The following is a 56624-nucleotide window of genomic DNA, read 5'->3' on the forward strand; positions in this document are numbered from 1 at the left end:
TTCAGGAGCCCGATCGACTACGAACGAGACTACCGAGCCGCCCTCGCCGAGGGACAGGCCGCATAGATCGTCTCCACGCTGCGAGGGGATTGACACAAGGAGCGCGCCCGCATCCGCAGCGAGAAAGGCGTCCGCTGGGGCGGACGCCGCCTCGCACAGGCGGCCTGACCGGGACATCCGGCAATCACGCTCAGCCAGCGGGGACCGTCTCGCGCAGAAAGCCGGTCAGCAGGTCCGTCACCGCGGCAGGCCGCTCCAGACTGGGGAGATGACCGGCCCAGGGCAGTTCGAGGTGCCGGGTGTCGGCGAGCAGACCCGGCAGTTGGGCCGCGATCTGCCGAAAATCCGCCAAGTCGTGGCCGCCCGAAAGAGCGAGGCAGGGTGCCTTGATCGCTGACAGGTCGATCTCCACCTCGTTCCGCCCGGCCCCCTCGGGGGCGGCCAGTTGCACCTCGAAGGCATGCCGCTGCATCCCGCGCACCTCCTCCCGGACCGCCTCCTCTGCGTCCGGCCCCAGCCAGGTGTCCACGTTCAGTTCCACGGCCCCCGCGATATCGCCCGCCTCGAGCAGCGCGTCCTCCCGCTCGCCGAACGCGCGTAGCTCATCAGTGGGTTCATGCCCTGGCAGCCCGGCGCACAACAGCGCCATGGCGGATACTCGGTCCGGACGGCGTGCGGCGATCTCCACGGCAACACGTCCGCCATACGAGGAGGCGATCAGCGCGGCTTGCTCGATTCCGAGGGCGTCCAGCAGGTCCAGTACATCCTCTGCATCGTTGTGGCGCCGGTCCGGCAAGGGAGTCCGGCCGAAGCCCCGGAAGTCGCAGCGCACCACCCGGTATCCGGCATCGACCAGGGCCGGCCACTGCGGATCCCACATCCGTCGGTCGCACACCGCGGAGTGCAGTAGTACCAGCGCGGGACCGTCTCCGGTTGCATCGTAAGCGAGAGTCATGCGGCAGACCCTAGGCGGCGAGTGACCGAAGCACCCATGAATTTCACCGCCGGTAGTTGTCAAGTCAAATGAGACGTTCGCGGTGCTATGAACCTTGTGATGCGGGTTGCCTGCGTTTCGCCGGGTCGTTGATCCAGACCTGGCCGGGTATCTCGGGTGGCTTCGGTCGGCGGGCGAAGCGTTCGGGGTGGCGTTCGTATGCCTCGGCGAGAGCGGCGGCCCGCTGGTCGCGGACCTCTTCTGCGGTGCCGAGGTGGACGGAGGCGGGGGTGTGCAGGCCGATCCCGGAGTGTCTGTGGTCGTGGTTGTAGTAGGTGATGAAGGCGTCCGTCCACTCCCGGGCATGGGCCAGCGAATCGGAAGCGTTCCGGGTAGTCGGCGGTGTACTTCGTGGTCCTGAACTGGCTTTCCGAGTACGGGTTGTCGTTGCTGACCCTGGGGCGCGAGTGGCTCCTGGTGATGCCGAGGTCGATCAGCAGTTGGGACACCTTCTTGCTGGTCATCGAGGTGCCGCGGTCGGCGTGCACGGTCTCGGGCACGATGCCGTTGCGTTCGATCGTCTCGCGGATCAACTCCTCGGCCCGCTCGGCCGTTTCGGCCCGTTCGACGGTGTGGCCGACGATGTAGCGGCTGAAGATGTCGATGATGACGTAGGCGTGGTACCAGATGCCCTTGTCCGGGCCGGGCAGCTTGGTGATGTCCGTGTGCCACGAATGCAAGAAGAGAGGTGCGAAATGTAGGTAGGACCCTCTTGGAAGCAATGCTGCGTGGAAGATGAAGGAAGGCCCTTCGGAACCGCTCTGCGGGGAGAGGTTTCAAACCGCCACATGCCGCGTTGGCTGAAGACCGTCGTGGTGAGCGATGTGGAAAAGGCGCCCGCGAGGCGTCAGGTGGGGATCAGGAAGGCGAGCGAAAGCGAATCGCTGATGACGTGTCGAAAACTTACAGACGGCATCAAAACTGGGGGTGTAGATATGGCTCCAGGACGAATCTGGCGGACACCCGTTTACTGGCCAGGTGATGCCCGGCATGGAGGCGACGCGAGCCTGATCTGCTGCTTTCACGTGGAACGTGGGAAGGCGAGTCCCGGCATCGTCGCCCGAACGGGCGGCGTAAGGGAGCGTCCCGAGACGGCAGAAACCGCGAGGGACTGAGTACCGAGCCCGGGGCTCGCTGGCGGACCGGCCCGTAGTAGTGAGGAAGCCCCTGTAACGGGGGTGGAGCGAAGGGGCCGGGTCATCCGTGGCTGTGTTCGTTCGATCAACCAGAGCGCCTGGGAGGAGTCGCGTGAACGAGCTGAAGTCTCCAGAGAAGCCGTTTGATATCTCAAAGTGGGAAGTCTGGGAGGCATGGGAGAAGGTCAAAGCCAATAAAGGGGCACCGGGGGTAGACGGCTGCTCAATCGAAGACTTCGAGAAGGACTTGCAAGGAAACCTCTACAAGCTCTGGAATCGGATGTCGTCGGGCAGCTACTTTCCACCTCCGGTGTGAGCGGTAGAAATCTCCAAAGCTCATGGCGGCGGGATCAGGATTCTCGGCGTTCCTACCGTCGCGGACAGAATCGCGCAGACCGTCGTGGCCGCACGGCTGGAAGCTCGGGTGGAGTCAAAATTCCATCCGGATTCCTACGGATATCGGCCTGGAAGGTCGGCGCTGGACGCGGTGGAACGGTGCCGAGAACGCTGCTGGAGGAAGGACTGGGTGGTCGATCTGGACATCCAGAAGTTCTTCGACAGCGTCCCCTGGGACCTTGTTGTCAAGGCGGTGGAGGCCAACACTGATGCCGTTTGGGTGAAGTTGTACGTCACGCGCTGGCTGAAGGCGCCGCTGCAACTGCCCGACGGAACTCTGCAGCGGCGAGACCGGGGGACCCCGTAGGGGTCGGCGGTCTCGCCCGTGCTGGCGAACCTGTTTCTCCACTATGCGTTCGATGCCTGGATGGCCCGGGAGTTCCCGGGCGTCCAGTTCGAGCGGTACGTGGACGACGCGGTCGTGCACTGTGTCAGCGAGCGCCAGGCCAGGATGCTGGTCGAGGCGATCGGCGGCAGGATGGAGGAGGTCGGGCTGAGACTGCACCCGGCCAAGACCCGGATCGTCTACTGCAAGGACGCGAACCGCAAACGCTCCTACGAGCACACGTCGTTCACGTTCTTGGGTTTCACGTTCCGCGCCCGCTCGGCGCGCAGCAAGCACGGGGCCACGTTCCTCTGTTTTCTGCCCGCGGTCAGCAGAGACGCCCTGAAGAAAATGGGCGCCGAGGTGCGCGGTTGGCGCATCCACCGGCGTACCGGGCACACCTTCGCTCAGCTCGCACGGTTCATGAATCCGATCGTGCGGGGCTGGATCCAGTACTACGGAGCGTTTTACCCCTCCGCTCTGAGGCCCTTCCTCCAGCGCATCAACGCCTACCTGCTGCGCTGGATCCGCAGAAAGTACAAACGGCTTGCCGGCTACCGCAAGGCCAGGACATGCCTCCAAGGGATCACGCAGCGATACCCAGGGATGTTCGCGCACTGGCGCCTATGCCGCACTATCTGGGGAGCAGGGTGACAAGAGCCGTGTAACGGGAGACTGTTACGCACGGTTCTGTGGGAGCCGGAGGGTGAGACTCCCTCCGGCTACCCGACCCGACGAGCTTCTCGCCGGGCGCATCCGTGGCGAAGTCGCGGCCGACGAGGTCCGGCACCTGGCTGGCCGCGGCCTGTGTGAGGTTGAACCTCTTCGGCCGTGGCAAGCAGGGAAACAGGCCCAGTTCGCGCATGAGGCGGCGGACAAGTTCCACGCCCGCGGCGACGCCCCAGCGGCGCAGCTGGGCCTGAATACGCCGGTGCCCATAGGTACTGCCGGACATGTCGAAGGCTTTCCTGATGAGCAGTTTCAGTTCTTCGCGCCGCTGAGCTGTCACGGATTTCGGGCGGGAGCGCCAGTCGTGGTAGCCGGATCTGGAGACGCCGAGTCGGCTGCACATGAACTCGACGCTGTACGCGTAGTTCCCTGTGTCGAGCCGCATCTCGTCGATGAACTCGTACCTGCTTGCCACCGGGGATCCTTCGCGAAGTACGCTGCGGCTTTTTTCAGGAAGCTGACTTCCATCTCCAGCTCACGGTTGCGTCGTTCGAGTTCCTTCAGGCGCGCCCGCTCGTTCACCGTCAGGTCCGTATCGGGAGCTGGCTCCTGCTGCTTCTGGTACTTTTTCACCCAGCCGCGTAGCGTCTCCGGGTTCAACTCAATTTCCCGGGCGACTTCGGAGATCGTCTTGCTTGACCTCAACGCGATCTGGACGGCTTCCTCGCGGAACTCCGGTGAATACCCACTGAGTGGGGCCACTTCTTCCTCGTTTCCTTGTTCAGGACAACCCTATTGGGTACCTGTCCGGAAACCTCGTGACCCCTCAGTGCCCGTCCCATCCGGCTGGTGGGCGGCTTGAGCTGGACGGGCCGAGGCGAACACAGCGGCGAGCCGGTCATGGAGAGACGCTGCGCAGGGGTGGGCATTGCGGCGCGGTGTGATCGTGTAGATACCGCGGGTCGGGGGATCCAGAAGGCCGACCGTGGTGACATCGGCCCGCAGCGCGCTCGTCAGCACTCCGGGGATCAACGCGATGGCATGACCAGTAGCGACCAGGGCCAGCTTGCCGGGCAGGTCGGCCGCGGTGAGGTCGATGCGGGCGCTGATTCCGGCGCGGGCGGCGTGCTGGCGAAGGAGCGCCGCCGAGCCGTCGTTGTCCTCGACCCAGGTCTGGTCCGCCAGATCCTGAATGCGCACAGGCCCGTGCCCGGCCAGTGGACGGCCGGCGGGCAGGACGACGACCATCTCGTCCAGCCCGAGGAACCGCCGGTCGACCCGCGGGTCGACGGCCAGTCCCGGCGGAGCGTCGGTGACGACGGCGATATCGAGATCGCCCGCGATCACCCGGCTGTGCAGTTGTGCGCTCAGGCCGGGGAGCAGGCTCCACCGGATGGATCCGGCCTGCTTCAGCAGGACCCGGACGGCCTCAGGGACGATCCCCGCGGCGAGAGACGGCGTTGCTCCGATGACCAGGGGACGATCACACACTCCGTCGCGAACGTCTCGTACCGCGCGAACGGCACGGTCGGCCTCGTTGAGCGTGGCCAGGGCATGGCGCCGGAACACCTCACCGGCCGGCGTCGGGCGCACACCACGCGCGTGGCGCTCCACCAGAGGCACGCCGAGCTGCCGTTCCAGCCCGGCGATCTGCCGGGAGACGGCTGACTGCGTGTGATTGAGCTCGGCTGCCGCCGCCGACAGTGATCCGACCCGGCACACCGTCACGAACGCCCGCCACACAGCCAGATCCATGGCGGCAGTATGCCCAACCCGTATGCGAATCCCGCAGGGCGGGCATGCGAAATCTGCGCTTGTCGCAGCCATAGAGGTGCACCACTGTGGCGCGCATGACCACACCGCACACGATCGCCGTCCTCGGTCTGGGACGCATGGGCAGCGCCATCGCGACACGCCTGGCCGCCCAGGACTGGGACGTCGTCGGCTGGACCCGCTCAGGGCGCACATCAGGCACCGTCAAGATGACCAGCGATCCGAACGAAGCCGTGGCCCAGGCGGACCTTGTCCTCCTGGCGCTGTTCGACGGCCCGGCCTGCCAGCAAGTCCTCGACGACGTCCGTGACTCACTGCGAACGGACACGATTGTGCTCAACACCAGCACCGTCGCCCCCGCCGAGGCGTCGGAACTGGCCCGGCAACTCGGCCCGTCCTACGTCCACGCACCTCTGCTCGGCTCGGTGCCGGCTGCAGCCGCGGGCACCCTGCAGATCCTCGCCGCCGCCGACCAGAACGCACTCGACCGAGTCCGACCAGTTCTGGAAACGCTGGGCATCGTCCGGCGCGAGGACGACGCCTCCACCGCCGCCGCGCTCAAGCTGATCGCCAACAACAGCCTCGCCGGCGCTGTCCTCGCACTGCGTGACTCACTGCGGCAGGCCGACGCCCTCGGCCTGCCCCGTCCCCAGACGCTGAACATCCTCGAACTCGGCCAGCTCGGCGGCCTTGTGGCCCGCAAGCGCCCCTTCCTCCTCGACGAGCCGACCGATGCCATGGCCGAATTCACGATCGGCGCGCTGGCCAAGGACATGGCACTGCTGGCCGACGCGTCGGACACCCCTTTGCGCGGCGCGGCCGGCCTGGCCGACACCCCTGCTGCCCCCGAGGCCGACATCGCCGTCGCCGCCACGGTCCCCGCCGTGGAGAAGGCCGTGCTCGACCCGCTCCGCGCCTACATCCGCGGACACGCCACCGGCGACCCCACCCACTTCCGCGACGCCTTCCTGCCCACCGCCCACATCGAAGGGATCCGGGACGGTGCATTCGTGTCCTGGCGACTCGACGAGTACTGCACCCTCTTCCAGGGACAGCCAGCCCCGGACGAACCGACCCGCACCCGCCGCATCGACGCCATCGACGTCCACGGCACCGTCGCGACCGCCACCATGACGCTCTCGCACGGCGCGGACACGTTCACCGACATCTTCCTGTTGGTCCGCGCCGACGACGGCTGGCGCATCGCCAACAAGGCGTATCACCGCCACTCCTGAGAGCGGGAAGCGACCCTTGCCCTCGGGGAATGATCACTACGCACACGGGGAACGATCTTCAGAGCCTCTTGCCGCCGCACGTCACGCGTACTCGTGAACACCCCACGCACGACTGTTCTTGAGTTCACTCTGGGCAGTTGACAAGATCCCGCTGATCTTCATGATCAGTCGGGATCTTCGTCGTTCCCCGGGTCTGTTCGGCTGTGTTCGGGGCGGCGGATGGGTTTTGCCGCTGGCGCGGTCGGTGTGGCCGGGGCGGTGGTGGGTGGTGTGAGCATCGCGAGGTGCCCGGGGCGGCGGGGCCGGCCGTGGTCGTCTGCGGTTCTGCGTGCTCAGTTGCTGGTGGGGTGCCGTGGCACCGGAAGCCCCGCCTCAGCGATCGGTGCGGCCTCGCGCGGGCGTGTCGATTCAACGCCCCTGGCTCGCTTTCGGCGGCGGAGCGTACCGCTGTCCGATGAGGATGCGGTGGCGAAGAAGCCTTGGCACCAAGCCCGGTACACACCACCCGCCGCACCCGTGCACGGACCGCCACCCGTCGCCCGTCGACCGGCGCATCGGCCACGGTCCGCAAGTGACAGCCGTGCACACGCCCGGACAACGCCCCGCAGCTCGGGCACGGCACCGGAGCATCCGGCGTCCGGGCCCGCACCAGAAATCCCCTCCCCTTCGCCGGACACCCCCTCACCCGGCAAGGACGAGGGGGTGCAGGCGGATGGCGTCCTGCCGGGTGCCGCCGGGTGGTGTAGCCGATCGACGGACCGGAAATCGCAGGTCACGCCGGGTACTTCGACCGGCTGGGGTACTCCCGGCCCCTGACCGGGCTGCTTCGCGTGCCGCGCCGATGGGGAGAGCACCGCGAGCCGGGTACCGGAGGGCGAAGCGCGTGATCGCTCACACCACCTCGCGGGATGCGACCTGCAGGCGGGCGATGCCGAGCATGGCGTGGTGGACGCCGTCGCCCTTCGGTCGGCAGTCGCGCGGAATCTTCCAGGCCTTCATGCGGGCGAAGGAGTGCTCGACGCGAGCGCGGAGCCTGCGGTGGGAGGTGCTGTGTTCCCCTTTCCTGGGCGGGAGTTCGGCCAGGCCGCGTTCGCGGCGGTGCGGGGTGATCAGGCCGGTGCCGCGGTAGCCGCCGTCGGCGGTGACGGTGCCCAAGTGGTACAGCGGCCCGGCCGCCGGACATTCTGTGGAACTCTCGTGATCACAGCATCCGTCGCAGAACCACCGCAGGTGGTGTTCGGGCCCCGACAAGGCGGCCTTGACCATCGGCTGGGACAACGAGCAGGCGATCTGCCCGCGCGGAGCCACGGGTGTGCCCTGGAGCAGCCTGAACACCAAGTCCGATAAGCGTGTTGAGCTCAAAGCAGCCGCGGGGTGACCGCACCACACACACCGCCGGCGTCATCTCGCGGCCGCCCTCGGAGCAAGCCTCTCGGAAGTGGCCAGGCAACCGTCGTCGCTCGCAGGTGTGTGCCCGGTGCACCTCCCGTTGCCAGACGCGGGCGGCCAGTGTTGAAAACACAACCGTGAAGTCGGCGAACGGGGGGAATCGTGAACGCGAGAGTCGTCTCCAGTCACCGAATACGAGAAGGCGCCCACGACGTCACCGATCCGGGCGACGAGTTCAGTGCTGCGCTCTTCGCGTCGTTACGCCGCAGTGACCAGCGGCTCAGGGCACGACACTATCTGAGTGGGCTGCTGGCGGCGAAGGGACGCAAGACGATCCGGAACATCGCCACGCTCGTCGGCGGTGCCGCGGCCGAGCAGAGCCTGCACCACTTCATCAGCAACTCCACCTGGGACTGGTTGCCCATACGCCAGGCCCTCGCCGACCATGTCACGCGGGTGCTGGCACCACGGGCCTGGGTCGTACGACCGCTGTTCATTCCGAAGGCAGGCGAGTACTCGGTCGGGGTGGAGCGGCAGTTCGTCCCGGGGTCCGGACAGGTGCTCAACGGCCAGCTGGCCTTCGGGGCCTGGGCCGCGACCGAGGGGACCAGCGTCCCCGTTCAGTGGCGGTTGCATCTTCCCGAGTCCTGGCTCGGGAACGCGCGCAGGCGTCGCAGGGCGGAGATTCCCGACAGCGTCCAGGCGGAGACACCGGATGAGTGCACGACCGCCACGGCGCTGACAGCGCTGGGCCGGTGGGAGGTGCCGACGCGTCCCGTCGTGCTGGACACCCACGTGACGGATCTCGGCAGGGGCATCCGGCCCTTCGTCGACGCTCAGGTTCCCCTGCTCTCCAGGGTGAATGGGAGGACCCCGCTGATCGTGGCGGACCGCGCGATGCCCGGGTACCGGGCGGGAGCGATCCCGGCCCGCCACATCATGGAGTCCGTGCAGGGGCTGCGTCGTCCGCTGGAGGCCGCCCGGGGACCGGTGCGGCGCACCACGCTCGTGGCGGCGGTGCGGGTACGACTTCCCCGGCCGTACTCCGGGCCCGAGCTGTTGCTGATCGGCGAGTGGCACGAACGCGGGAAGGCGCCGACGGCGCTCTGGCTCGCGGCCCCGGCGACGGCACCGGTCGGCGATCTCGTGCGGTTGACGTGGCTTGCGCAGCGGGCCGCCCAGGACGAGAAGCAGATCAGCGAGCAGGTGGGTGTTCGCGACTTCGAGGGACGCTCGTTCCGGGGCTGGCACCGCCACATGACCCTGGCCTCCGTCGCCCACGCGGTGTCGGTGCTGGCGGCCGGGGCCGACGAGTCGGACGAGCAGCGTTTCCGCGCGCTTCGGCCCTCCGCCTGACGCTTGTCCCCCTGGCCCTTACACCCCTGACCCTTGTGCCTCCGCCCCCTGTGGCGCCTGGCTGCCGGTGTCCCCCACCGCCCTGGAGGCCGCCTGCCGGTGCTGCAGGGTGCGCCGGGTACGGTGCAGCCGGAGGGCGAGCTGGATGTCGAGTGCCCGTTCGGGATCCTGCCAGTCGGCTCCCAGGAGTTCGGTGATGCGCTCCAAGCGTCTGGACACCGTGTTGGGGTGAACGTGCAGGCTCGCTGCCGCGCGCGTGGGGCTCGTAGAGGAGGAGAAATAGGCGTCGAGTGTCCGGGTCAGTTCGGTGAAGCGCTGGGTGTCGTAATCCAGCACGGGGCCGATCACGGCCTCGATGTAGTCGCCGATGTCGTGGGTCTCGGAGAGCAGGACACCGAGGAAGCCCATCTGCTGTGGGGTGGCGACGCCACCGAGGTTGCCCAGTTCGGTGAGCGCCTCCAGGCAGCTGAGGGCCTCGCGGTGGGCCTGCGCCACGCGGCCCGGGCCCGAGACGGGACCGGCCGCCCCGACCGTGACGGGATGGCCGACGAGCGGCGCGAGCTCCCTGGACACCGCGGTGGCCGCCGCGAGCGGGTCCTCACCGGGGACCAGCAGCGTCACACAGCCGTCACGGAATCTCATGAGCCCGGACACGCGATGGGCGTACGACGACGCCCACGCGGCGGCCCGGCCTTCCGGACCGCCCTCAGGCCGGGCCACCACCATCACATGCGGTTCGTCGATGGAGATGCCGAGGCGGCGAGCCCGCGGGATCATCTGACGCGGCTGCGGCGGGATGTCGCTGAGCAACTCCTCTAACAGTTCGTCACGGATCTGGTCGTGGGCCACCGTCGAGGTGCGCTGCAGCAACAGGATGAGGGCGACCGCCCGCGCGGTGAGCTGGAGCAACCGCACTCCGAAGCCGTCCGTGAGCGGTTCGTCGGGGACCAGCAGAATGGCACCCAGGTTCTCGCCGCCGGCGGTGACCGGCGCGACCCAGCCGCCCTCGGACATGGGCACCGGGCAGCCGGCCGCGTGGGCGTCGTAGGTCCACCTGAGCACGTCGTCCTCGGCGAGTTCGGGCGGGGTACCGGTGACGACGACCGTTCGTCCGAGGCAGTCCCTGACGACCAGTGCCCCCGACAGTTCCTCGACCGCCGCTTCGGCGAGGGTCTGCGGGTCGCAGCCGCTGAGCACCAGGTCGATCAGCCGGATGTAGGCGGCCTCGACGCGGCGCTGCACGTCGAGACTGCTCCTGGCGCGGGAGGTGTCCAGTTCCAGCTCGGTCACCTCGGCGCGGGTCTCCTCCAGCAGCCGCGCGCGTTCGATGGCGACGCCGGCGAGCTTGCCGAGTGAGCGCATGAGGCTGATCTCGTCCGGCGTGAAGTGCCGTACCTTCCGGTCGGCGCCGTAGAGAGTGCCGAAGACCGTGGTGCCGTAGCCGAGGGGTACCGCCAGGATGGCGTGCAGGCCTTCGGCCCGTACGACGGCATCGATGTCAGGGAGGTGCGGAATGTCCCTGTCGGTCAGGTAGTCGGGGCTCCAGGCGGGCGCCCCGCTCCGCTGGACAAGGCCGCCGAGGCCGGAGTCATCGTCGGTCTTCAGGCCCACGCTGAGTGAGGTGGTCTCGCCCTCCGCCGCGCGGATGGAGGAGGCCCGGCCCTCGCCGTCCGCGTCGCGCAGTCCGATGTAGGCCATGTCGAAGTTCAGCAGTCGGCGTGCCCGCCGTGCGATCTCGTGCAGGAGCGCGTCCATGCCGTGCACCAGGATGAGGTCGTGGGCGGTGTCGACGAGCGCGGCGAGTCCGGCCTCCCGCTGCTGTGCGTGGCTGATCAGGGCCTGGACGCGCGAGGCCAGGCGGACGGCCTGGTCGAGCTCCGCAAGGGTGTCGTCGGAAGCCTCCTCGTGTCGGGCGGCGCGCAGCAGTTCCTCGAACCGCGCTGCCGGTGCCCCCTCGGCGAGCAGTTCCAGCACGGACATCCCATCCGGAGAGGCGGCCGACACCAGTCCCCCCATCATCATCCCCCGTGATCAGGCAAGTCGGTCGTTAGCGAGCCTAAACTTGGGGCCCCGCGGAGGCAACTGCTTGCCATATATGGGCGTACAGGTGTTCCCGTACGGGTGGCCGAGTCACCCATTTTCCCGGTCAACTGTGTGGTCGGATCACCTGTCGCTCGTCGGGGATGTCACGGAAAGATCGAGCCGGGCTTTGTGAGCACGGGGACGTGAGCGGTGACCGGGAACGCCGAAGGCGGTGCCCGGCGCGCAGAGGGGAACGTCGGGGCGGGATGTCCGAGATCAAGAGTTATCTACGTTCGCTCGAACGCAGCCGTGACTCCATGCGAGCGGAACACCGGCCCAGGGTCTTCTCGCTGCGCGGAAGGGAGTGGGACCTCCTCGGCACGGTCTTCGCCCCTGTGCACGCGGGCACCACCGAGATCGTCCTGGACATGCTCGGCCTCTCCGATCCCGCGTGCCCCCCCTGGCGCGGCGCGTTTCTGGAGATCGGCTGCGGCACCGGAGTCGTCGCCGTGACCGCCGCCCTCGCGGGCTGCGAGCGGGTCGTCGCCTCCGACATCAACGCCGAGGCGGTGGCGAACGCCCGGCTCAACGCGCGGCGGCATGGGGTCGCCGACCGGGTCCTGGCCGTGCACAGCGACCTGTTCGAAGCGCTGCCCGGCGGGCAGCGCTTCGACACCATCGTCTGGAGTTCCCCGTACGTCCGCGCACCGGAGGATTACCGGTTCGCCACTCCCCTTGAACGTGCCTATGTGGATCCCGGATACGAAGCACATCGCAGGTACGTGGACGAGGCACCGCGTCGGCTGACGAACGACGGCCGGGCCCTGCTGCACTTCAGCAGCAGAGGGGACATGGACGGCCTGCACCGGATCGCCGAGGAAACGGGGCGGCGGTTGCGGGTGCTCAAGAGGCACGTCATCGTCGACAGGGGGGACGTGGTCGAGCACTTCCTGGTGGAGGTACGTTCCGGCGAGGAGCCGTCGGAGGTGCACGACGACGCCGTGCGCCGCGGCGGGCCGCGTACCCAGCCCGCCCGAACGATGACTCAGCCCGCCTGAACCGCCGTCAAGAGCTTGTCCCAAGCGGCACGTTCCCTCTCGATCGCTGCGGCTTCCAGGTCGCGCGCGAGCGAGTCGAGGACGATGCCGGCCCATCCGTACGAGTCCAACACCCGGCAGGCTGCGGCCTGTTCACCGGAGAGGGTGTCGCCGTGGAACCCCTCGCCCAGGTCCAGCGCTTCGAGCGCCTGCTGAGGCAGGGCGTGCAAGGTCATCCAGGCGATGAGCCGTTCGACCCGGTCCAGCGCGGCCCGAGGGGATTCCGGCGCGTTCTCCGATGTCCAGAGCAGCCGTTGGGGGCGGGCGCCGTCGGCAACCAGGGAGCGCCAGTGCGAACCGCCGAGGCTCTCCTCGTAGCGGCGGTAGACGAGTCGCGCGGTGGCCACCCCGGCCTGTCCGCGCAGCGCGGCGGCGCAGGGGTTCGCCGAGCCTTCCAGCAGAGCGTCGACGCCGGCGTTGAGATGGCCGATGTCCAGGGAGACGAGCGAGGTGACGGCGGACGCGGCGTGACCGTCGGCCGTGGCGCGCTCCAGGCCGCGGAAATAGGCGTCCACCGCCTGGGCGTACCGCTGCACGGAGTACACGGAGGTGACGTGCACGCCGACCCCGTGGGCGAGCACGTCACCGGCGGCGGCAAGTCCCCTGACCACGGCGGGGATCCGGATCAGTACGTTGGGGCGGTCGACCATCTCCGCGAGCCGCCTGGAGTGGTCGGCCATGGCCTTGGCATCCGCGGCCAGGCGGGGCGCGATGCCCAGGGAGACCCAGCCGTGCAGGCCCTTCGTCGCCCGGAACATCGGTTCCAGCGCGGTGCAGGCCGCACGGACGTCCTCCGCGATGAGCGCATAGACGCGTTCCTCGGCCGAGGCGGCCGCGCGTGAGAGCCGGCTCAGCTGGTCCCCGTAGACGGTGGTGTCCGAGATGGCGCGTGCCACGGCCGCGGGCCGGGAGATGACACCGCCGACCAGTCCGTCGGCCACCAGTCTTTCCAGGCTGCCGTCGGCCAGCCGGCCGCGATGGTAGTCGTCCAGCCAGAGGCCGACCCCCTCCGCCGCGAGTTGGTCCAGGACACCAGTGCGTCGCGAGCGCGGACACGTGGTCAATGACTGCCTCCGCTCCAGCAGTCCAAACAGATGTAAAGGACATCCACAATTCTAGGGTCTGGCACCACGCTTCTGTGCATGCAGCGGTAACGGCCGAGTCACTGCGTGATCACGTCGCGGACACCTGACAAAGTGCGCGGCGCGGGGTTGCGTGTCGGCTCGTCATGTGTTCCAGAAGGCCCCGGGGTGATACCTGACAAACTAATCCGTTCGCGTTGCAGGCGGCGATGGTGGCGTGTGAGGCTCCCGATGAACTGGTGAGTGAGCGAATGCAGAGTTCTCTGGAGGGACCTTGACCGCAGGGCTCGACGGACGGTCGCCCGTGATTCGCCGCGACGGCGAGGGGATTTCCCGGCTCTGGGGGAAGGGGTCGGTGGTCACCACGAAACTCTCCGCCGAGGAGACCGGTGGCACGCTGGGCATCACCCACTTCAGCGCGGTGATGGGAGAACGCGCACCGCGCCACACCCACACGCTCGAGGATGAGATCTTCATCATCGAGGGAGGGGAAGTCCTCCTCACCGTCGGAGACAGCACCGAAATCGTCAAAGGCGCCGGTGTGCTGTTCCTTCCACGTGGCATACCGCATTCCTACCTGGTGGAGAGCGAAACCGCCCGTTTCTATGTCATCACCACGCCTGGTGGATTCGAGAGGTTCTTCTCGGAGGCCGGCTACCCGACCGGGCTGGGAAATTCGGCGCCGGTCGGTGAATCGTGGTCGGTCGACCGCACCATGGAATTCGCGGAGAATCTCGGGCTCGGCATGATCTGGGGCGACTGACCGCTCAGCGTATACCGGACCTGTGTGACTTTCCAAAAGCTTGCACCCCGATACAGAAAGAGAACGCGAGTTCCATGAAAAGACGAAGTGTCCTGGCCGGCACGGCCGCCGCGATAGCCGCCACGACCCTGGACGTCGCCCCCGTCGCGACGGCCGCCACTGCCGCTTCCACCGCCCCTGGCTCTGACGCCGTCACCGTCCTTCCGGGCGACCCCCGCTATGCCGATCTCGTCGTCGGCAACAACTCCCGCTGGGTCGCCCGGCCTGATTCCGTGCGGCTGGTGCGGAACACCGAGCAGGTGGTGCGGGCCGTGCAGGAGGCCGTGGACGGCAACAAGCGGATCTCGGTGCGCAGCGGCGGCCACTGCTACGCGGACTTCGTCTTCAACTCCGAGGTCCGGGTGGTCATCGACACCTCCCTGCTCGACACCATCGCCTACGACGAGGAGCTCAAGGCCTTCGAAGTCGGTGCCGGATCGACGCTGCTCCATGTGTACGGCTCCCTCTTCAAAGGCTGGGGCGTCACCATCCCCGGTGGCATGTGCTACTCAGTGGGGATGGGCGGTCACATCAGCGGCGGCGGCTACGGAATGCTGTCCCGGCGGCACGGCCTGACCGTCGACCACCTGTACGCGGTCGAGGTGGTCGTCGTGGACGCGAACGGCAGGGCGCGCAGCGTGGTGGCCACGCGCGAGGCCGACGATCCCCACCGCGACCTGTGGTGGGCGCACACCGGCGGTGGCGGCGGCAACTTCGGCGTCATCACGCGGTACTGGTTCCGCAGCCCCGGTGCCACCGGCGTCGAGCCCTCGTCGCTGCTGCCCAAGCCCCCGAAGGAAGTTCTGGTCAGCGCGCTCGCCCTTCCCTGGAGCGAACTGGACAAGGACTCCTTCACCTCGCTGGTGCGGAAGTTCGGCGCCTGGCACGAGAGGAACGGCTCCGCCGACTCCTCCGCGGCTTCCCTGTGCAGCTTCCTCATGATGAACCACAAGGCGAACGGCGGCATCGGCCTGCTCACCCAGATCGACGCCACCGTCCCCGACGCGGAGAAGGTGCTCGGCGACTTCCTCGCCGAGGTCACCTCTTCGCTGTCCGACGCGGCAGTACGCCCGATGTCCGAGCCAGTCGGTGAACTGGGCGCGCTCCCCGACCTGTTCACGCCACAGCGCCTTCCATGGCTGCACTCGGTCAAGCTGCTGGGCACGAGCAACCCGACCCTGACCAATCCGACGCTGCGTGGCCACCACAAGTCCGCATACCTGCGCAAGAACGTCACCGCGGCGCAGGCCGCAGCGATGTACCGGCACTTGACGCGCACCGATCACGATAACCCCGCGTCCATGGTCGTCCTCCTCTCGTACGGGGGGAAGATCAATACCGTGGGCTCCGGCGACACCGCGTCGGCGCAGCGGGACTCGATCTTCAAGGGGCTGTTCCAGAGCTTCTGGCCGAATGCCGACGACGACGCCGCGAACATCGGTTGGGTGCGTGACGTGTACGGCGAGGTCTTCTCGGCGACCGGCGGATATCCCGTTCCCGGCGCGGCCACGGACGGCTGCTACATCAACTATCCGGACGCGGACATCACCGACACGAGTGTCAACGCCACCGGCGTGCCCTGGTACACGCTCTACTACAAGGGCAACTACCCGCGACTGCAGGGTGTCAAAGCCGCGTACGACCCTCGGAACACCTTCCGGCACTCGCAGTCCATCACCCTTCCCGACCACACGTGAGGCGAGCTGTGCAGCAGCGTGATGTCGCCGCGGCGGAGCGGACGAAACCGGGCGCAGGGACTCTCGAAGCGGCGCGCGAGAGGAGAAGAGGCGTTGCCTTCGCCCTGCTGGCGTCGGTCCAGTTCGTGCTCATCCTCGCCATGAGCGTGCTCAACGTCGCGCTCCCCGACATCCAACGCGAGTTCGGACTCGACCGCGCCGAACTCGCCCTGCTCTCGGCCTCCTACGGCATGTCGTTCAGCGGACTGCTGCTGCTGGGCGGCCGGCTGTCCGACCTGTACGGAAACCGGCGGGTGTTCGTCCTCGGTACCGCCGTGTTCGGCGCGAGTTCGGCGCTGGCGGGGCTGTCCACGGGGCTGTGGATGCTGCTGGCGGCGCGCTTCCTCCAGGGGGCCGGTGCCGCACTGGCCGTACCGGCCGCGATGGCACTGGTGAGTGTCGTACACCCCGAGCCCGCGCGGTACGCCCGTGCCATGGCGGTCTGGGGTGGGCTCGCGGCCTCCGGCGGGACCGCCGGAATGCTGCTGTCCGGGGTGGTGGCTTCGTGGAACTCCTGGCGCTGGGCGTTCGTCGTGCCCGTCGCGGTGGCGGCGGTGACCCTCGCCAGCGCCTCGCGGCTGATCCCCGAAGGCGCGGCTCACCGGGGCGGCCGGCTGGATGTCCTCGGGGCCGCCCTGGTCACCACCGGGATCGCTCTGGTCAGCTACGGCCTGGTGGAGGCGCCGGAGCGAGGCTGGACCTCCACGGTGGCCCTCGGCACGCTGGCCGGCGGCGGTGCGCTGCTGCTGGGCTTCGTCGTTGCCGAGGCACGGGTGGCGCAGCCACTTCTGCCGCTGTCGTTCCTCGCCTCCCCCCGCAGGGCGACGGCGTTGCTGACGGTCTTCCTGGGTGCCGCCGGGATCACCACGATCTTCTTCATGCTCGCGCTGTACTTCCAGGAGGTACGGGGCTATTCCGCGCTGGAGACGTCGGCGGCGTTCCTGCCCTTCGGACTGACCCTGGTCGTCGGCGGCCTGTTCGTGGGCAGGCTGGTGCAGCGCTTCGGCCCGCGCGTGGTGCTGGTCACGGGGCTGGCGGTCGCCGGGCTGGGGCTCGCGGCGCTGGGCCTGATCGGCACGGACACGCCGTACGTGGGCGCCGTACTGGCCGGGCTGGTGCTCTTTCCCGCCGGAGCGGTGCTGGTGTTCGCCGGATCCACCGTCACAGCGACCACCGATGTCCCGCAGGAGCAGGCCGGTCTCGCCGGCGCCGTGGTCAACACCGCGCTGGAGGCCGGGCCGGCCATCGGCCTCGCCGTCCTGGCGACCCTGGCCGCGGGACGCACCACGGATCTGGTGCACAAGGGCAGGAGCACGGCGTCCGCCCTGACCTCCGGCTACGGCTTCGCCTTCACCATCGCGGCCGTGGCCTTCGCCGCCGCCGCGGTATGCGCGCTCGTCCTGCTGCGTCCTCGTGCGCCCCGGGACGCCGGGTGAAGGAGCCCGATGCTTCCGTCACTTGGGCACCCTGAATTCCCATCCGTTACGACACGTCGCCAAGGAGCATCCGCATGACCGCCCGATTCAAGGACAAGGTCGTCATCGTCACCGGGGCCGGAGCCGGCATCGGCCGGGCCAGCGCCAGGGCCTTCGCCCGTGAGGGCGCCACCGTGGTCGTCTCCGGTGCCAGGCCGGAATCCATCGAGGAGACTGTGCGACTCGTCGACGAGGACGGCGGCACCGCCAGCGCCGTCGTCGCCGACGTCACCCGGCCCGAGGACATGGAGCGCCTGGTGCGCACCACGGTGGAGCGCCATGGTGGCCTGCACGTCGCGCACAACAACGCGGGCGTCTTCGGCAAGCCCACCCCGGTCGGCGACCTGGACCTGTCCGTGTGGCAGTCCGTGCTGGACGTCAACCTGAACGGTGTCCTGCTCGGCATGCAGCAGGAGATCGCGCACATGCGGGCGCACGGCGGTGGCGTCATCGTCAACACCGCGTCCAACATCGGCTACCACGGGCGCCGCCCCGGCATGGCCGCCTACGCCGCGTCCAAGGCCGCCGTGAGCACCCTCACCCGGGTCGCCGCCCTGGACCACATCAAGGACGGCGTGCGCATCAACGCGGTGAGCCCTGGTGCCACGGACACCAGCATGTCGCTGCGCCCCGGGGAGACCGACGCCGACCGTGCGGCCCGGCTGGCCACGACGGTTCCGATCGCCCGCGTCGCGACGACGGACGAGATCGTCAACGCGGTGCTGTGGCTGGCGTCCGACGAGTCGAGCTTCGTCGTCGGCCACGACCTCGTCGTCGACGGCGGAGTCACCAGCTGATCCAGCCACCCGGTTTCCTCAACCGATCCACCCGTCCTGGCCTCGTGGCCCGAATGCGCCACGAGGCCAGGACGCGTGCTTTCCGGAACTTTCCCGGCCCCCGGTCGGATGAATTCGTCCCGACCTGTGGATGAATTCATCCAGCTCCGCCGGAACATGACGAAGTAGCGATTCCCCCCTTCACGGAGATTCCTCAATTCCGCAGAATCGATGAAAGCAACTCACGGGTTCAGCCGAAGGAATCCTTCTTCACCCCCACGAGAGGAACCGAGTTGAACAGCGAGCTCGCTTACATCGAATCGCTCCCCGCGCTGCAGCAGCCCGATTGGCAGGGCCATCCCGAGACGGATCGGGTGAGGCGCGAACTGAGCACGCTGCCACCGCTCGTCGAGGCCCCGGACGTGGCCCGACTGCACGACCACCTCGGGGCGGTCGCCCAGGGGCACGCCCAGGTCGTCCAGACCGGTGACTGTGCCGAGGACTGGGCGGAGAACGGCCGGGTGGACGTCGCCCGCAAGGCGGCGGTGCTCGATCTCCTGGCGGGTGTCATGCGCGTCAACGCGGGCAGGCCGGTGGTGCGCGTGGGCCGGATCGCCGGCCAGTACGCCAAGCCGCGCTCCAGGCCCACCGAAACGGTCCAGGGCGTCGAACTGCCCGTCTACCGCGGCCACATGGTGAATGAACCGAACCCCGATCCGGCACGGCGACAGCCCGACCCCCGACGCCTGCTGACCGGCCACGCGGCCGCGCGCGAGGTCATGGAACACCTCGGCTGGGCCGGCAGCGCCCAACGCGCGCAGGCCCCGGTGTGGACCAGCCATGAGGCCCTCCTCCTCGACTACGAACTGCCCATGCTGCGCCGGCAGGACGACGGCGGCCTGCTGCTCACCTCGACGCACTGGCCGTGGGTCGGCGAGCGCACGCGACAGGTGGACGGCGCCCATGTGGCGCTCCTGGCGGCCGTGCGCAACCCGGTGGCCTGCAAGGTGGGACCGACCATGACGCCGGAGGAACTGCTGCGCCTGTGCGAGCGACTGGACCCCGACCGCATCCCCGGGCGGCTGACGCTCATCGCGCGCATGGGTGCCGGTACGGCACCCGAGAAGCTCCCCGCCCTGGTCGCCGCCGTACACGGCGCCGGGCACCCGGTGATCTGGCTGTCCGACCCGATGCACGGCAACACCGAGTGCGGGCCCGACGGTCTGAAGACCCGTTTCGTGAAGAGCGTCATACGCGAGGTCGAAGAGTTCCAGGAATCCGTGGCTTCGGCCGGCAGAATTCCCGGCGGCCTGCACTTGGAAACCACGCCTGACCAGGTTACGGAATGCGTTGCCGACCCCACGTTCCTGGATTCGGTCGGAGACAAATACACGAGTTTCTGCGACCCGCGGCTCAATCCCCGTCAGGCCGTGGAGGTTGCCTCGGCCTGGCGTCGCTGACAAGGAGATCTGTTCACTATGCGGGAAAAGATCACGCTGGTTACGGGAGCCGCGGGCGGAATAGGCGAAGCGGTCGTCCGCGCACTGGGCGAACGCGGCGCTTCGGTGGCCGCCGTGGACAAGGACGGCGACCGGCTGAGCGAGGTGGTCGGGAAACTGACCTCTGCCGGGCTGCGGGTACGGGCGTTCCCCGCCGACGTCACCACGAGCACCGAGGCCGAGCGTCTGGTCGCGGACGTCGAGGAGGCCCTGGGACCGCTCGACCACCTGGTCAACGGGGCGGGCGTACTGCGCCTTGCGAGGACCCGGGACCTCACCGACGCGGACTGGGCGGCGACGTTCGCGGTCAATGCCACAGGGGTGTTCTTCATGTCGCGCGCGGCGGTCAACCGCATGGTCCCCCGGCGCTCCGGTGCCGTGGTCACCATCGCCTCCAACGCGGCGGGCACGGCACGCATGGACATGGCCGCGTACGCGGCGTCCAAGGCCGCGGCGACCATGTTCACCAAGTGCCTCGGCCTCGAGGTCGCCGAGTACGGCATCCGGTGCAATGTGGTCGCCCCCGGCTCCACCGAGACCTCGATGCTCACGTCCATGTGGAAGGACGACCACGGGCGCACCGCGACCCTCGAAGGCTCGCCCGACGCCTACCGCGTCGGCATACCGCTCGGCAAGCTGGCCCGCCCCTCGGACGTGGCCGACGCGGTGGTGTTCCTCCTTTCGGATCAGGCCTCGCACATCACGATGCACGACCTCACCGTCGACGGCGGCGCGACCCTCGGCGTCTGACAATCCAAGCGATACGAGGAAGAACATGCCAGGGATACCCCCCATCCAGCCCTACCCGATGCCCACGGCCGGGGACCTGCCCACCAACGCGGCGGCATGGCAGGCCGATCCGGACCGCGCGGTCCTGCTCGTCCACGACATGCAGCGCTACTTCCTCCGGCAGTTCCCCGAGGGCGAGGCGCCTGGTGCCGACCTCGTGCGGAACGCGGCCCGGCTTCGCGAGCAGGCGGTCGCCTCCGGCATGCCCGTCGCGTACACCGCGCAGCCGGGCGGCATGACCGACGAACAGCGCGGACTGCTCAAGGACTTCTGGGGATCGGGCATGCGTGTCGACCCCGCCGACCGGGAGGTGGTGGAGCCTCTCGCGCCGGGCCCGGACGACTGGCTGCTCACCAAGTGGCGCTACAGCGCGTTCTTCCGGTCCGACCTGCTGGACCGGATGCGTACCCACGGACGCGACCAGCTGATCCTCTGCGGTGTGTACGCGCACATCGGGGTGCTGTCCACCGCGGTGGAGGCATTCACCAACGACATCGAGACGTTTCTGGTGGCCGACGCCGTCGCCGACTTCACCGAGGCGTACCACCGGCTGGCCCTCGACTACGCCGCCGAGCGTTGCGCCCTGGTCACCACGACGAAGTCCGTGATCGAGGAGCTCGGCCGATGAGCGAGGAGAACCCCCGTCCGGCACACGACCTGCTCGACCGGGTTCTCGGGCCGCGGCCGCCCGCCTTCGCGCTGCTGCACCGCCCGGAAGTGAGCGGCCCGGACACCCTGGAGGTCCTGACGGGTACGGCGTCGACGGTGGACTCCGTGGCCCGGATACCCCTGAGCGGGGCACCCGATCCCGACGCCGGGGAGCGTCAGGAGGTCCTGGCGCTGATCCCCTACCGTCAGGTCGCCGAGCGCGGCTACGCCTGCGCCGACGACGGCGAACCGCTGATCGCGATCACCGTGGAGGAACAGGCCCGCGTCGCGGTGAGCGACACCCTGCGCCGGCTGCCGGACGAGCCGGTCGTGCTCAGCGGCGGCGCCTTCGACCTGGACGACGACGAATACGCCGGCATCGTCCGCAAGGTGATCGCGGACGAGATCGGCACGGGCGAGGGAGCGAACTTCGTCATCAAGCGGTCGTTCGTCGCCGACATCACCGACTACACGGTGCGCAGTGCCCTGGCGTTCTTCCGGCGGCTGATGGAGCGGGAGCAGGGGGCGTACTGGACGTTCGTCGTGCACACCGGCGAGCGCGCCTTCGTCGGGGCCTCGCCCGAGCGGCATGTGAGCCTGCGGGCCGGCCGGGCCGTGATGAACCCGATCAGCGGCACCTACCGATATCCGTCCTCCGGCCCCACTCTGCCGGGGGTGATGGACTTCCTCGCCGACCGCAAGGAGGCCGACGAGCTGTACATGGTCGTCGACGAGGAACTCAAGATGATGGCGCGGATCTGCGACCCGGCTCCCCGGGTCGTGGGGCCGTATCTGAAGGAGATGGCGCGGCTCGCGCACACCGAGTACTTCATCGAGGGCGCGAGCGACCACGATCCCCGCACGATCCTGCGGGAGACCCTGTTCGCACCGACGGTGACGGGCAGTCCGCTGGAGAGCGCCTGCCGGGTGATCAACCGGTACGAGCCCCGCGGGCGCGGCTACTACAGCGGTGTGGCCGCCCTGATCGGGCAGGACGAGCGGGGACGGCGCACACTCGACTCCTCGATCCTCATCCGCACCGCCGACATCGACGGCGCGGGTCGGCTGAGCATCGGTGTCGGTGCCACCCTGGTACGGCATTCCGACCCGGGCTCGGAGGTCGAGGAGACCCGGGCCAAGGCGGCCGGCCTCCTCGCCGCTCTGGGCACCGAGGGCTCTGCGCGCCTCGCCGAACACCCGCAGGTGCGCCAGGCCCTCGCGCAGCGCAACGACTCGATCGCCGGGTTCTGGATCGGCGGGCATGCCCACCGAAAGGGACAGCGGCCCGAACTGGCCGGCCGCAGGGTCCTCGTGGTGGATGCCGAGGACACCTTCACGTCCATGATCGGCCATCAGCTGCGGGCCATGGGGCTGAAGCCGACGGTTCGGCGCTTCGACGAGCCGTACTCCTTCGACGACCACGAGCTCGTCGTCATGGGCCCCGGCCCCGGCGATCCGCGCGCCACCCGTAACCCCAAGATCATGCACCTGCGGTCCGCGCTCCACGCGCTCCTGGACCAGCACCGGCCCTTCGTCGCCGTCTGCCTGAGCCATCAGGTGCTCAGCACTCTGCTCGGCCTGGAACTGGTGCGCCGACCGGTGCCCAACCAGGGATTCCAGCGGGAGATCGACCTGTTCGGGGCGCGGGAACGGGTCGGCTTCTACAACACGTTCGCCGCCCGCAGCGCACAGGACGAGTTCGAGGTTCCGGGTGTGGGGATCGTCGGAGCGAGCCGGGACGACGACACCGGAGAGGTCCACGCGCTGCGCGGGCCGGGCTTCGCCTCGATGCAGTTCCACGCCGAGTCCGTGCTCACACAGGACGGCGTACGCATCATCGGTGAGGCACTCGAGGGGGTGCTGCGCCCGTGCGAGTGGTAATCGCCTGGTGGGACCTCGACCGCTCCGGGCAGACCGTCGCCTCGCTCCGGGACTTCCTGCGCGACGAGGCCGTGGACCGCTTCTCCCGGGTACGGGGGCTTCGCCTGAAGGTGTGGATCTCGGACGAGCGCACCAACCGGTGGGGCGCGGTCTTCCTGTGGGAGTCGGCGCAGGCCGCGGCCGTGCCCATTCCGGCCAGGGCTGCCGAACTCATCGGGTATCCGCCCACCGAGAGGCACGTCTTCGATGTCGAGGCCACCGCGGAGGGCGCCTATGACACCGCCCGACTGGCCCGTCTGGGCCTCGCCTTCGCCGGCTGAGCCCGCGCTCCACGAAGTGCCACGTGCTGGAGGACAGCCCATGACGGACACGACCGCGCAACCTGCCGGGGGGACGGCCCGTATCCCCGGCTCCAAGAGCATCACCAACCGCGCCCTGCTGCTGGCCGCGGCCGCTAGGGGCACCTCCCGGCTGCGGTTCCCGCTCGTCAGCACCGACACCGTCGCCTTCCGTACGGCGCTGGCGGACCTCGGCTTCCGGGTCGGGGCGGCGGACCATGACGAGGTCTGGGAGGTCACCGGTGCGGGGCGCGGTCCCACCGGGAGGACCGACGTGTGGTGTGAGGACGCTGGAACGGCGGCCCGTTTCCTGCCGCCGTTCGCGGCCGTGGGCCACGGCCGTTTCGTGTTCGACGGCAGCGCTCAGCTCAGAGCCCGCCCCCTGCGCCCGCTGGCCGACACTCTGGCCGCTCTGGGAGCCGCGGTGACGACCGATCCGAGCGGCGGACTGCCCATGACGGTGGAGACCGAGGGGCTCGACGGCGGGGCGATCACCGTGGACTCCTCGCTGAGCAGTCAGTTCCTGTCCGGACTGTTGATGGCGGCCCCCCTGATGCGCACACCGGTGGCCCTCACGGTCGATGGCCTGGTCAGCCGTCCGTACATCGCCATGACACTCGCCCTGATGCGTCGGTTCGGCGCGAAGGTCACCGAACCGCGCGGGGACGTCATCCAAGTTGAGCCCGGTGGCTACGGCGCCGTCGACCTCACCGTCGAACCGGATGCCTCCACCGCCTCCTACGTCTTCGCGGCCGCCGCGGTCACCGGCGTCACCGTCACCGTGCCGGGCCTGGGCCGCGGCAGCCTCCAGGGCGACCTGCGCTTCGCTGACGTACTGCGCAGGCTTGGGGCGCGCGTAGAGGTCACGGAGGCGGGCACCAGCGTCACAGGGAAGGGCCGACTGCGCGGAGGCTTCTCAGTCGACATGGGGGAGATCTCCGACACCTTCATGACGCTGGCGGCCGTTGCTCCCCTCGCCGACGCGCCCATCTCCATCCGCGGCATCGCCCACGCCCGGCTCAAGGAGTCGGACCGCCTGGCCGCCGTCGCGCAGAACCTGCGCGCCCTGGGCGTGGACACCGACGAGGGCCACGACTGGATCACCGTTCACCCTGGCACCCCCACCGGCGCCCGCATCGCCTGCCGCCGCGATCACCGCATCGGCATGGCCTTCTCCGTCCTCGGACTCCGCGTCCCCGGCATCACGCTCGACGACCCGTCCTGCGTCGGAAAGACCTTTCCGGGATTCCACGAGGAACTGCGACGGCTCTTTCCCGCGATCTCTCAACCGACTTCTCCACAGCGACAAGGATCACGATGAAGGTACTCATTGCCGGGGGCGGCATCGGCGGCCTCGCGGCGGCACTGAGCATCGCGCGCCGCAGCCACGAGGTCGTCGTGCTGGAACGAAGGGACACCTTCAGCGAACTGGGTGCGGGCATCCAGCTTGGCCCGAACGCCTTTCACGCCCTGGACTGCCTCGGTGTCGGCGCGGCTACACGGCAACGCGCCGTCCACATCGACGAGTTGCGGTTCATGGACGGCACCACCGGACAGCGGGTCGCGAGCATGCCACTCACCGGCGCATACCGCACCCGCTTCGGCAATCCCTACGCCGTCGTGCACCGCGGCGACCTCTACCAGACGCTCCTCGACGGCTGCGTCGCGGAGCGGAACATCACGCTGAACACCAAGTGCTCCGTGACCTGCTACGAACAGGACTCGGAAAGCGTCACGGCGATCACCGACACCGGGCAACGCTTCACCGGCGCGGTGCTCATCGGCGCCGACGGCATCCGTTCCGCCCTGCGCAGCCAACTCGTCGGGGACGGCGCGCCGCGGGTGTCCGGCCACACGATCTACCGGTCCGTCATCCCCATGGAGCGGGTTCCGCAGGAACTGCGCTGGAACACCGTCACCTTGTGGGCCGGCCCCAAATGGCACTTCGTCCACTACCCCATCGGCAGCGGGAGGTTCCTCAACCTGGCGGCCACCCGCGACGACGGCGCACAGGACGTCGTGGTCGGCAGGCCCGTCGAGCGGACGCACGTCCTGTCCGAGTTCCCCGGACTGAGTGACACCGCCCGGCAACTGCTGGAACTGGGGACCGACTGGAAGGAATGGGTCCTGTGCGACCGCGACCCCGTCGAGCGCTGGACGGACGGCCGCGTCGCCCTCCTCGGTGACGCCGCGCACCCCATGCTCCAGTACGCGGCCCAGGGCGCCTGCATGGCCCTTGAGGACGCCGTCGTCATCGGCCAACTGCTCGCGGGAGCCGCTGGAGACATTCCACAACGCCTGGAGAAGTACAACGCCGAGCGGTACGAGCGTGCCGCCAGGGTGCAGCAGGTGGCCCGTGCCATGGGTGAACAGCTCTACCACCCGGCCGGAGACGCCGCCGCTGCCCGCAACGCAATGCTGTCCTCCTTCACGGTCGACGAACTGTACGACGAGGTCGAGTGGCTGCACGGGGCTCGCACCGGCCGGGCGGGAGAGCACCGTTGAGCAGGCTGCGCTGGCTGACCGCGGGGGAGTCCCACGGTCCCGCACTCGTGGCGACGCTGGAGGGCCTTCCCGCCGGCGTGCCGATCACCACGAAGATGGTGGCGGACCACCTGGCCCGGCGCCGGCTCGGCCATGGACGTGGGGCGCGCATGAAGTTCGAGCGCGACGAGGTCACCTTCCTGGGCGGTGTGCGGCACGGCCTGACCCTGGGCTCCCCCGTCGCGATCATGGTGGGCAACACCGAGTGGCCCAAGTGGGAGCAGGTGATGGCGGCCGATCCGGTCGATCCGGAAATCCTGGACGGTCTCGCCCGCAGCGCCCCGTTGACCCGCCCGCGCCCCGGCCACGCCGATCTGGCGGGCATGCAGAAGTACGGCTTCGACGAGGCACGGCCGGTCCTGGAGCGTGCCTCGGCCCGGGAGACCGCGGCCCGGGTGGCGCTGGGCGCGGTGGCGCGGTCGTACCTGAAGGAGACGGCCGGCATCGAGATCGTCAGCCATGTCGTCGAGCTGTGCTCTGTGAAGGCGCCGCAGGGCGTGTACCCGACCCCGGCCGAGGCCGAGAGGCTGGACGCGGACCCGGTGCGCTGTCTGGACGCGGACGCGTCGAGGGCGATGGTCGCGGAGATCGACCGGGCGCACAAGGACGGCGACACCCTCGGTGGCGTGGTCGAGGTGCTGGCCTACGGGGTGCCGGTGGGCCTGGGCTCGCATGTGCACTGGGACCGCAGGCTGGACGCCCGGCTGGCGGGTGCGCTGATGGGTATCCAGGCGATCAAGGGCGTGGAGATCGGCGACGGCTTCGAGCTTGCCCGCGTGCCCGGCTCCAAGGCGCACGACGAGATCGTCAACACGCCCGAGGGCATCCGCCGAGCCTCCGGCCGCTCCGGTGGCACCGAGGGCGGCCTCACCACAGGTGAGTCGCTGCGGGTCCGCGCCGCGATGAAGCCGATCGCGACCGTGCCGCGGGCGCTCCAGACGGTGGACGTGACGAACGGTCAGGCCGCGCAGGCGCACCACCAGCGCTCCGACGTCTCCGCGGTCCCCGCGGCCGGCATCGTCGCCGAGGCCGTGGTGGCGCTCGTCCTCGCGGACGCGGTGGCGGAGAAGTTCGGCGGTGATTCGGTGGCCGAGACCCGCCGCAACGCGCGGTCCTACCTCGACAACCTGGCCATCCGATGAGGCAAGCGCCTGTGGTGGTGCTGGTCGGGCCGTTGGCCACCGACGGTTACACGTCCGAGGAGGCGACCCAAGCGAGCCCGGAAGCACCGGAGTTGAAAGAAGCATGAGTGAGACAGCCACCCGGATCCAGGTCGGTGGCACCGCGGGCAGCGAGCCGTACGAGGTCCGGTGGGCCGGCAACTGCTCCAGAAACTGGGCGGGTTGCTCGGCGACCGAGCCAAGCGGGTCGCCGTCGTGCACCCCGAGGCGCTCGCCGGGACCGGTGCCGCGTGGCGGCACGGCGCCGCGGTCTCGGTCGGCATGCACTTCGCCGCCGAACTGGGGCGCCTCGCGGGCCGGTTGGACGACGCGACGGCCGACCGCCACCGCACGATCCTCGAATCGGTCGGGCTGCCGCTGCACTACCGCCACGACCAGTGGCCCACGCTGCTTCGGACCATGAGGGTCGACAAGAAGTCCCGCGGCGACCTGCTGCGCTTCATCGTCCTGGACGGCCTGGCCAAGCCCGCTGTCCTGGAGGGGCCCGACCCGGCCGTCCTATTCGCCGCGTACGGCGCCACTGTGCCGCAGGTGGTGTCGCCGTAGTTTCCGGTCGGAGGGGAGCGTGGAAGAGCGACCCGCGGCTCATGCCACCGCCGGTCCAGGCTCCGGGATTCCGGTAGACCCGGCCGACAGGGGGACCGGGTGCCTCGGCCGGGCAGCGTGTCAGTCCGCTGCGGCCCGGGAAAACGGTGTGAATCGGCACCTGGGACGCGGTTGTTGTCGCGACCGGGTCTCGGCATGATGGGTGCCGCATGCCGCGAATCGACGCTGACCGTCCATCGCCTCTGCGATGAGGCCGGGCGGGATCCACGTCGCGATACAGCGTTGGTCTTCCACTCGCGCCGCTGCCTGCGTCTCGCGGAGACGTTCGACAGGACCGGGACAAAGCATGTCGGGAGAGATCTCGCCAACCGGGAAGCGCACCGGCCCCGGCCCGTCGCCCGGGCTGCGAGCCTCACATGCGGACCGGGACCGGGTGGCCCACGGCCGCGCGGCGGTGCGGCCCCCGCGCCGGACGTTCCGGCAGTGGCTGCTGTGCAGGCCCACGGCCCATTCGGCAGGCGACTGACCCCGTCGTTGCGAACCGTCGCACGCGTGCGCCGTCCGCCCTACAGCGGCTTCGCGAAGCACAGGCTCAGTTCGTGGAAGCGGTAGTAGCCGAACTTCTCGCACGGCTCGTAGCCGCTGGAGGCGTACAGCGCCACCGCCTCCGGCTGCTTGGTGCCCGTCTCGAGGACCATGCGGGTGCGGCCCGCCGCGCGGGCGTCCTCCTCCAACTCGGCCAGGATGCGGCGCGCCAGGCCCCGGCCGCGCAGTTCCTCTACGACGTACATCCGCTTGAGTTCGGCGTCCCCGTCCTGGTACCCGTCCTCGTTCTGCTCCTGGGAGCGCCAGCCGCCCGTGGCGACGGGACGGTCCTGCGTGTCGTACACGATGAGGAAGAGCCCGGCCGGCGGCATGAACATCGCCGGGTCCAGATGCGTGGCGTCGCCGCCGTCTCCGTAGCGCAGGTGGTACTCGGCCTGGACCTGGTCGTTGAGCTTGACGGCGTCCGGGTGGTCGAAGGAGACGCGGCGAATAATCATGCTGTTCATCGTACATCTATGCGGTGTCGGGGGCGGGGCCTTTCCCAGTGTGCCGGTATCGTTCGCGCGTGCTGACAGTGACCTCCGTGAACGTGAACGGGATCCGTGCCGCCGCGAAGAAGGGCTTCGTGGAGTGGCTGAACGGTACCTCCGCCGATGTGCTGTGCCTCCAGGAGGTGCGCGCCGAGCCGGGCCAGATCCCCGAGGGCCTGCGCGCTCCCGACGGCTGGCACGTCGTGCACGCACCGGCCGCCGCCAAGGGGCGTGCCGGGGTGTCGCTCTACACCCGGCGCGAGCCCGACCGTGTGCGGGTCGGATTCGGGTCGGCCGAGTTCGACGGCAGTGGACGGTACGTCGAGGCGGACCTGCCGGGGGTGACCGTCGCCAGCCTGTACCTGCCCTCCGGGGAGGTCGGCACCGAGCGGCAGGACGAGAAGGTGCGGTTCATGGGCGAGTTCCTCGCCCATCTCAAGGACCTCCGGGAGCGGGCCGCCGCCGAGGGCCGCGAGGTCGTCGTGTGCGGTGACTGGAACATCGCCCATCGCGAGGCCGACCTCAGGAACTGGCGCGCCAACCAGAAGAACTCGGGGTTCCTGCCCGAGGAGCGGGCCTGGCTGAGCCGGGTCCTCGACGAGAACGACGGCGGGTACGTGGACGTCGTGCGGGCCCTGCACCCCGACGCCGAGGGGCCTTACTCGTGGTGGTCGTACCGCGGACGCGCGTTCGACAACGACACCGGCTGGCGCATCGACCTGGTCTGCACAACGCCCGGCATCGCTGAGCGTGCCGTGAAGGCGTACGTGGAGCGTGCGGCCACACACGCCGAGCGCTGGTCGGATCATGCCCCGGTCACGGTCGTGTTCGACCGGTAGGCGGACGCACGGCACGTCTTCGGTGTCCGGTTCGTGCGGGGGGCGGCCGCACATGCCGCGCGCCGGCCCGGCCGCGGGCCGGTGAGGGTCGTGCACGGCCTTCGACGGCGCCGCTACGGGTGCCGGTCGCGCCGCTGGGCGCGGTGCACCCCGTGCCGGCGCAGCCGTCGGTCCAGTGCCAGGGACAGTTCCGCCTCCGCCACGCTCTTCGCCAGGGGGCGCAGGCGCTGGACGTCCCCGGGGGAGCGGCCGTGGGTGGCCACCAGGTCCGTGAAGACGTCCGCGAGGGCCTCGGTGTGCTCCCGTACGCGGCGGGCGGCGGTCAGGACGTCGGCGAGCGGAATGCCCTCGCGGACCAGGGCCGCCGAGACGTCCAGCAGGCGGCGGCTGATGTGGACGATCTCGCCGCCGTCCGTGCCGAGGTAGCCGAGGTCGAGGGCCGCCGCGAGGTTCTCCGGCGTCGCCTCGGCGCCGAACACGTCGGCCAGGGCCTCAGGGGTGAGGCGTACGGGGGTCTCCTCGCTGGGCGCGCCGACGCCGAGCAGGTCGCCGACGTCGCGTCCGTGGTCGAACGCCTCGGCCAGTTCCGCGATGCCGCTGAGGGTGTGGCCGCGCTCCAGGAGGGCCGAGATCGTGCGCAGCCGGGCCAGGTGCGTCTCGTCGTACCAGGCGATGCGGCCTTCCCTGCGTGGCGGCGGGATCAGCTTGCGCTCGCGGTAGAAGCGCAGGGTACGCACCGTGATGCCGGCCTCCTCGGCCAGTTCCTCCATGCGGTACTCGCGCCGCTCCCCGTGGTCTGCCACTCCCGCACCCTACGTCGTACCCCGGGTAACTTTCCTCGGTCCGCCCCCTACCCATCGGTACGCCGCTGCCCTAACCTCCCATTGCGCCAGTGTTCACTGGCGTGGTTGCACGGGTCCTTCTGGCCTAGCGTCAGGGCCCATGTCGTACGGACCGGGAGGCTTCGGATGGCCGAGAACGAGCATGTGCCTCATGTACGAGTGGCGGTGGTCGGGTCCGGGTTCGGCGGGCTCGGTGCCGCCGTGCGGCTGCGCCGAGAGGGCATCACCGACTTCGTGGTGCTGGAGCGCGCGGACAGCGTCGGCGGCACATGGCGTGACAACAGCTACCCCGGCTGCGCGTGCGACGTCCCCTCGCACCTCTACTCGTTCTCGTTCGCGCCCAACCCCGACTGGCCGCGTACCTTCTCCGGACAGGAGCACATCCGGGCCTACCTGGAGCATGTGACCGACGTCTTCCGGCTGCGTCCCCACATCCGCTTCGGCTCCGAGGTGAAGCTGATGACGTGGGACACGCAGAAGCTGCGCTGGGCGATCGAGACGAGCAGCGGACGGCTCACCGCGGATGTCGTCGTCTCCGCCACCGGGCCGCTGTCCGACCCGAAGATCCCGCAGATCCCCGGCCTCGACGGCTTTCCGGGCAAGGTCTTCCACTCCGCCCGCTGGGACCACGACTACGATCTGCGCGGCAAGCGGGTGGCCATGGTGGGCACCGGCGCGTCCGCCATCCAGATCGTGCCGTCCATCCAGCCCGACGTCGCGCACCTCACCCTCCTCCAGCGCACCCCGCCCTGGGTGCTGCCCCGCGTCGACCGCGCCATCGGCCGCTTCGAACAGGGGCTGCACCGCGCGCTGCCGTTCACCACCAGGCTGCGCCGCGGACTGCTGTGGGGCATCCGGGAGCTGCAGGTCCAGGCGTTCACCAAGCACCCCGACGAACTGGGCCTGGTCGAGCGGATGGCCAGGCGCAACATCGCCCGCGCGATCAAGGACCCGGAGCTGCGCGCCGCGCTCACCCCCGACTACCGCATCGGCTGCAAGCGGATCCTGCTGTCGAACACCTACTACCCGGCCCTCGCGCAGCCCAATGTGGACGTGGTCGCCGCCGGGCTCAGCGAGGTCCGCGGGTCGACCGTGGTCGCCGCCGACGGCAGTGAGGCCGAGGTCGACGCGATCGTCTTCGGCACGGGCTTCCACGTCACCGACATGCCGATCGCCGAGCGGGTCGTCGGCGTGGACGGCAGGACCCTCGCGGAGGCGTGGAAGGACGGGATGAAGGCCCTGCGGGGTGCCTCCGCGGCCGGCTTCCCCAACTGGATGACGATCATCGGACCGAACACCGGCCTCGGGAACTCCTCGATGATCCTGATGATCGAGTCCCAGCTCAACTACATGGCCGACTTCCTGCGGCAGTTGGACGTGCTGGGCGGACGTGCCGCCCTCGACGCCCGCGCGGCCGCCGTCGACGCCTGGAACCACTCGGTGCAGGAACGCATGAAGCGCACGGTGTGGAACACGGGCGGCTGTACCAGCTGGTACCTGGACGCGGCGGGCCGCAACACCACCGTCTGGCCCGGCACGACCACGGAGTTCCGCAGCGCGACGCGACGCGTGGAGCTGGCGGAGTACGAGGTGCTGAGGGCCCCGGCCGGAGCCACGGGGACCGACGGGGCCAGGACGGACACCGCAGACACGGCAGACACCGAGAAGACCGCGACCGTGGAGGCGACGCGCGCATGAGCAGGCTGACCCATGTCATGAGCGGGCGGTACGCGCCTCCCGTCCCCGTCCGTGAGCTGACCGTGGTCTCCGCGGACGGTGCCCGGCTGCACGCCGAGGTGCACGGCCCCGACGGCGCGCCCGCCGTCGTGCTCGCGCACGGCTGGACCTGCTCGACCGCCTTCTGGGCGGCGCAGATACGGGACCTCGCCGCGGACCACCGGGTGATCGCCTACGACCAGCGCGGGCACGGGCGCAGCCCGGCGAGCCCCGCGTGCAGCACCGAGGCGCTCGCCGACGACCTGGAGGCGGTGCTCGCCGCCACGCTGGAGCCGGGGCAGAAGGCCGTCATCGCCGGGCACTCCATGGGTGGGATGACCGTGATGGCCGCGGCGGCGCGCCCCCGCTTCCAGGCGCATGCGGCGGCCGTCCTGTTGTGCAGCACCGGGAGTGCGCGCCTGGTCGCCGAGGCGCGCGTGGTGCCCTTGCGCGCCGGGCGCGTCCGCACCTGGCTCACGGCACGCCTCCTGGGCTCGCGCGCCCCGCTCGGTCCGGTCACACCCGTCGCGAAACGCATCCTCAAGTACGCGACCATGGGCCCCGGGTCGTCGCCGGAGATGGTCGAGGCGTGCGCGCGAGTGGTGCACGCCTGCCCGCGCGATGTGCGCCACGCCTGGTCGCTCGTGCTCGAAGGGCTCGATCTCGAAGAGAGCCTGCGGGAGTTGACGGTGCCGGCGCACGTCGTGGTCGGCACCGCGGACCGGCTCACACCGCCGGTGCACGCGTGGACGCTGGTCGCGGCGCTGCCGAACTGCGTGGGTAACACCGAGCTGCCGGGGCTCGGCCACATGACTCCGGTGGAGGCGCCGGAGCTGGTGACCGGGACGATCCGGGAACTCGTCTCCGCGTACGCGGCGGATGCACGGATCGAGGAGGGCGCATGAGCAGGGTCGGTCTGGAGGGGCAGGTCGCGGTCGTCACCGGCGCCGCGCGGGGTGTCGGCGAGCTGCTGGCGCGCAAGCTGTCGGCGCGCGGCGCGAAGGTCGCGCTCGTCGGCCTGGAGGCGGACGAGCTGAAGCAGGTCTCGGACCAGTTGTACGGGGACAGCGCCCACTGGTACGCCGACGTCACCGACCACGAGACGATGACGTGGGTCGCGCGGGAGGTGAAGGAGCGGTTCGGGAAGGTCGACATCGTGGTCGCCAACGCGGGTGTGGCGACCGGCGGTCCGTTCGCCGGCTCCGACCCCGAGGCGTGGCGGCGGGTGATCGAGGTCAATCTGATCGGTTCGGCGGTGACGGCCCGAGCCTTCCTGCCGGTGCTGACCGAGAGCCGCGGCTATCTGCTCCAGATCGCCTCGCTCGCGGCGATCACGCCCGCGCCCATGATGACGGCGTACTGCGCGTCCAAGTCGGGTGTGGAGGCGTACGCGCACTGTCTGCGAACCGAGGTCGCGCACAAGGGCGTTCGGGTCGGGGTCGGGTATCTGTCATGGACCGACACGGACATGGTGCGCGGCGCCGACCGGGAGGACGTGATGCGGGAGCTGCGTCAGCGGCTGCCGTGGCCGTCCAACAAGACGTATCCGCTGGGGCCGGCGGTGGACCGGATCGTGGCCGGGATCGAGCGGCGGTCGAGCCATGTGTACGCGCAGTGGTGGCTGCGGGGCATGCAGGGCGTGCGCGGGTATCTGCCGGGGATCATCGCGACCGTGGGGCAGCGGGAGATGCGGCGCTTCGAGCCGCGGCTCAAGGGAATGCGTACGGGGCTCGTCGGCGCGGGCGGGGAGGCCGACGAGGCACAGCGCAGCGGGCGGTGACGACCATGGCGCGCCGAGGGACCGTACGCCGTGTCCCTCGCGCGCCCGTCTGAGGATCGCCCGGTGCGGCCAGGTGTCTGTACGCTCCGTTACCGATCGACATGCGTGCTTTGTCCGCTCGTGTCACTCTGGTCGAGGCCCAATCCCCTCACCCACTACGGGAGTGAACTCACATGGGCATGAAGGACCAGTTCCAGGACAAGGCCGGGCAGATGAAGCAGCAGGCCAAGCAGAAGACGGAACAGGCGAAGCAGCGCGGCCAGCAGGGCCAGCAGGGCCAGCGGGGCCAGCAGGGCCAGCGGGGCCAGCAGGGCCAGCAGGGCCAGCAGGGCCAGCAGGGCCAGCAGCAGCGCGGCCGTCCGTCGTCCCCCGAGGAGTCGCGCCGGATGCAGGATGAGGCGGAGGACCGCTTCAACCTGGACTACGACGCCTAGTCGCACCGCTCGGCATTGACCGGGGAACGGGGTGCCCCCGCACGGGGGCACCCCACTTCGCGTCAACGGCGTCAACAAGCAGGTCTCGGCGGGAGTTTCGGGCGGGTCCTGTCCGGGACCCTGCTGTAGTCCGGGGGGACCGAGGCCGGGTGGGTTTCGAGCAGGTCCAAGGCCAGTGAGACGGCGTTGTCCAGTAGCCTGTGCCGTCCCTCCGCCCAGTCCAGCGGCGTCCGCAGGATCTCCAGGTCCGGGGCCACTCCGTGGTTCTCGACCGACCAGCCGTAGGCGTCGAACCATGCCGCGTTCATCGGGACCGTGATCACCGTGCCGTCGCCCAGGCGGTGGCGGCCCGTCATCCCGACCACGCCGCCCCAGGTGCGCTGGCCGACCACCGGGCCGAGGCCGAGCACCTTGAACGCCGCCGTGATCATGTCGCCGTCCGAGGACGTCGCCTCGTCGGCGAGCGCCACCACCGGGCCGCGCGGCGCGTTCGACGTGTACGACACCGGCTGGGCGTCGCGCGTCAGGTCCCAGCCCAGGATCGTGCGGGTCAGCTTCTCGATGACGAGTTCGCTGATGTGCCCGCCCGCGTTGCCGCGTACGTCCACGATCAGGGCCGGCCGCGAGACCTCCTTGCGGAGGTCCCGGTTGAACTGCGCCCAGCCCGAACCCCCCATGTCCGGGATGTGCAGATACCCGCAGCGGCCGCCGCTCAACTCCCGTACCACCGCACGGCGCTTGGCCACCCAGTCCTGGTACCGCAAGGGGCGGTCGTCGGCGAGGGCGATCACCGCCACCCGCCGAGGCCCGGCGCCCTCTCCCTCCGCGGGCGTGAACGTCAGCTCCACCGTCATGCCGCCCGCTCCCGCGAGCAGGGGGTACGGTCCCCGCACCGGGTCCACCGGCCGCCCGTCCACATGGGTCAGGACGGCTCCCTCGCGGATGCCCGTACCGGCCAGCGGTGAGCGTGCCTTCGAGTCCGACGACTCGCCCGGCAGGATCCGCTTCACCACCCAACGGCCGTCGCGGCGGACGAAGTTGGCGCCCAGCAGGCCCTGCCGGCGCTGGTAGTGCGGCGGGCCCTCGTTGCACCGGGCGGGAGACACGTACGCGTGCGAGGTGCCCAGTTCGCCCAGCACCTCGCGCAGCAGATCCGCGAACTCGTCGGGCGAGGCGGCCCGTTCGACCAGCGGGCGGTACTGCCGGAGGATCCCGTCCCAGTCGATCCCGCACATCTCCGGTTCCCAGAAGTATGCCCGGATGAGCCGTCCGGCCTCCGCGTACGCCTGCCGCCACTCGGCGGCCGGATCCACCTCGTGCATGATCCGGCGCGCGTCGATCCAGACGGTCGTGTCGGCGTCGCCGGACTCGCTCGACGGGACCGCCCTCAGGTCGCCCTCGTCGACGACCACCAGCCGTGTCCCGTCCCCGCTCACCGCGAACCAGTCCAGATGGCCGACGAGTTCGGCCTTCTTCGCCTTGCTGATGGTGAAGTGCTCCAGGGTCGGCCGCCCCGAGGTGTCGTCCGGGTTCACGAACGTCTCGCCCAGCGCGCCCGAGATCGGCCAGCGCAGCCACACCAGGCCCCCGCCCGCGACCGGGGACAGGGCGGAGTACTTCGAAGCGGTGACCGGGAACGGCGTCACCCGGCTCTCCAGCCCCTCGGTCTCCACGGTCACCACCCCGTTGTCCTCGTCCTCCTCGTCCAGCGGATCGAGGCCGCCGGCCGCGGGCCGTCCCTCCGGGTTCAGTGCGAACGGGGAGGGGGTCGCGGAGGACAGGGGCACCAGATACGGGCGGCAGCCGAGCGGGAAGGAGAGGTCCCCGGTGTGCACGTCGTACACCGGGTCGAAGCCGCGCCAGGACAGGAACGCCAGATAGCGGCCGTCCCGGGTGAAGACCGGATTCTCGTCCTCGAAGCGGCCGTTCGTCACGTCCACGATCAGGCCGTCCTTGATGCGCGCCATCCTGATCTGCCGCAGGGACCGGCCGATCCCGGGGTGCGACCAGGTCAGCCACGCCCCGTCCGGGGAGAACGCCAGGTCCCGAACCGGTCCGTTGGCCGAGCGGACCAGCTCGATGACCTCGCCGTCCGGTTCCTGGGCCGCCTCCAGGCCGCCGGTCTCCTCGCTGCTGGTTCCCACCTCGCCGCCGGTCTCCTCGGTGGCCGCCGCCCCGTCGGACACGGCGAGAAGCAGCAGCCGCCCGTCGTGCGAGGCGATCGCGAGCCGTTCGCCCTGCGGGTCCGACACCAGCTCCAGCACGCGGCCCAGCGCGCCGGAGGCCAGCCTGCGCGGCGCGCGCTCGCCGGACGCCCGCGGGAGGTGAGCGATCTCGATCGCGTCCTCGCCCTCCGCGTCGGTGACGTACGCGATCCGCCCGCCCACGCCGAGCATCTCCGGCAGCCGGACGCGTACGCCCGGGGTGTCCGTGATCGTACGGGCCGGGCCGTCGCGGTGCGTGAGCCAGTACAGGCTGCCGCGGACGACCACCGCGCTGGCCCGCCCGGTCTCGTCGACCGAGATACCGTCGACGTGCTGGGCGGCCGGCACCTGGTAGGCGCGCCGCCCCGCGCGCGGCCCGCCCAGGCGTACGTCGAGGCGGCGCGGAACGGAGTCCGGGGACAGGTCGTCGACGATCCACAGGTCGCCCGCGCACTGGTAGACGACGCGGGTGCCGTCGCTGGAGGCGTGCCGGGCGTAGAAGGCGTCGTGGTCGGTGTGCCGGCGCAGGTCGGAGCCGTCGTACGCGCACGAGTACAGGTTCCCGACGCCCTCGTGGTCGGAGAGGAACGCGATCCGCCCCCCGGCGAACACCGGCGAGTCGAGGTGGCCGTCGAGGCCGGCGAGCAGCCGCTGCCCGTGCAGCCACAACCGGCCGGTGGCGCCGCCGCGGTAGCGCTTCCAGGAGGCCGGTTCGTGCGGCGGGGTACCGGTGAGCAGCAGGGTCCTGTGCTCGCCGTCGACGTCGGCCACCGCGATGTCCGAGACGGGGCCCCAGGGCAGCTTGCCGCCGGGGGCGCCGTCGGTGGAGACCTTGTAGGCCCAGGTGTAGTAGGAGAAGGGCTCCCCGTGCGAGGCGACGGCGAGGATGTCGCCCTCCGGGGTCCAGCCGCACACCCGCGTGTCGGTGCTGCCCCAGTACGTGAGCCGCCGGCCCGGGCCGCCGTCCACCGGCGTCAGATGGATCTCCGGGACGAGGCTGCGCCAGCTCGTGTACGCGATCTCGCGCCCGTCGGGGGAGAAGCGGGGGTGGCCGACCTTCGTACGGTCCACGGTGAGCCGCCAGGCACGGCCGGGCCGGTCCAGCGGCGCCACCCACAGGTCGTCCTCGGCGGCGAAACACAGGAGGTCGTCGTGCAGGTGCGGGAAGCGGAGATAGCCGGGGGCGTTCTCGTACACGTCGCTCGTGTCGCTCACCCACCCATGCTTGTCCGGCGGGAGGGGCCCGGCAACTCGTAGGCCGATGGGGTGATCGGCGCCGCGGCCCCGCAGCGTGTTCCGTGACCCAGAACACGTACGAAACCGTTTCGTTTCGATAGGTCGCGGGGTATCGTCAGTGGCGTACGCAACCGTGTCGCCCGGAGCCGGCCGCTTCGGGCGCGGAGCGGAAGGCGAGAGGCATGGCCGGTGTGCTGAAGGACGCGACACCGTCCGCTCTGGACGGACAGCCGGCGCCCGTGGCGGGGCGCCGCAGCCGGATCACGCCCGAGCGCGAGGCCGAGCTGTACGAGGCGGTCCTCGATCTGCTCCGGGAAGTCGGCTACGACGCCCTGACGATGGACGCCGTGGCCGCCCGCACCCGGTCCAGCAAGGCCACCCTCTACCGCCAGTGGGGCGGCAAGGCCGAACTGGTCGCCAAGGCGATCCGGCACTGCAAGCCGGGCAGCATCGGCGACGTCGACACGGGGTCCCTGCGGGGCGACTTCCGCGCCCTCGCCACCCGCGAGGACGACTGCGTCATGGAGCAGAACTCCGCGTTGATGCGGGGCCTGGCGATGGCGGTCCACCACAACCCGGACCTGCTGCAGGCGTTCAGGGAACTGCTCGTGGAGCCGGAGATGAAGGAGTTCCGCCGCGTGCTGCAGCGCGCCGTCGACCGGGGCGAGGTCCGCGCCGACAACCCCGCGCTGGACTTCGTGGTGCACATGCTGATCGGAGCCTTCGCCACCCGCGCGCTGATCGACGATCAGCCGCCGACCCAGGCGTTCCTGCTGTCGTACATCGACGCCGTGGTCCTCCCCGCCCTCGGCGTGCCCACCCCCTGACCCGTCCCCCCAGCAAGCCCTCCACCTGACGTCACCGCTCACGTCGTCGGGCTGATCACCCCTGCCCTGAAGAACCTCACGACCCGACCGGGAGTACGTCCTCGTGGCCACATTCCTCTACCGACTCGGCCGATCCGCCTTCCGGCGACGGCACGTGGTCGCCCTCGTCTGGGTGGCGCTGCTCGCGCTCGCGGGCGCCGGCGCCGCCGGCGCCCCCGCAGCGGGCTCCTCCTCGTTCTCCATCCCCGGCACCGAGGCCCAGAGGGCCTTCGACCTGCTGGAGCAGCGCTTCCCCGGCATGAGCGCCGACGGGGCCACCGCGCGCGTCGTCTTCAAGGCGCCGAGCGGACAGAAGGTGACGGCCGCGGACCACAAGGCGGTCGTCGAGAAGACCGTCCGGGAACTGCGCGACGGCTCCGAAGTCGCCTCCGTCGCGGATCCGTTCACCGCGCACGCCGTCAGCAAGGACGGCACGATCGCCTACGCGCAGGTGAAGTACCAGGTGTCCGGCATGGAGCTGAAGGACACCTCGAAGGACGCCCTGAAGGCGGCCGCGCAGCACGCGCGGGACGACGGGCTGACCGTCGAGGTCGGCGGCGACGCGCTGGTGGCCGTGCCGAAGCCGGGTGCCACCGAGGTCATCGGCATCGCGGTCGCCGCGGTCGTCCTCGTCATCACCTTCGGTCTGCTGATCGCGGCCGGGCTGCCCTTGCTCACGGCCCTGATCGGCGTCGGTATCGGTGTGTCCACGATCACCGCGCTGGCCGACGTCCTGGACCTGGGCTCGACCACCTCCACCCTGGCGATGATGATCGGCCTGGCGGTGGGCATCGACTACGCCCTGTTCATCGTCTCCCGCTACCGCGCCGAGCTGGCCGAGGGCCGCGACCGCGAGGAGGCCGCGGGCCGGGCGGTCGGCACGGCGGGCTCGGCGGTGGTGTTCGCGGGCCTGACCGTCGTGATCGCGCTGGCGGGCCTGGCCGTGGTGAACATCCCCATGCTGACGAAGATGGGCCTCGCCGCGGCGGGCACGGTCGCCATCGCGGTCCTGATCGCGCTGACGATGATCCCGGCGCTGCTGGGCTACGCGGGCCGCAGGGTCAAGCCGGCGGGCGAGAAGAACAGGCTGCTGGGCGGCCGCCGGACCACCGCCGCGCGGAACAGGCCGAACATGGGCGCCCGCTGGGCGAGCTTCGTCGTGCGCCGCCCCCTCGCGGTCCTGCTCCTCGGCGTCATCGGCCTGGGTGCGGCGGCGGTTCCGGCCTCGTCGCTGGAGCTGGGCCTGCCGGACGACGGTTCCCAGCCGGTGTCCACGACCCAGCGCCGGGCCTACGACCTCCTCTCCGACGGGTTCGGCCCCGGCTTCAACGGTCCGCTGCTGGTCGTCGTCGACGCGAAGGCGAGCGACGACCCCAAGGCGGCGGTCACGACGGTGACGAACGACATCGAGCGCCTCGGGAACGTCGCCACGGTGACACCCGCGACGTACAACAAGTCCGGCGACACGGCGATGCTCACGGTGATCCCCGACTCCAAGCCGTCCTCGGCCACCACCGAGGACCTGGTGCACGGCATCCGCGCCCAGGGCGCCGGCATCACGGCGGACACCGACGCGAAGGTGCTCGTCACGGGCACGACGGCGATGAACATCGATGTCTCGCAGAAGCTGAACGACGCGCTGATCCCTTACCTCGCGCTGGTGGTGGGCCTCGCCTTCCTCCTCCTGATCGTGGTCTTCCGCTCGATCCTGGTCCCGCTGAAGGCTGCGCTCGGCTTCCTGCTCTCGGTGGCGGCGGCGCTGGGCGCGGTCGTCGCGGTGTTCCAGTGGGGCTGGTTCTCCGGCCTCGTGGGCGTCGAGGAGACCGGCCCGATCATGTCGATGATGCCGATCTTCATGGTGGGCGTGGTCTTCGGCCTGGCGATGGACTACGAGGTCTTCCTCGTGACCCGCATGCGCGAGGCGTACGTCCACGGGGAGAGCCCCGGCCAGGCGGTCGTGACCGGCTTCAAGCACGGCGCGCGGGTCGTCACCGCGGCCGCGGTCATCATGATCGCCGTGTTCTCCGGCTTCATCGGCTCCAGCGAGTCGATGATCAAGATGATCGGCTTCGGCCTGGCGATCGCGGTGTTCTTCGACGCGTTCGTGGTACGGATGGCACTCGTGCCGGCGGTGCTGGCACTGCTGGGCCGGAAGGCCTGGTGGCTCCCGGCGTGGCTGGACCGGGCGCTGCCGAACGTGGACGTGGAGGGGGAGAGGCTGCGCACGTTCGCCGACGAGGGGCGCAGGGACCCGGACGAGGACCAGGACCGGGAGCTGGTACGGGTCTGAGCGAGAGCGCCTGACGCCGACAGGGGGCCCCACGGGTGGTGGGGCGCCCTGCCACACCACGGGTGGTGGGGGCGCCCTGCCACGCGTGCCGTGACGGGCGCTCAGAGCCGCTCGTCGCCGCCGGGCTCGTCGTACGGCGGCGAACACCTCGGCGGCGGAGGCGGCGGCGGAGGCGGCGGCGGAGGCGGCGGTGGAGTCGGCGGTGAAGGCGCGGTCGAACCAGCGGGTGGGGATGTCGAGGCCGCGGCAGGAGGTGACGCGGTCGCGGTCGGCGTCGGAGGGGGGATGCCGCGGCGGTCGAGGATGCGCAGCACGTCGGCGGCGCGGCCTTCAGCCCGGTCTCCGGAAGGAAGTGTCCACGGCCACGAGGTCCCTCCAGATTTCGGCGGCCCGGGGCTTCCCGCCCTGGCCCTGGGCTGTCGCGTCGCGGCCGGCGGCTACTTGGTCCGGGCCCGGCACCAGGGGGCGCACGGGCCGGGGCGGGCCACTCCGGTGGGCCGATGTCCACCGGGCGGGAGGCCCACGCGGCGGTACCCCAGTCGTTGCAGACGACCACGAGGAGCGGGGGCGGCCTGTACTGGCACCGTCCGGGCTCGGGCACTCACGCCGGGGGAGTCTCTGGCCTTCATCGAGCAGGCGCCGGGCAACGACTGCGTGGAGGTCGCGATAGCCCCCACCACCGTCCACATCCGTGGCTCAAAGCCCCCAGGCCCCTCCCCTCACCGTGGCTCCCGCCACCTGGACGGGCTTCGTCACCCACGTCTCCGAGAGCTGAGCGCAATCACATTCCTGTGCAACGGCCGAGCTGATACAGATGGACGCCCGGCGCACGGCTGGACGCCCGGCGCACGGCCGGCCGGCGCTGCGCCCGGTGGGATCGACGTCAGCCACGCCGGTGCCCCGGCCAGGCGCTAGAGATTGACGGCCCGCATCCCTGCCTCGTCATACCGCTCTCCCGCCGCTTCGGGCAGCTCCGCGTCGATGCGGGCCAGGTCCTCCTCGGTCAGCGCGATGTCGACCGCGGCGGCGTTCTGTTCCAGGTAGGTGCGGCGCTTGGTGCCCGGGATGGGCACCAGGTCCTCGCCCTGGGCCAGCACCCAGGCGATGGCGAGCTGGGCCGGGGCCACGTCCTTCTCGGCGGCGATCTCCTTCACCTTCGCCGCCAGCCGCAGGTTCGCTTCCAGGTTGGCGTCCTGGAATCGCGGGTTTTCGCGGCGCCAGTCGTTCGCGTCCAGCTCGTCCGGCGAGGCGAACCGCCCGGCGAGGAACCCGCGGCCGAGCGGCGAGTACGGTACGAAGCCGATGCCCAGCTCCCGGCAGGCGGGCAGCACCTCGGCCTCCACGTCCCGTGACCACAGCGAGTACTCGCTCTGCACGGCGGTGATCGGGTGCACGGCGTGGGCGCGCCGGATGGTCTCCGCGCTCGCCTCGCTCAGCCCGATGTACCGCACCTTGCCCTCGGCGACCAGCTCGCCCAGCGCGCCGACCGTCTCCTCGATGGGCACGTTCGGGTCGACCCGGTGCTGGTAGTACAGGTCGATGTGGTCGGTCCCCAGACGCTTCAGGGAGCCGTGGACCGAGCTGTGGACGTGCTCGGCCGAGCCGTCCTGCGGGCCGACGGTGCTGATGTCGCCGGGTACGGCGTCGTCCATCCGGTTGTTGAACTTCGTCGCGATCACGTACTCGTCGCGATGCCCCCGGATCGCCTCGCCGACGAGCGACTCGTTGGTGAGCGGCCCGTACATCTGCGCGGTGTCGAGGAAGTCCACCCCGAGGTCGAGGGCGCGCCGGATGGTCGCGATCCCCTCCTCCTGGTCGGCGGATCCGTAGAAGGCGGACATGCCCATGCACCCCAGGCCGATGGCCGATACCCTCAGGTCCCGCAGACTGCGCTTCTGCATGCTGTGTCCCAGCCCTTCCCTGCATTGTCGTTCGTCGTCCGGACGGCACGAGAGCCCTCATCCATCCAACGACGGATTCCGTTGCCCGGCACCCCGTGAAGGGCACCGGGCGACACGGGCCTCGTGCACGCGGTGTCTGCGACGCTACGACCTGGAGCGCGCTCCAGCGCAAGTCAACCGTTTCGGGCCGGGTCGGCAGCCCGAAACGGATCGTGCTGCGTGACCGCCGGCTACGAGGGCAGCTGCTGACGGTAGGGCGCCAGGGGCGGGGCCGTCTTCGTGGCCAGGAACTCGATGATCCGGTAGTCGGCCACCTTCCCGACGACGAACGGGTCGCTCGCCACGAGGGTCTCCATGGCCGCACGGTTCTCGCCGACCGCGACGATCACTCCGCCGTCCCGCGGCACCTTGCGGCCCGAGGCGAGGAAGACTCCGGCCTCGTACTGCCGCTCAAGCCATGCGACATGGTCCGCCAGGGCGGCATCGACACGCTCGGCCGGGGCGACGTAGGTGAGTTCGAGGATGAACATGCCGGTCAGCCTAGCCAGTGCTCACCTCTGGGACACCTGCCGCGCCATCGCGCCCGCCCCCGCCAGATACGTCCGCTGCAGGAAGCGGATCAGGGCCTTCGACTCGAACTGCACCACCTCGACGCCCGCCGCCGTGTGGAACTCCATCACCGCCTGGACCCGGCCGCACGGCCAGATGTGCACGCCGCCCCTGCGCGTCGGCGCGCGCAGGCCCTTCTCCAGGAGCTCCCGGGAGAACGTCCACTCGTGGGGGCCCGGCAGGCCCACGTGGACCGAGCGGGGGTCCGTGTCGGGGTCATAGCGGAGCAGGGCGGGAACGGGGTCGAGGGATTCCGGGGAGTCGGTGATGACGTGGGCACGCGCGTACTGTTCCACTACGGACATCGGTTCGACTCCTCACGTTGCGTCACCAAAGCAGAAGCTATGATTCCGCTACCTCCTAAATGTCGCATATGCGGATGAAAAACGCTCCTGATGTGGACCGGGTCGTTCTCACGACCTGGTGGCTCTTGCAATCCATTCGCAATAGCGGGGTATCCTCGACCGGTGCATGTGCCCGACGGATTCATCGACGCCCCCACCTCCGCCGCGACCGGACTCGTCGCCGCGGGTGCCCTCGCCGTAAGCCTCAGGGGCGCCCGGCGCGAACTCGACGAGCGCACCGCCCCCCTCGCCGGCCTGGTGGCCGCGTTCATCTTCGCCGTGCAGATGCTGAACTTCCCGGTCGCCGCCGGGACCAGCGGGCATCTGCTCGGCGGCGCGCTGGCCGCCATACTCGTCGGACCCTGGACCGGGGTCCTGTGCGTCTCGGTCGTGCTTCTCATGCAGGGCATCCTGTTCGCCGACGGCGGCCTCACCGCCCTCGGCGTCAACATCACCGACATGGCGATCGTGACGACCGTCGTCTCCTACGCCGTCTTCCGTGTGCTGGTCAGGCTCCTTCCCCGTGGCCGCCGGTCCATTACCGCCGCCTCCTTCCTCGCCGCCCTGGTCTCCGTCCCGGCCGCCGCCGTCACCTTCACCCTGATCTACGCGGTCGGCGGCACCACCGACGTGCCCATCGGCAAGGTCGCCACCGCGATGATCGGGGTCCACATCCTCATCGGCATCGGTGAGGCCGCCATCACCGCCCTCACCGTCGGCGCCGTCGTCGCCGTACGGCCCGATCTGGTGCACGGCGCCCGGGGCCTGCGACAGCGGCTCAAGCTGCGCGTCGGCGGTGAGCTGGTCGACGCGCCCGCGGCCGAGCCCGTGCCCGTGTCCGCCGGCCGGTCCCGCCGCACGCTCTGGATCACCGGTCTGGTCACCTCGCTCGTCCTCGCCGGCTTCGTCAGCTTCTACGCCTCCGCCAGCCCGGACGGCCTGGAGAAGGTCGCCGTCGACCAGGGCATCGCCCACACGGCGCGGAAGCACGCGTCCTCCGGCTCCCCGCTCGCCGGCTACGGCGTCAGGGACATCGCCGACGCCCGCCTCTCCGGCGGCCTCGCGGGCGCGATCGGCGTCGGGGCCACCCTCGTCGTCGGCAGCACGGTGTTCTGGGCCGTGCGCCGCCGCCGTACCGCCGCCGCCGAACCCTCGCAGGCGGGCTGACATGGGGGCTGGACACGCTCACAGGCTCTACCGGAACGGGAATTCCCCGGTGCACGCCCTGCCGCCGCACACCAAGCTCGCCGCCGCCTTCGCCTTCGTGGTGGTCGTGGTCTCCACGCCACGGGAGGCGATGTGGGCGTTCGCGCTGTACGCCGTCCTCCTCGGCCTGGTCGCCCGCGCCGCCCGGGTGCCCGCCGGATTCCTGCTGCGGCGGCTGCTGATCGAGGTCCCGTTCGTCGCCTTCGCCGTGCTCATGCCGTTCGTGGCCGGGGGCGAGCGCGTCGAGGTCCTCGGGCTGTCGCTGAGCACCGGAGGGCTGTGGGGGGCGTGGAACGTGCTCGCCAAGGGCACGCTCGGCGTCGCCGCCTCCGTCCTCCTCGCCGCCACCACCGAACTGCGCGAACTGCTCCTCGGGCTCCAGCGGCTGAGGCTCCCGCCGCTCCTCGTGCAGATCGCGTCCTTCATGATCCGCTACGGCGACCTCATCACCGACGAGATGCGCCGGATGCGGATCGCCCGCGAGTCGCGCGGTTTCGAGGCGCGCGGCATCCGCCACTGGGGCGTGCTCGCGAAGTCCGCGGGCGCCCTCTTCATCCGCTCGTACGAGCGCGGCGAGCGGGTGCACCTGGCCATGGTCAGCCGGGGGTACGCCGGTTCCATGCCCGTCATCGACGAGGTGACCGCGTCCCGCGCCCAGTGGTCGTACGCCCTCGCCCTGCCCCTCACCGCCCTCGTCGTCTGCCTGCTGGGATGGACCCTGTGAATGCTTCGCCGCCCCCGTCGCCGCACCCGTCCCTGGACGTGGCCGGGCTGGCCTTCGCCTACCCGGACGGACACCAGGCCCTCTTCGGCGTCGACTTCTCCCTCGCGCGCGGCGAGCGGGTCGCACTGCTCGGGCCGAACGGTGCCGGGAAGACCACGCTCGTGCTGCACCTCAACGGCATCCTGACCGGAGGCACCGGCACCGTGACGGTGGCCGGGCTGCCCGTGGGCAGGAAGCACATGGCCGAGATCCGCCGCAGGGTCGGCATCGTCTTCCAGGACCCCGACGACCAGCTCTTCATGCCCACGGTCCGGGAAGACGTGGCCTTCGGGCCCGCGGCGGCCGGCCTCAAGGGCGCTGAGCTGGAGGCGCGCGTCGACCGGGCCCTCGAACAGGTCGGCATGGCGGACTTCAAGGACCGCCCGCCGCACCACCTCTCCTTCGGCCAGCGGCGCCGGGTGGCCGTGGCGACCGTGCTCGCCATGGAGCCGGAGATCCTGGTACTGGACGAGCCGTCGTCGAATCTCGACCCCGCCTCGCGGCGCGAACTCGCCGACATCCTGCGGTCGCTGGACGTCACGGTCCTGATGGTCACACACGACCTGCCGTACGCGCTGGAGCTGTGTCCGCGCTCGCTGATCCTCAGCGAGGGGGTGATCGCGGCCGACGGAAGGACGGCCGAACTGCTCGCCGACGAGGCGCTCATGCGCGCGCACCGGCTGGAGCTGCCGTTCGGCTTCGATCCCCGTTCCGTGCGGGCGGCGGCCGCAACCGGGTGAGACGTCCGGGACGTCCCCGGGACGGGCTCCGTCTCCGGGGCGGGCCCCAGGGCGTCTCCGGGGCGGGCCCCAGGACGTCTCCGGGCAGCGAGGAATCGACGGCGGTCCGCGAGTGTTCCCTCGACGGGCGCAGGCGAGTGAAGGGAACACGGGCGTGGACGCGCACGGCGTGGTGGCCGAGGGCTTCGAACCGGTCAGGGAAGCGTTCGTACGGAACTTCGAGAAACTGGGGGAGCGCGGCGCGGCGGTCGCCGTGTACCGCGACGGCCGCAAGGTCGTCGACCTGTGGGGAGGCACGCGCGACGTCGACGGAGCGCAGCCCTGGGAGCACGGCACCGCGCAGATCGTGCGCTCGGCGACCAAGGGTGTCGCGGCGGCCGTCCTGCTGATGCTGGCCGAGCGCGGGGAACTGGACCTGGACGCGCCCGTCGGCCACTACTGGCCCGAGTTCAAGGCGCACGGCAAGGAGCGCGCGCTGGTGCGGCACGTCCTCGCGCACCGCGCCGGCGTACCGGCGCTCGACCGGCCGCTCACGCCCGCCGAGGCGGCCGACCCCGATCACGCCGCACGCGTGCTGGCCGCGCAGGCACCCGCCTGGGAGCCCGGCACGGACCACGGCTATCACGCGCACACATACGGCTGGCTGACGGGCGAACTGGCGCGGCGGGTCACGGGCCGTTCCATCGGCGCCTTGATCACGGACGAGATCGCCGGGCCGCTGGGGCTCGACCTGTGGCTGGGCCTGCCCGAGGCGCAGACCCACCGGGTGGGCCGGGTCGGCCCCCTTCCGGCACCAGCCCAGGACGGCACCCTGCGTGTCCGGCCCAAGCGCGCGGTCGCCGAGGCGTACGCGGACCCCGGCAGCCTCACCCGCCGCGCCTTCGCCGCCATCACCCCGCTGCCCGACGAGAACGACCCCGCCTACCGCGCGGCGGTCCTGCCCGCGTCGAACGGCATCGCGACGGCCGACGCCCTCGCGCGCTTCTACGCGGCGCTGACCGGCGAGGTCGACGGGGTGCGCCTGTTCGCCCCACGGACGCTGGAGGAGGCCCGCGCGCAGGCGTCCGCGGGACCCGACCGGGTGCTGGTGGTCACCACCCGCTTCGGCCTCGGCTACATGCTCCACGGCAGCACCTCGCCCCTCCTCGGCCCCGGCTCGTTCGGTCACCCGGGCCGCGGCGGCTCCCTCGGTTTCGCCGACCCCGGCTCGGGCATCGCCTTCGGCTACGTCACCAACGGCTTCCGCACGAGCGTGACGGCCGACCCGCGGGCACAGGCCCTGGTACGGGCGGTGCGCGCGTCACTGGCGTAGCCGCCCCCGGCCCAGGAGCCCGCGCGGGCGGGACGGCGCGGTGCCCGCACGCGTACTCCGCGCACGGGCCCCACCGGCCGCGCACTCAGTGCGTCAGCGGACGCGACGTCCTGCCCGACGCCTCGTCGATCTCGTCGTGCGCCTTCGTGAGCAGCTGCATCGCGAGATCGTTGAGCGCACGCGCCCCCGCGATCTCCTCCCCGACACGCGGCTGATTACTGTCGGAGAAGTGGCGGCTGGCGTGCCCGCGGGCCCGTACCTCCCTGCCGTCGGGAAGCCGTACCAGTGCCGCCGCCCGCGTGTGCAGGTCGTCCTCCTCGAACTCGAGTTCCACATGCCATCCGACTGCGGTGTGCATCATGACGATCACCTCCGGAACCGCTGATTCCAGGGTGCTCCTCCTGGCCGTCCGACGCACGGCACAGGCCCGGCTCAGCGGGCGCCCTCCTCGAAGCTGGCGAAGTAGGACGCGGCCATGTCCTCGTCGCCGTGGCCCTGGGCGGCGGCGCGGGCGAGGCGTTCGGCGCTCGCGGCGGCCATGTCGAGGCGGACGCCGTGCTGCTCACCGGCCCGGACGATCAGCCGGGCGTCCTTCTCCGCCGTCGTCACCGCGAAACTCGCCGGGGACAGCCGGTCGTTCAGGACGAGGTCGGCCTTGGCGTGCAGATATCCCATGTCGAGCGGCCCGCCGGCGATGAGGTCGAAGAACGCCTGGGGGTCCACGTCGAGCGCCTTGGCCAGGGCCAGCGCCTCGCCGGCCGCGGCGGTGGCCGCGAGGACCCAGCTGTTGGCCACCAGCTTGAGGCGGCTGGCGCTGCCCGTCGCGCCGTCCTCACCCGTCCACACGGTGCGGGCGCCCACGGCGTCGAACACGAGCGACACCGTGTCCCGGTCCCCGGCGGGGCCCGCGGCCAGGACGGTCAGCTGCCCGGCCTCCGCGGGCTGCCGGGTGCCGAGCACGGGGGCGTCGTAGAAGACCAGGTCGTGGTCGCGGGCGAAGCCGGCCAGCTCGCCCGTGGCCTCGATGCCCGCGGTGGTCGACTGCACCCAGTCGGCGCCGGCGCGCAGGGCGGGCGCGGCCTCCCGCATGGCCTCCAGGACGGTGGCGCCGTCGTGCAGCACGGTCAGTACCACGTCGGCGCCCCGCACGGCCTGCGCGGGGGTGCCGGCGACGTGCACGCCGTCGGTGGCCAGCGGCTCGGCCTTGGCGCGGGTGCGGTTCCAGGCGCGGACGGTGTGTCCGGCGCGGGCGAGGTTGCGGGCCATGGCGGCCCCCATGATCCCGGTGCCCAGGACGCTCACGGTGAGCTTCTCGGTCATGACGTCGACTTCCTGACTCATACGAAGGGTGGTCGCGCATCGGCACGCCGGCGCCTGCGCGCCGCAGTGCCTCAGCATGCTTGCTCGGGCGCGAGTCTTCCCGGAGGCGGCGTGGACAGGCCCGTCGCGCCGGACCCGGGCCCGCCCCGGCCGGCCGAACGGCGCGCCAACCGGTCTCCCTCACCCTGCGACGACCGGATGAGCGGTCCTGCTCCCCCCTCGTCGAGTGGACCGCGCCCGGACTCGTTGATGACGGCCTGGCGCCCGCCCGCGAACGGCTGGGCGTCGATGCGCGTGCCCGGGCCCGGGGAGGCGCCGCCCGGCCCATGAACGAGACCCGTGCCGTAGGGCACTGTGCGCGAGGGTGTCCAGCCGATCCGGACGATTCCCGCGGCGCGGCTGCGTCACGGCCGATGGCCGTGGACCAGCGTACGGCTGAGGCGCCTTGTCGTTGCCGATCCGGGCGATGCGGCACCAACGGTGCCGGACACCCCGAGGTGAACGTGCCGGCCGGCCGAACGGTTAACCGGCGTGCAGCATAAGCCCGATCCCGACCACGAGCAGCCCGGCCGCCGCGATCCTCGGCATGCCGAACCGCTCCTTGAACAAGACCGCGCCGATCGCCGCGCCGGCGATGATCGAGGACTCGCGCAGGGCCGCCACGGGGGCCAGCTCCGCCCGGGTCTGGGCCCACAGCACGAGGGCGTACGCGGCCACGGACAGGGCCGCGCCCAGCAGTCCGAGGGTGGCGAACGGCCGCAGCGTGCCGGGCAGGTCCCCCCGCCATCGGTGAGCGGCGTACGAGGGGATCACCACCCCCTGCACCGCCATGAGCCACGCGATGTAGCCGAGGGGGGTCCCCGACGCCCGGACGCCCAGCCCGTCCACCACGGTGTACGCCGCGATCGTCAGGCCGGTCGCGAGCGCGGCGCCGATGGCGGCCCAGTCCGGCCGGTGGCCGCGCAGGCCCCACAGCGCGACTCCGGTCAGCCCCGCGCACGACACGGCGATGCCGGCCGCCGCCCAGCCGTCCGGCACCTCGTGCGCGAACACCGCCGCCAGCACGGTGACGACCAGCGGCGCGGTGCCGCGCGCGATGGGGTACGCCTGTCCGAAGTCGCCGAGCCGGAAGGACCGCATCAGCAGCACGTAGTACGCGATGTGGATGGCGGCGGAGACGAAGAGATACGGCCACGCCCGCGCCGCCGGAAGCGCGGTGAACGGGATCGCCGCCAGCCCGATGAGCATCCCTCCGCCTGCGATCAGCGTGAAGCCGACCAGCTTGTCGGTGATGCGGTGCGCGATCGCGTTCCAGCCGGCGTGCGTGACGGCGGCGAGCAGCACCGCCGCGGTGACGGCCGGTGTCACGCGGACTGCTCGCGCACGTCCACCAGTGTGCCGCCCGCGTGGGCGATCAGGGTCTTCGGGTCCATCGGGAACACGGTGTGCGGGGTGCCGGCCGCGGCCCACACCGTGTCGTGGCCGAGCAGCGAACGGTCGGCGAGCACACGGGTCTTCGTGCGGTGCCCGAAGGGCGGTACGCCGCCGATCGCGTACCCGGTGGTCTCCCGCACGACGTCGGCGCCCGCCCGGGTGACCTTCCCGGCCCCCAGTTCCTCCCGTACGCGCTCCACGTCCACCCGGGACGCCCCGTCCATCAGCACCAGCACCGGAACACCTTCCCCAAGCTCTCGGCCCCGTTCGAGCAGGGGGGACCCCCAAACGGCGAAGACGAGCGACTTGCAGATCTGGCTCAGTTCGCAGCCGATCGCGGCGGCGGCCTCGGCGGCCGTACGGGTCGCGTCGGGGAAACGGCGGATACGGGCGTGGAGTTCGCCGAGCCCCAACTCTTCGAGGGCCTCGGCGAATCGGGGGTGGGCTCCGGAGCCTGCTGCGGCGGTCGTCGTCATGGACGTCACGCTAGCGGTGGGCGTACGGCGCGGGCGACAGGGTTAGCGGGCTCCCGGCCGCGCGCGTCAGCTTCCCGCCCGCAGCAGCGCCGCCACGATCGGCCCCGCGGAGTCGCCGCCGTGGCCGCCCGCCTGCACCACGCCCGCGGCGGCCAGATCGCCCTTCCAGGCGGTGAACCAGCCGTTGGGCTGCTCCTGGCCGTCGACCTCCGCCGAGCCCGTCTTCGCGCCGTCGTCCGGTCCGAGGCCCGCCATCGCCCTGGCCGCCGTGCCCGCCGCGGCCGTGTACCGCAGGACCTCCTTCAACTGGGCCTGCGTCGACGCCGACATCGTGCGGGTCGCCCTCGCCAGGGTGCGGTTGTCCACCGAGGGGGAGACCAGGTACGGCTGGTGGAAGACACCCGTCTTGGCCGTGGAGACCACCGAGGCCATGTTCAGCGGGTTCATGCGGACGCCGCCCTGGCCGATCAGGGAGGCCGCCATCGGGGCCGCGCTCTGCACCGGGACCGAGCCGTCGAAGGACGGGACTCCGATCGACCAGTTGTCCATGCTCAGGCCGTAGATCTGCTGGGCGACCCTGGTGAGGTCGTCGTTGCCGAGCTTCTCCGCCTGGCTGATGAAGGCCGTGTTGCAGGACACCGCGAAGCTCGTCTTGAACGTGCTGTTCTTGAGCTCGAACTTGTTGTCGTTGTGGAACTTCCAGCCGCCGTACGTCACGTACTTCGGGCAGGGGTGCTCCTTGTCCGCCTTCGCCAGGCCCTTCTCGAACAGCAGCGTCGACGTCACGATCTTCATCGTCGAACCCGGCGCGAGGGAGCCCTGGAAGGCCACGTTGAAGCCGTGGCCCGAGTTCGCCACCGCCAGGATCTCCCCCGTCGAGGGGCGCATGAGGACGACGGACGCCTTGTCCTTCCCCGCCACCTCCTGCTCGGCCTTCGCCTGCAGCACCGGACTCAGCGTGGTCCGCACGGTGCCGGGCGTGCCCTCGCTGAGGGTCACCAGCGTCTTGTCGGGCGTCTTCTCGGTGCCCTTCGCCGCCGCCTTGCGCACGATCCGCAGCTCGATGCCCGCCGTGCCGCCGGCCTTCTTGCCGTACTTCTCGCGCAGGCCGTCCAGCACCGTGCCGAGCGACGGGTACTTGGCGGCGGTGAGTTCGCCGCCGTGGCGGTCGAGGGCCTTGACCGGCGGCGTACCCGCCTCGCCCGTCACCAGGCGGTCGCCCTCGGCCAGGTCCGGGTGCACCACCGACGGCTGCCAGCGCACCACCGGCTCACCGTCCTGGGCTCCGCGCACCACCGTCAGCTTCGACCCGTAGGCCAGCGGCTTGCTCCGTCCCTGATAGGAGACGGTGGCGTGCACGGAGAACGGGACCGTCGCCCCGGACGGCGTGCCGGGGGTGAGGGTCACGCCCGTGATGTGCGCGTCCTTGCCGTAGCCCGTCAGCAGCCGGGTGGCGGCGGCCGTGTCGTCCGTGGCCGCCGCCGCCCTGGCGACGTCGCCCCGCTGCCAGGCCGTGAGGAACGCGGTGGCCGTCGTGTGGACCTCGGACGCGGACAGCGGGCCCGTCTTCACGTGGTGGGCCGTGGTCGCCGTGCCGTCGTCGGCCGCGGCGCCGCCGCCCAGCAGGCTGTACGCGCCGGCCGCCGTGCCCACACCGACGACGGCGAACAGCCCGCCGATCAGCAGCGGCCGGCCCTTCTTGCGCTCGGCCACGCGTCTTCTCTTGCCCACAGCTCACGATCCTCCGCAGTCCCCTGGTCCCCCGGTGCCCCACGCTCCTCAACGAGAACCACCACCCTAGAGTCCCGCGGTGACAAGGGTGACGTCAGCCGCCGGTTCGTAGCACAGCTGCGACGATCGGACCGGCCGCGTCGCCGCCGTGCCCGCCCTCCTGGCTCATGGCCGCCGCCGCGATGTCGTTCCGGTATCCCGTGAACCAGCTGTTGGACCTGCTCTGCCCGTCGACCTCCGCGGACCCCGTCTTCGCACCGATGTCGCCGCCGAGCCCGGCCATCACGTGCGCGGCCGTCCCCCGGGTCGCCGTCAGCCGCATCATCGCCTTCAACTGGGCGACGGTGCCCCGGGACAGGCCCTTGGCGGTGGCCGGTTCGCGGTGGTCGAGCTTCGGCGGGACCAGGTACGGCTGCCGGAACACGCCCGTGATCGCGGTGGCCGTGACCGACGCCATGTTCAGCGGGCTCATCTGCACCTGGCCCTGGCCGATCAGGTTGGCCGCGGTGTCCGGGCCGCCGGAGGCGGGCACCGAGCCGTCGAAGGAGACGATGCCGGTCTTCCAGTTGTCCCGCCCCAGCCCGAAGCGGTCCTCGGCCTCCCGGGTGAGCGAGTCGACCTTCACCTCGTCCGCGTACTTCACGAAGGCCGTGTTGCACGACCGCATGAAGCTGCCCGCCAGCGTCGCCTTCTCGTCGGGTGCCAGTCCTTCGAGGTTGTGGAACGTCTGGCTCTGCCACACCGCCGTCTCCGGGCAGGGCGCCGGCCCGTTCATGGTGGTGATGCCGTTGTCGATCAGCGTCGCCGCGCTGATGATCTTCATCGTCGAGCCGGGCGCGAGACGCCCCTCGAAGGCGGCGTTGAACCCGTCCCTGCGGTGGTTGGCGACGGCGAGCACCTCGCCCGTGCTCGGCTTCACCGCCACGACCGACGACTCCGCGTACCGCTCCACCGCCCGCTCCGCCGCGGCCTGCACGGAGGCGCTCAGCGTGGTGTGGAGCTTGCCGGGCGAACCCTCGGCGAGCGTCAGCAGTGTCTTTCCGGGCGCCTTAGCGTCGGCGTGCCGGACGGACAGCTCGATGCCGGGCGCGCCGCCGGCCGTGTCGCCGTACTTGGCGCGCAGCGCGTCCAGGATCGGTCCCAGGGACGGGTACCTCTCCTTCGTCAGCACCGCCCCGTGCCGGTCGACCGCCTCGACCGGCGGGGTCGCGGCCTCACCGGTGACGAGCGTGTCGCCCGTGCGCAGGGCGGGGTGGACGACGGACGGCTGCCAGTCGACCAGCGCCCGCCCGGTGGTCAGCCCGCGCACGACGGTCAGCGTGCTGTCGTAGGCGAGCGGCTTGGACTTTCCCCCGTAGGACACCGTCGCCTTCACGGAGAACGGCACCGAGCGCCCCTTCCGCTCGCCCGGCGTGATGTGCGCCCCGGTGATGTGCGCGCTGCTGCCGTACGCGGTCAGCAGCTGCTCCGCGGCCGCGGCGTTGTTCGTGTACGAGGCCGCGGTGGCCGCGTCGCCCTTCGCCCAGGCGGCGAAGAACTTGGCACTCGCCTCCTTGACCTCGCTCGCGGACGGCGGCCCGGTCTTCACCGGCGCGGGCCCGCCGACTCCGCCCGCGCCCCCGTCCAGCGCGGACAGGAGGTTGTAGGCCCCGTACCCGGCCCCTCCCACCATCACCGCGAGCACCCCGCCGACTATGGCGGCCTTGACCCCCTTGCGCATGACGCGTCGCCCCCTCCCCGTAGAGCTCGCACTGTAAGCGGCCCGAGAGGCGGTTGTGAGCCGTGTGACCGGATGTTGTCCGAAGAGCGACCTCCGATGGCGCCCGGACGGACCAGTCCGGCATGCCGACCGGTGCCGAGGTGGCGATCCTTGGGGTGAAGCGGTCGGGCCGGTTGCCCGTCACGGTGCCCGTCATGTGGCCGCTGCCCCTACCCACAGGACCTCGATGAGCCCGCATCCGACGCACGTAGCCATCGTCTCCGACTGCCCGCTTCTTCGGCACGGCCTCGCTCACGTGATCGACGGCGCTCCGGACCTGGAGAGAACGGCGCCCGTCGGGCGGGTCGGCGCGCGGCGCCACGAGGTGGGGGACGCGGACGTCGTCCTGCTCAATGTGCAGGCCCCGGTCAGCGAGACGTGCGACATCATCGCCCGGTTGCACGAGGAGGGGCACCGGGTCGTCGTGGTGTCGGGCTCCACCACGCAGAACGATCTCGTCCCGTCCATCGAGGCCGGTGCCCGGGGCTACCTGAGCCAGCGGACGGGCGAAGGCGAACTGCTGGCGGCGGTGCGTTCGGTCGCCTCCGGCCGGAGTTACTTCGCCACCGGTTTCATCGGTCACCGGGGCCGGCACAAGAATCCTCCCCGCATCACCGGCCGGGAAAGGCAGATTCTGGAGCTTGTCGCAAGTGGGGCCACCGACCGGGAAATCGCCTCGAAACTGAATATCAGCGAGCACACGGTGCATTCACATCTGGACCGGCTGGGCAGCAAGACCGGATTCCGCCGCAGGGCCGACCTCACGCGCCTGGCGCTCCAGCACGGCGTGGGCGGCGAGGTCGTGGACGACGGGTAATTCTTCCCACGCCGGTCGGTCGTTCTGCCTCTCGATCTTCGCGGGCTGTGGCGTGACGCTTGAGTCGCACTCCACTCCGTTCGAGAGGTGGGATGAAGAAGATGAACAAGAGGCTCTTCCGGAACATCGGCGTAGCGGTGACGGCCACCTCGTGCCTGGCAGTCGGCGCATGGGGTATATCCGCGGCGGACGCCGGTGCGTCATCGCGGGATTCGCGCCTCGCGCCCGGCGTCCTGCGGTGCTATCGGACGCACGCCAATCCGAACGTCATCATCTGCTACGAGGTCAGGCACAAGCGTGTGTACAGGGGCGGGCAGATCGTGTACGTGCCGCTGCTGGTCCGAGTTCCGACGCCTTCGAATCCCCCTCCTGCGGTCCTCGTGGTGACGCTGCCGCCGACCACTCCGCCGACGACCACGACGGAGCCGACGACGGAGCCGACGACGGAGCCGACCACGACGGAGCCGACGACGGAGCCGACGACGGAGCCGACGACGGAGCCGACGACGGAGCCGACGACGGAGCCGACGACGGAGCCGACCACGGAGCCGACCACGGAGCCGACGACAGAGCCGACGGAGCAGCCGGCCATGCCGACGGAGCAGCCGGCCATGCCGACGGAGCAGCCCGCCATGCCCACCGAGCAGCCGGCCATGCCGACGGAGCAGCCCGCCATGCCGACCGACGGCGGCACCTGAGGCGGGGAGCGGGAGACCCCCGCCCGGGCCCGCGGCTGGACGCCGCGCCCGGGTGGGGGCCGCGCCGGACGGCTGGTGCTCCGACAGCCGGCGTTCGCCCCGTCGCGACGCCCGGCACGCTTCCCTGGGCTCTTCGAGCAGGGGGCACCCCCACACACCGCACCGGCCGAAAGCCCGGGTACGTCCGGTACGAGGACTTCCGGCCGGCACGCCCAGAGAACGCTCCCCCACGCCCGGCTCCGCTCGACCGGGGGGGACCCCCACGACGCCGCTCCTTGACGGGCAGACGCCGCCTGCCGGGGCACTAGAAGGCTCATGAAGATCTTGGTGAGTCTTCTAGATCCAGGTGTCCAGCCACATCCGCGACCGCCACTGCTCGATCGGGATCGTCGTGCCCGTGTAGATCGGCCAGAAGTAGATGAAGTTCCAGGCGACCAGCAGGACCAGGACGCCCGCGCCCGCCGCTCCCACGACCCGGCGGCGTTCGGTCGATCCGGGCGGGCCCAGGATGCCGCCGATCATCATGGCGACCGCCAGGCACA

The 56624-nt window shown here is 70.7% G+C and carries 51 protein-coding genes and 4 pseudogenes (1 of these 55 running past the window's edge); 31 read left to right on the forward strand and 24 right to left on the reverse strand.

Translation table 11 applies throughout. From position 1 onward, the window contains the following. Nucleotides 1–190: 190 nt before the first annotated feature. The 3 genes and pseudogenes from ACFSL4_RS29665 to ACFSL4_RS29675 all read right to left on the reverse strand — a co-directional run. Entirely contained in the window at nt 191–955 is a 765-nt protein-coding gene (locus ACFSL4_RS29665) for an alpha/beta fold hydrolase (RefSeq protein ID WP_381089562.1), read from the reverse strand. An 85-nt stretch (nt 956–1040) separates the two neighbouring features. Continuing rightward, nucleotides 1041–1307 (reverse strand): hypothetical protein, encoded by a 267-nt coding sequence (locus ACFSL4_RS29670; protein ID WP_381089796.1) that lies wholly within the window; start codon nt 1305–1307, stop codon nt 1041–1043. Nucleotides 1308–1449: 142 nt separating this feature from the next. Next, nucleotides 1450–1716, reverse strand: a pseudogene (locus ACFSL4_RS29675) (integrase catalytic domain-containing protein); the annotation flags it as partial. Nucleotides 1717–2242: 526 nt separating this feature from the next. Between ACFSL4_RS29675 and ACFSL4_RS29680 the strand changes: the two are divergent. The 3 genes and pseudogenes from ACFSL4_RS29680 (at nt 2243) to ACFSL4_RS29690 (ending at nt 3505) form a co-directional block, all read left to right on the forward strand. Then, nucleotides 2243–2446, forward strand: a complete 204-nt coding sequence (locus tag ACFSL4_RS29680) for a hypothetical protein (RefSeq protein WP_381089565.1) — start codon at nt 2243–2245, stop codon at nt 2444–2446. A gap of 33 nt (nt 2447–2479) precedes the next feature. Beyond that, a pseudogene (locus ACFSL4_RS29685) lies at nt 2480–3109 on the forward strand (reverse transcriptase domain-containing protein); the annotation flags it as partial. Nucleotides 3110–3202: 93 nt separating this feature from the next. Beyond that, complete coding sequence (locus tag ACFSL4_RS29690) at nt 3203–3505, forward strand: group II intron maturase-specific domain-containing protein (protein ID WP_381089799.1); 303 nt, start codon at nt 3203–3205, stop codon at nt 3503–3505. Here the strand turns inward: ACFSL4_RS29690 and ACFSL4_RS29695 are convergent. The 3 genes and pseudogenes from ACFSL4_RS29695 to ACFSL4_RS29705 form a co-directional block, all read right to left on the reverse strand. Continuing rightward, nucleotides 3486–3995: an IS3 family transposase gene (locus tag ACFSL4_RS29695; protein ID WP_381089568.1), complete on the reverse strand. Its 510-nt coding sequence runs from the start codon at nt 3993–3995 to the stop codon at nt 3486–3488. The genes ACFSL4_RS29690 and ACFSL4_RS29695 overlap by 20 nt on opposite strands. Nucleotides 3996–4099: 104 nt before the next feature. Continuing rightward, a pseudogene (locus tag ACFSL4_RS29700) lies at nt 4100–4282 on the reverse strand (transposase); the annotation flags it as partial. A 30-nt stretch (nt 4283–4312) separates the two neighbouring features. Then, the gene (locus tag ACFSL4_RS29705; RefSeq protein WP_381089802.1) at nt 4313–5275 is read right to left on the reverse strand and encodes a LysR family transcriptional regulator; all 963 of its coding nucleotides are present in this window, start codon (nt 5273–5275) and stop codon (nt 4313–4315) included. Nucleotides 5276–5370: 95 nt separating this feature from the next. Here ACFSL4_RS29705 and ACFSL4_RS29710 point away from each other — a divergent pair, with 95 nt between their 5' ends. Then, a complete protein-coding gene (locus ACFSL4_RS29710; RefSeq protein ID WP_381089571.1) occupies nt 5371–6528 on the forward strand; it encodes a nuclear transport factor 2 family protein in 1158 nt (385 codons plus the stop codon). 124 nt (nt 6529–6652) lie between these two features. Here the strand turns inward: ACFSL4_RS29710 and ACFSL4_RS29715 are convergent, their stop codons facing one another. Together ACFSL4_RS29715 and ACFSL4_RS29720 are read right to left on the reverse strand one after the other, a co-directional pair. Then, nucleotides 6653–7213 carry a transposase family protein gene (locus ACFSL4_RS29715; RefSeq protein ID WP_381089574.1) on the reverse strand — a complete coding sequence of 187 codons (561 nt, stop codon included), beginning with the start codon at nt 7211–7213 and terminating at the stop codon, nt 6653–6655. Nucleotides 7214–7419: 206 nt separating this feature from the next. Continuing rightward, nucleotides 7420–7668, reverse strand: a pseudogene (locus ACFSL4_RS29720) (transposase); the annotation flags it as partial. Nucleotides 7669–8079: 411 nt separating this feature from the next. Here ACFSL4_RS29720 and ACFSL4_RS29725 point away from each other — a divergent pair. Then, nucleotides 8080–9273, forward strand: a complete 1194-nt coding sequence (locus tag ACFSL4_RS29725) for an IS701 family transposase (RefSeq protein ID WP_381089577.1) — start codon at nt 8080–8082, stop codon at nt 9271–9273. 18 nt (nt 9274–9291) lie between these two features. Here ACFSL4_RS29725 and ACFSL4_RS29730 read toward each other — a convergent pair whose 3' ends face one another. Beyond that, on the reverse strand, nt 9292–11277 hold the full coding sequence (locus tag ACFSL4_RS29730) for a helix-turn-helix domain-containing protein (protein WP_381089580.1): 1986 nt from the start codon (nt 11275–11277) through the stop codon (nt 9292–9294). A 284-nt stretch (nt 11278–11561) separates the two neighbouring features. On the opposite strand from ACFSL4_RS29730, the gene ACFSL4_RS29735 reads away from it, so the two are divergent. Continuing rightward, entirely contained in the window at nt 11562–12353 is a 792-nt protein-coding gene (locus ACFSL4_RS29735) for a methyltransferase (RefSeq protein WP_381089583.1), read from the forward strand. Here the strand turns inward: ACFSL4_RS29735 and ACFSL4_RS29740 are convergent. Next, nucleotides 12341–13456 (reverse strand): transaldolase family protein, encoded by a 1116-nt coding sequence (locus tag ACFSL4_RS29740; protein WP_381089586.1) that lies wholly within the window; start codon nt 13454–13456, stop codon nt 12341–12343. The genes ACFSL4_RS29735 and ACFSL4_RS29740 overlap by 13 nt on opposite strands. Before the next feature lie 292 nt (nt 13457–13748). On the opposite strand from ACFSL4_RS29740, the gene ACFSL4_RS29745 reads away from it, so the two are divergent. The 13 genes from ACFSL4_RS29745 to ACFSL4_RS29805 all read left to right on the forward strand — a co-directional run bounded on the left by ACFSL4_RS29745 (nt 13749) and on the right by ACFSL4_RS29805 (nt 27689). After that, nucleotides 13749–14237 carry a cupin domain-containing protein gene (locus tag ACFSL4_RS29745; protein ID WP_381089589.1) on the forward strand — a complete coding sequence of 163 codons (489 nt, stop codon included), beginning with the start codon at nt 13749–13751 and terminating at the stop codon, nt 14235–14237. A gap of 74 nt (nt 14238–14311) precedes the next feature. Then, entirely contained in the window at nt 14312–15973 is a 1662-nt protein-coding gene (locus ACFSL4_RS29750; protein WP_381089592.1) for an FAD-binding oxidoreductase, read from the forward strand. Nucleotides 15974–15981: 8 nt separating this feature from the next. Then, nucleotides 15982–17448 (forward strand): MFS transporter, encoded by a 1467-nt coding sequence (locus tag ACFSL4_RS29755; protein ID WP_381089595.1) that lies wholly within the window; start codon nt 15982–15984, stop codon nt 17446–17448. A gap of 74 nt (nt 17449–17522) precedes the next feature. Next, nucleotides 17523–18284, forward strand: a complete 762-nt coding sequence (locus ACFSL4_RS29760) for an SDR family NAD(P)-dependent oxidoreductase (protein ID WP_381089598.1) — start codon at nt 17523–17525, stop codon at nt 18282–18284. 272 nt (nt 18285–18556) lie between these two features. Continuing rightward, nucleotides 18557–19723: a 3-deoxy-7-phosphoheptulonate synthase gene (locus tag ACFSL4_RS29765; RefSeq protein WP_381089601.1), complete on the forward strand. Its 1167-nt coding sequence runs from the start codon at nt 18557–18559 to the stop codon at nt 19721–19723. Between the two features lie 18 nt (nt 19724–19741). Further along, a complete protein-coding gene (locus tag ACFSL4_RS29770; protein ID WP_381089604.1) occupies nt 19742–20512 on the forward strand; it encodes a 2,3-dihydro-2,3-dihydroxybenzoate dehydrogenase in 771 nt (256 codons plus the stop codon). 25 nt (nt 20513–20537) lie between these two features. Beyond that, a complete protein-coding gene (locus tag ACFSL4_RS29775) occupies nt 20538–21179 on the forward strand; it encodes an isochorismatase family protein (RefSeq protein ID WP_381089607.1) in 642 nt (213 codons plus the stop codon). Continuing rightward, entirely contained in the window at nt 21176–23080 is a 1905-nt protein-coding gene (locus ACFSL4_RS29780; protein ID WP_381089610.1) for an anthranilate synthase family protein, read from the forward strand. The genes ACFSL4_RS29775 and ACFSL4_RS29780 overlap by 4 nt, the downstream gene beginning before the upstream one ends. Continuing rightward, complete coding sequence (locus ACFSL4_RS29785) at nt 23068–23400, forward strand: hypothetical protein (protein ID WP_381089613.1); 333 nt, start codon at nt 23068–23070, stop codon at nt 23398–23400. Before ACFSL4_RS29780 ends, ACFSL4_RS29785 begins: the two co-directional genes overlap by 13 nt. A gap of 40 nt (nt 23401–23440) precedes the next feature. After that, the gene (gene aroA / locus ACFSL4_RS29790) at nt 23441–24739 is read left to right on the forward strand and encodes a 3-phosphoshikimate 1-carboxyvinyltransferase (RefSeq protein WP_381089616.1); all 1299 of its coding nucleotides are present in this window, start codon (nt 23441–23443) and stop codon (nt 24737–24739) included. After that, a complete protein-coding gene (locus tag ACFSL4_RS29795) occupies nt 24736–25923 on the forward strand; it encodes a 3-hydroxybenzoate 6-monooxygenase (RefSeq protein WP_381089619.1) in 1188 nt (395 codons plus the stop codon). The genes aroA and ACFSL4_RS29795 overlap by 4 nt, the downstream gene beginning before the upstream one ends. Further along, entirely contained in the window at nt 25920–27104 is a 1185-nt protein-coding gene (gene aroC / locus ACFSL4_RS29800) for a chorismate synthase (protein WP_381089622.1), read from the forward strand. Before ACFSL4_RS29795 ends, aroC begins: the two co-directional genes overlap by 4 nt. A 168-nt stretch (nt 27105–27272) precedes the next feature. Beyond that, nucleotides 27273–27689 carry a 3-dehydroquinate synthase family protein gene (locus ACFSL4_RS29805; RefSeq protein WP_465269770.1) on the forward strand — a complete coding sequence of 139 codons (417 nt, stop codon included), beginning with the start codon at nt 27273–27275 and terminating at the stop codon, nt 27687–27689. 566 nt (nt 27690–28255) lie between these two features. Here the strand turns inward: ACFSL4_RS29805 and ACFSL4_RS29810 are convergent. Then, nucleotides 28256–28732: a GNAT family N-acetyltransferase gene (locus ACFSL4_RS29810; RefSeq protein ID WP_381089625.1), complete on the reverse strand. Its 477-nt coding sequence runs from the start codon at nt 28730–28732 to the stop codon at nt 28256–28258. Nucleotides 28733–28800: 68 nt separating this feature from the next. Here ACFSL4_RS29810 and ACFSL4_RS29815 point away from each other — a divergent pair, with 68 nt between their 5' ends. Further along, nucleotides 28801–29604 (forward strand): exodeoxyribonuclease III, encoded by an 804-nt coding sequence (locus tag ACFSL4_RS29815; protein WP_381089628.1) that lies wholly within the window; start codon nt 28801–28803, stop codon nt 29602–29604. Nucleotides 29605–29717: 113 nt separating this feature from the next. Here ACFSL4_RS29815 and ACFSL4_RS29820 read toward each other — a convergent pair whose 3' ends face one another. Beyond that, a complete protein-coding gene (locus ACFSL4_RS29820) occupies nt 29718–30374 on the reverse strand; it encodes a MerR family transcriptional regulator (protein WP_381089805.1) in 657 nt (218 codons plus the stop codon). 198 nt (nt 30375–30572) lie between these two features. Between ACFSL4_RS29820 and ACFSL4_RS29825 the strand changes: the two genes are divergently transcribed. From ACFSL4_RS29825 to ACFSL4_RS29840, 4 genes are all read left to right on the forward strand, one after another. Beyond that, on the forward strand, nt 30573–32144 hold the full coding sequence (locus ACFSL4_RS29825; protein ID WP_381089631.1) for a flavin-containing monooxygenase: 1572 nt from the start codon (nt 30573–30575) through the stop codon (nt 32142–32144). Next, a complete protein-coding gene (locus ACFSL4_RS29830) occupies nt 32141–33067 on the forward strand; it encodes an alpha/beta fold hydrolase (RefSeq protein ID WP_381089634.1) in 927 nt (308 codons plus the stop codon). Before ACFSL4_RS29825 ends, ACFSL4_RS29830 begins: the two co-directional genes overlap by 4 nt. Beyond that, nucleotides 33064–33942, forward strand: coding sequence for an SDR family oxidoreductase (locus ACFSL4_RS29835; RefSeq protein WP_381089637.1), 879 nt, complete (start codon nt 33064–33066; stop codon nt 33940–33942). The genes ACFSL4_RS29830 and ACFSL4_RS29835 overlap by 4 nt, the downstream gene beginning before the upstream one ends. Nucleotides 33943–34115: 173 nt before the next feature. Beyond that, nucleotides 34116–34376, forward strand: a complete 261-nt coding sequence (locus ACFSL4_RS29840) for a hypothetical protein (protein ID WP_381089640.1) — start codon at nt 34116–34118, stop codon at nt 34374–34376. A gap of 71 nt (nt 34377–34447) precedes the next feature. Here the strand turns inward: ACFSL4_RS29840 and ACFSL4_RS29845 are convergent, their stop codons facing one another. Further along, nucleotides 34448–37795: a S41 family peptidase gene (locus ACFSL4_RS29845; RefSeq protein WP_381089643.1), complete on the reverse strand. Its 3348-nt coding sequence runs from the start codon at nt 37793–37795 to the stop codon at nt 34448–34450. Nucleotides 37796–37998: 203 nt separating this feature from the next. Here ACFSL4_RS29845 and ACFSL4_RS29850 point away from each other — a divergent pair, with 203 nt between their 5' ends. Beyond that, complete coding sequence (locus ACFSL4_RS29850) at nt 37999–38643, forward strand: TetR/AcrR family transcriptional regulator (protein WP_381089646.1); 645 nt, start codon at nt 37999–38001, stop codon at nt 38641–38643. 103 nt (nt 38644–38746) lie between these two features. Beyond that, nucleotides 38747–40972: an MMPL family transporter gene (locus tag ACFSL4_RS29855; protein WP_381089649.1), complete on the forward strand. Its 2226-nt coding sequence runs from the start codon at nt 38747–38749 to the stop codon at nt 40970–40972. A 911-nt stretch (nt 40973–41883) separates the two neighbouring features. Here the strand turns inward: ACFSL4_RS29855 and ACFSL4_RS29860 are convergent. The 3 genes from ACFSL4_RS29860 to ACFSL4_RS29870 all read right to left on the reverse strand — a co-directional run bounded on the left by ACFSL4_RS29860 (nt 41884) and on the right by ACFSL4_RS29870 (nt 43787). Continuing rightward, a complete protein-coding gene (locus tag ACFSL4_RS29860) occupies nt 41884–42873 on the reverse strand; it encodes an aldo/keto reductase (RefSeq protein WP_381089652.1) in 990 nt (329 codons plus the stop codon). Nucleotides 42874–43103: 230 nt separating this feature from the next. Further along, complete coding sequence (locus tag ACFSL4_RS29865) at nt 43104–43403, reverse strand: YciI family protein (RefSeq protein WP_381089655.1); 300 nt, start codon at nt 43401–43403, stop codon at nt 43104–43106. A 21-nt stretch (nt 43404–43424) separates the two neighbouring features. Further along, nucleotides 43425–43787, reverse strand: coding sequence for an SsgA family sporulation/cell division regulator (locus tag ACFSL4_RS29870; protein ID WP_381089658.1), 363 nt, complete (start codon nt 43785–43787; stop codon nt 43425–43427). A 162-nt stretch (nt 43788–43949) separates the two neighbouring features. Between ACFSL4_RS29870 and ACFSL4_RS29875 the strand changes: the two genes are divergently transcribed. The 4 genes from ACFSL4_RS29875 (at nt 43950) to ACFSL4_RS29890 (ending at nt 47847) form a co-directional block, all read left to right on the forward strand. After that, a complete protein-coding gene (locus ACFSL4_RS29875; RefSeq protein ID WP_381089661.1) occupies nt 43950–44993 on the forward strand; it encodes an energy-coupling factor ABC transporter permease in 1044 nt (347 codons plus the stop codon). 1 nt (nt 44994) lies between these two features. Continuing rightward, a complete protein-coding gene (gene cbiQ / locus ACFSL4_RS29880) occupies nt 44995–45756 on the forward strand; it encodes a cobalt ECF transporter T component CbiQ (RefSeq protein ID WP_381089664.1) in 762 nt (253 codons plus the stop codon). Then, nucleotides 45744–46535, forward strand: a complete 792-nt coding sequence (locus tag ACFSL4_RS29885) for an energy-coupling factor ABC transporter ATP-binding protein (protein WP_381089667.1) — start codon at nt 45744–45746, stop codon at nt 46533–46535. Before cbiQ ends, ACFSL4_RS29885 begins: the two co-directional genes overlap by 13 nt. 154 nt (nt 46536–46689) lie before the next feature. Then, a complete protein-coding gene (locus ACFSL4_RS29890) occupies nt 46690–47847 on the forward strand; it encodes a serine hydrolase domain-containing protein (RefSeq protein WP_381089670.1) in 1158 nt (385 codons plus the stop codon). A gap of 85 nt (nt 47848–47932) precedes the next feature. Here the strand turns inward: ACFSL4_RS29890 and ACFSL4_RS29895 are convergent, their stop codons facing one another. The 6 genes from ACFSL4_RS29895 to ACFSL4_RS29920 all read right to left on the reverse strand — a co-directional run bounded on the left by ACFSL4_RS29895 (nt 47933) and on the right by ACFSL4_RS29920 (nt 54528). Continuing rightward, nucleotides 47933–48208 (reverse strand): DUF1876 domain-containing protein, encoded by a 276-nt coding sequence (locus tag ACFSL4_RS29895; protein ID WP_381089673.1) that lies wholly within the window; start codon nt 48206–48208, stop codon nt 47933–47935. Between the two features lie 71 nt (nt 48209–48279). Further along, nucleotides 48280–49167: an NAD(P)-dependent oxidoreductase gene (locus ACFSL4_RS29900; RefSeq protein WP_381089807.1), complete on the reverse strand. Its 888-nt coding sequence runs from the start codon at nt 49165–49167 to the stop codon at nt 48280–48282. A gap of 522 nt (nt 49168–49689) precedes the next feature. Next, nucleotides 49690–50535, reverse strand: a complete 846-nt coding sequence (locus tag ACFSL4_RS29905; protein ID WP_381089676.1) for an EamA family transporter — start codon at nt 50533–50535, stop codon at nt 49690–49692. Next, nucleotides 50532–51077, reverse strand: a complete 546-nt coding sequence (locus ACFSL4_RS29910) for a YbaK/EbsC family protein (protein WP_381089679.1) — start codon at nt 51075–51077, stop codon at nt 50532–50534. Before ACFSL4_RS29910 ends, ACFSL4_RS29905 begins: the two co-directional genes overlap by 4 nt. Before the next feature lie 66 nt (nt 51078–51143). Further along, nucleotides 51144–52808: a penicillin-binding transpeptidase domain-containing protein gene (locus ACFSL4_RS29915; protein ID WP_381089682.1), complete on the reverse strand. Its 1665-nt coding sequence runs from the start codon at nt 52806–52808 to the stop codon at nt 51144–51146. Between the two features lie 94 nt (nt 52809–52902). Continuing rightward, on the reverse strand, nt 52903–54528 hold the full coding sequence (locus ACFSL4_RS29920) for a penicillin-binding transpeptidase domain-containing protein (protein WP_381089685.1): 1626 nt from the start codon (nt 54526–54528) through the stop codon (nt 52903–52905). 226 nt (nt 54529–54754) lie between these two features. On the opposite strand from ACFSL4_RS29920, the gene ACFSL4_RS29925 reads away from it, so the two are divergent. Next, nucleotides 54755–55384: a LuxR C-terminal-related transcriptional regulator gene (locus ACFSL4_RS29925; RefSeq protein ID WP_381089688.1), complete on the forward strand. Its 630-nt coding sequence runs from the start codon at nt 54755–54757 to the stop codon at nt 55382–55384. Between the two features lie 277 nt (nt 55385–55661). On the opposite strand, the gene ACFSL4_RS29930 is transcribed toward ACFSL4_RS29925, so the two are convergent. Together ACFSL4_RS29930 and ACFSL4_RS29935 are read right to left on the reverse strand one after the other, a co-directional pair. Next, nucleotides 55662–56060 (reverse strand): hypothetical protein, encoded by a 399-nt coding sequence (locus ACFSL4_RS29930; RefSeq protein ID WP_381089691.1) that lies wholly within the window; start codon nt 56058–56060, stop codon nt 55662–55664. Nucleotides 56061–56418: 358 nt separating this feature from the next. Then, nucleotides 56419–56624 carry the end of a dolichyl-phosphate-mannose--protein mannosyltransferase gene (locus ACFSL4_RS29935; protein WP_381089694.1) on the reverse strand. 1534 nt of this gene lie beyond the right edge of the window, so 206 of the gene's 1740 nt are visible here — the last part of the coding sequence; the start codon falls outside the window, past its right edge — the gene reads right to left on this strand; the stop codon is at nt 56419–56421.

Origin of the sequence: Streptomyces caeni (assembly GCF_042678285.1) — a bacterium.
GTDB classification, from domain to species: Bacteria; Actinomycetota; Actinomycetes; order Streptomycetales; family Streptomycetaceae; genus Streptomyces; species Streptomyces caeni.

Excerpts from the sequence above, each read along its gene's own strand:
- ACFSL4_RS29665 (WP_381089562.1), bottom strand. The coding sequence starts at position 955 with ATGACTCTCGCTTACGATGCAACCGGAGACGGTCCCGCGCTGGTACTA.
- ACFSL4_RS29690 (WP_381089799.1), top strand. The coding sequence starts at position 3,203 with ATGGGCGCCGAGGTGCGCGGTTGGCGCATCCACCGGCGTACCGGGCAC.
- ACFSL4_RS29705 (WP_381089802.1), bottom strand. The coding sequence starts at position 5,275 with ATGGATCTGGCTGTGTGGCGGGCGTTCGTGACGGTGTGCCGGGTCGGA.
- ACFSL4_RS29710 (WP_381089571.1), top strand. The coding sequence starts at position 5,371 with ATGACCACACCGCACACGATCGCCGTCCTCGGTCTGGGACGCATGGGC.
- ACFSL4_RS29735 (WP_381089583.1), top strand. The coding sequence starts at position 11,562 with ATGTCCGAGATCAAGAGTTATCTACGTTCGCTCGAACGCAGCCGTGAC.
- ACFSL4_RS29750 (WP_381089592.1), top strand. The coding sequence starts at position 14,312 with ATGAAAAGACGAAGTGTCCTGGCCGGCACGGCCGCCGCGATAGCCGCC.
- ACFSL4_RS29760 (WP_381089598.1), top strand. The coding sequence starts at position 17,523 with ATGACCGCCCGATTCAAGGACAAGGTCGTCATCGTCACCGGGGCCGGA.
- ACFSL4_RS29770 (WP_381089604.1), top strand. The coding sequence starts at position 19,742 with ATGCGGGAAAAGATCACGCTGGTTACGGGAGCCGCGGGCGGAATAGGC.
- ACFSL4_RS29775 (WP_381089607.1), top strand. The coding sequence starts at position 20,538 with ATGCCAGGGATACCCCCCATCCAGCCCTACCCGATGCCCACGGCCGGG.
- ACFSL4_RS29780 (WP_381089610.1), top strand. The coding sequence starts at position 21,176 with ATGAGCGAGGAGAACCCCCGTCCGGCACACGACCTGCTCGACCGGGTT.
- aroA (WP_381089616.1), top strand. The coding sequence starts at position 23,441 with ATGACGGACACGACCGCGCAACCTGCCGGGGGGACGGCCCGTATCCCC.
- ACFSL4_RS29795 (WP_381089619.1), top strand. The coding sequence starts at position 24,736 with ATGAAGGTACTCATTGCCGGGGGCGGCATCGGCGGCCTCGCGGCGGCA.
- ACFSL4_RS29810 (WP_381089625.1), bottom strand. The coding sequence starts at position 28,732 with ATGATTATTCGCCGCGTCTCCTTCGACCACCCGGACGCCGTCAAGCTC.
- ACFSL4_RS29820 (WP_381089805.1), bottom strand. The coding sequence starts at position 30,374 with ATGGAGGAACTGGCCGAGGAGGCCGGCATCACGGTGCGTACCCTGCGC.
- ACFSL4_RS29825 (WP_381089631.1), top strand. The coding sequence starts at position 30,573 with ATGGCCGAGAACGAGCATGTGCCTCATGTACGAGTGGCGGTGGTCGGG.
- ACFSL4_RS29830 (WP_381089634.1), top strand. The coding sequence starts at position 32,141 with ATGAGCAGGCTGACCCATGTCATGAGCGGGCGGTACGCGCCTCCCGTC.
- ACFSL4_RS29835 (WP_381089637.1), top strand. The coding sequence starts at position 33,064 with ATGAGCAGGGTCGGTCTGGAGGGGCAGGTCGCGGTCGTCACCGGCGCC.
- ACFSL4_RS29840 (WP_381089640.1), top strand. The coding sequence starts at position 34,116 with ATGGGCATGAAGGACCAGTTCCAGGACAAGGCCGGGCAGATGAAGCAG.
- ACFSL4_RS29850 (WP_381089646.1), top strand. The coding sequence starts at position 37,999 with ATGGCCGGTGTGCTGAAGGACGCGACACCGTCCGCTCTGGACGGACAG.
- ACFSL4_RS29860 (WP_381089652.1), bottom strand. The coding sequence starts at position 42,873 with ATGCAGAAGCGCAGTCTGCGGGACCTGAGGGTATCGGCCATCGGCCTG.
- ACFSL4_RS29865 (WP_381089655.1), bottom strand. The coding sequence starts at position 43,403 with ATGTTCATCCTCGAACTCACCTACGTCGCCCCGGCCGAGCGTGTCGAT.
- ACFSL4_RS29870 (WP_381089658.1), bottom strand. The coding sequence starts at position 43,787 with ATGTCCGTAGTGGAACAGTACGCGCGTGCCCACGTCATCACCGACTCC.
- cbiQ (WP_381089664.1), top strand. The coding sequence starts at position 44,995 with ATGGGGGCTGGACACGCTCACAGGCTCTACCGGAACGGGAATTCCCCG.
- ACFSL4_RS29885 (WP_381089667.1), top strand. The coding sequence starts at position 45,744 with ATGGACCCTGTGAATGCTTCGCCGCCCCCGTCGCCGCACCCGTCCCTG.
- ACFSL4_RS29895 (WP_381089673.1), bottom strand. The coding sequence starts at position 48,208 with ATGATGCACACCGCAGTCGGATGGCATGTGGAACTCGAGTTCGAGGAG.
- ACFSL4_RS29900 (WP_381089807.1), bottom strand. The coding sequence starts at position 49,167 with ATGACCGAGAAGCTCACCGTGAGCGTCCTGGGCACCGGGATCATGGGG.
- ACFSL4_RS29910 (WP_381089679.1), bottom strand. The coding sequence starts at position 51,077 with ATGACGACGACCGCCGCAGCAGGCTCCGGAGCCCACCCCCGATTCGCC.
- ACFSL4_RS29920 (WP_381089685.1), bottom strand. The coding sequence starts at position 54,528 with ATGCGCAAGGGGGTCAAGGCCGCCATAGTCGGCGGGGTGCTCGCGGTG.
- ACFSL4_RS29925 (WP_381089688.1), top strand. The coding sequence starts at position 54,755 with ATGAGCCCGCATCCGACGCACGTAGCCATCGTCTCCGACTGCCCGCTT.
- ACFSL4_RS29930 (WP_381089691.1), bottom strand. The coding sequence starts at position 56,060 with ATGGCGGGCTGCTCCGTCGGCATGGCCGGCTGCTCGGTGGGCATGGCG.